General features: G+C 41.7%; 52 protein-coding genes, 1 tRNA gene and 2 pseudogenes (1 of these 55 cut by a window edge). 18 read left to right on the top strand and 37 right to left on the bottom strand.

Features of this window, described 5'->3' with window-relative positions; translation table 11 throughout:
- On the bottom strand, positions 1-325 hold the 5' portion of the coding sequence (locus BN1765_RS05155) for a winged helix-turn-helix transcriptional regulator (RefSeq protein WP_050614128.1). 20 nt of this gene lie to the left of the window's left edge; the window shows 325 of its 345 coding nt (coding positions 1-325); it begins with the start codon at positions 323-325; the stop codon falls past the left edge of the window.
- Between the two features lie 184 nt (positions 326-509).
- Between BN1765_RS05155 and BN1765_RS05150 the strand changes: the two genes are divergently transcribed.
- The gene (locus BN1765_RS05150; RefSeq protein WP_050614127.1) at positions 510-1,238 is read left to right on the top strand and encodes an SDR family oxidoreductase; all 729 of its coding nucleotides are present in this window, start codon (positions 510-512) and stop codon (positions 1,236-1,238) included.
- A gap of 526 nt (positions 1,239-1,764) precedes the next feature.
- Here BN1765_RS05150 and BN1765_RS05145 read toward each other — a convergent pair.
- The 4 genes and pseudogenes from BN1765_RS05145 to BN1765_RS05130 all read right to left on the bottom strand — a co-directional run.
- Positions 1,765-2,196 (bottom strand): annotated as a pseudogene (locus BN1765_RS05145) (SpoVR family protein); the annotation flags it as partial.
- A 298-nt stretch (positions 2,197-2,494) separates the two neighbouring features.
- Positions 2,495-2,695 (bottom strand): cold-shock protein, encoded by a 201-nt coding sequence (locus tag BN1765_RS05140; RefSeq protein ID WP_050614125.1) that lies wholly within the window; start codon positions 2,693-2,695, stop codon positions 2,495-2,497.
- 389 nt (positions 2,696-3,084) lie between these two features.
- Complete coding sequence (locus BN1765_RS05135; protein ID WP_050614124.1) at positions 3,085-4,497, bottom strand: SpoVR family protein; 1,413 nt, start codon at positions 4,495-4,497, stop codon at positions 3,085-3,087.
- A gap of 137 nt (positions 4,498-4,634) precedes the next feature.
- Positions 4,635-5,174, bottom strand: a complete 540-nt coding sequence (locus tag BN1765_RS05130) for a hypothetical protein (protein WP_050614123.1) — start codon at positions 5,172-5,174, stop codon at positions 4,635-4,637.
- A 599-nt stretch (positions 5,175-5,773) separates the two neighbouring features.
- On the opposite strand from BN1765_RS05130, the gene rsgA reads away from it, so the two are divergent.
- Positions 5,774-6,856: a ribosome small subunit-dependent GTPase A gene (gene rsgA, locus BN1765_RS05125; RefSeq protein WP_050614122.1), complete on the top strand. Its 1,083-nt coding sequence runs from the start codon at positions 5,774-5,776 to the stop codon at positions 6,854-6,856.
- 145 nt (positions 6,857-7,001) lie between these two features.
- On the opposite strand, the gene BN1765_RS05120 is transcribed toward rsgA, so the two are convergent.
- The 3 genes from BN1765_RS05120 to BN1765_RS05110 all read right to left on the bottom strand — a co-directional run bounded on the left by BN1765_RS05120 (position 7,002) and on the right by BN1765_RS05110 (position 9,451).
- Positions 7,002-7,340 (bottom strand): hypothetical protein, encoded by a 339-nt coding sequence (locus tag BN1765_RS05120; protein WP_050614121.1) that lies wholly within the window; start codon positions 7,338-7,340, stop codon positions 7,002-7,004.
- A gap of 129 nt (positions 7,341-7,469) precedes the next feature.
- Positions 7,470-8,123, bottom strand: coding sequence for a potassium channel family protein (locus tag BN1765_RS05115; protein ID WP_050614120.1), 654 nt, complete (start codon positions 8,121-8,123; stop codon positions 7,470-7,472).
- 14 nt (positions 8,124-8,137) lie between these two features.
- The gene (locus tag BN1765_RS05110) at positions 8,138-9,451 is read right to left on the bottom strand and encodes a potassium transporter TrkG (protein ID WP_050614119.1); all 1,314 of its coding nucleotides are present in this window, start codon (positions 9,449-9,451) and stop codon (positions 8,138-8,140) included.
- A 646-nt stretch (positions 9,452-10,097) separates the two neighbouring features.
- Between BN1765_RS05110 and BN1765_RS05105 the strand changes: the two genes are divergently transcribed.
- Complete coding sequence (locus BN1765_RS05105; RefSeq protein ID WP_050614118.1) at positions 10,098-10,817, top strand: CPBP family intramembrane glutamic endopeptidase; 720 nt, start codon at positions 10,098-10,100, stop codon at positions 10,815-10,817.
- Between the two features lie 218 nt (positions 10,818-11,035).
- Here the strand turns inward: BN1765_RS05105 and BN1765_RS05100 are convergent, their stop codons facing one another.
- Positions 11,036-11,902, bottom strand: a complete 867-nt coding sequence (locus BN1765_RS05100) for an NAD-dependent epimerase/dehydratase family protein (RefSeq protein ID WP_050614117.1) — start codon at positions 11,900-11,902, stop codon at positions 11,036-11,038.
- A 165-nt stretch (positions 11,903-12,067) separates the two neighbouring features.
- Here BN1765_RS05100 and BN1765_RS05095 point away from each other — a divergent pair, with 165 nt between their 5' ends.
- The 4 genes from BN1765_RS05095 to BN1765_RS05075 all read left to right on the top strand — a co-directional run bounded on the left by BN1765_RS05095 (position 12,068) and on the right by BN1765_RS05075 (position 14,948).
- Positions 12,068-13,354 (top strand): glycoside hydrolase family 18 protein, encoded by a 1,287-nt coding sequence (locus tag BN1765_RS05095; protein WP_050614116.1) that lies wholly within the window; start codon positions 12,068-12,070, stop codon positions 13,352-13,354.
- Positions 13,355-13,550: 196 nt separating this feature from the next.
- Complete coding sequence (locus tag BN1765_RS05085; protein WP_050614114.1) at positions 13,551-13,799, top strand: YhdB family protein; 249 nt, start codon at positions 13,551-13,553, stop codon at positions 13,797-13,799.
- Positions 13,800-14,028: 229 nt separating this feature from the next.
- On the top strand, positions 14,029-14,463 hold the full coding sequence (locus tag BN1765_RS05080) for a disulfide oxidoreductase (RefSeq protein ID WP_050614113.1): 435 nt from the start codon (positions 14,029-14,031) through the stop codon (positions 14,461-14,463).
- Entirely contained in the window at positions 14,460-14,948 is a 489-nt protein-coding gene (locus BN1765_RS05075; RefSeq protein ID WP_050614112.1) for a thioredoxin family protein, read from the top strand. Before BN1765_RS05080 ends, BN1765_RS05075 begins: the two co-directional genes overlap by 4 nt.
- Positions 14,949-15,017: 69 nt before the next feature.
- On the opposite strand, the gene BN1765_RS05070 is transcribed toward BN1765_RS05075, so the two are convergent.
- Complete coding sequence (locus BN1765_RS05070) at positions 15,018-15,428, bottom strand: DUF5365 family protein (RefSeq protein WP_050614111.1); 411 nt, start codon at positions 15,426-15,428, stop codon at positions 15,018-15,020.
- Positions 15,429-15,607: 179 nt separating this feature from the next.
- Here BN1765_RS05070 and BN1765_RS05065 point away from each other — a divergent pair, with 179 nt between their 5' ends.
- Positions 15,608-16,513 carry an RluA family pseudouridine synthase gene (locus tag BN1765_RS05065; RefSeq protein WP_050614110.1) on the top strand — a complete coding sequence of 302 codons (906 nt, stop codon included), beginning with the start codon at positions 15,608-15,610 and terminating at the stop codon, positions 16,511-16,513.
- A gap of 49 nt (positions 16,514-16,562) precedes the next feature.
- Here BN1765_RS05065 and BN1765_RS05060 read toward each other — a convergent pair whose 3' ends face one another.
- On the bottom strand, positions 16,563-16,814 hold the full coding sequence (locus BN1765_RS05060) for a GlsB/YeaQ/YmgE family stress response membrane protein (RefSeq protein WP_050614109.1): 252 nt from the start codon (positions 16,812-16,814) through the stop codon (positions 16,563-16,565).
- Positions 16,815-17,340: 526 nt separating this feature from the next.
- On the opposite strand from BN1765_RS05060, the gene BN1765_RS05055 reads away from it, so the two are divergent.
- The 7 genes from BN1765_RS05055 to BN1765_RS05025 all read left to right on the top strand — a co-directional run bounded on the left by BN1765_RS05055 (position 17,341) and on the right by BN1765_RS05025 (position 26,642).
- Complete coding sequence (locus tag BN1765_RS05055) at positions 17,341-17,961, top strand: DUF47 domain-containing protein (RefSeq protein ID WP_050614108.1); 621 nt, start codon at positions 17,341-17,343, stop codon at positions 17,959-17,961.
- Positions 17,962-17,974: 13 nt separating this feature from the next.
- Positions 17,975-18,973: an inorganic phosphate transporter gene (locus BN1765_RS05050; protein ID WP_050614107.1), complete on the top strand. Its 999-nt coding sequence runs from the start codon at positions 17,975-17,977 to the stop codon at positions 18,971-18,973.
- Between the two features lie 183 nt (positions 18,974-19,156).
- Complete coding sequence (locus tag BN1765_RS05045; RefSeq protein ID WP_050614106.1) at positions 19,157-20,407, top strand: PucR family transcriptional regulator; 1,251 nt, start codon at positions 19,157-19,159, stop codon at positions 20,405-20,407.
- 161 nt (positions 20,408-20,568) lie between these two features.
- The gene (gene ald, locus BN1765_RS05040) at positions 20,569-21,714 is read left to right on the top strand and encodes an alanine dehydrogenase (protein WP_050614105.1); all 1,146 of its coding nucleotides are present in this window, start codon (positions 20,569-20,571) and stop codon (positions 21,712-21,714) included.
- Between the two features lie 419 nt (positions 21,715-22,133).
- Positions 22,134-23,510: a peptide MFS transporter gene (locus BN1765_RS05035; RefSeq protein ID WP_050614104.1), complete on the top strand. Its 1,377-nt coding sequence runs from the start codon at positions 22,134-22,136 to the stop codon at positions 23,508-23,510.
- A gap of 119 nt (positions 23,511-23,629) precedes the next feature.
- Entirely contained in the window at positions 23,630-26,320 is a 2,691-nt protein-coding gene (locus BN1765_RS05030) for a sigma-54-dependent transcriptional regulator (RefSeq protein ID WP_050614103.1), read from the top strand.
- A gap of 133 nt (positions 26,321-26,453) precedes the next feature.
- Positions 26,454-26,642: a hypothetical protein gene (locus BN1765_RS05025; RefSeq protein ID WP_050614102.1), complete on the top strand. Its 189-nt coding sequence runs from the start codon at positions 26,454-26,456 to the stop codon at positions 26,640-26,642.
- A gap of 188 nt (positions 26,643-26,830) precedes the next feature.
- Here BN1765_RS05025 and chbG read toward each other — a convergent pair whose 3' ends face one another.
- The 5 genes from chbG to BN1765_RS05000 all read right to left on the bottom strand — a co-directional run bounded on the left by chbG (position 26,831) and on the right by BN1765_RS05000 (position 31,323).
- A complete protein-coding gene (gene chbG, locus BN1765_RS05020) occupies positions 26,831-27,556 on the bottom strand; it encodes a chitin disaccharide deacetylase (protein WP_050616676.1) in 726 nt (241 codons plus the stop codon).
- A 74-nt stretch (positions 27,557-27,630) separates the two neighbouring features.
- Positions 27,631-28,965 (bottom strand): 6-phospho-beta-glucosidase, encoded by a 1,335-nt coding sequence (locus BN1765_RS05015; RefSeq protein ID WP_050614101.1) that lies wholly within the window; start codon positions 28,963-28,965, stop codon positions 27,631-27,633.
- Positions 28,966-29,154: 189 nt separating this feature from the next.
- Positions 29,155-29,478 carry a PTS sugar transporter subunit IIA gene (locus BN1765_RS05010; RefSeq protein WP_050614100.1) on the bottom strand — a complete coding sequence of 108 codons (324 nt, stop codon included), beginning with the start codon at positions 29,476-29,478 and terminating at the stop codon, positions 29,155-29,157.
- A 157-nt stretch (positions 29,479-29,635) separates the two neighbouring features.
- Entirely contained in the window at positions 29,636-30,976 is a 1,341-nt protein-coding gene (locus BN1765_RS05005; RefSeq protein WP_050614099.1) for a PTS sugar transporter subunit IIC, read from the bottom strand.
- A 41-nt stretch (positions 30,977-31,017) separates the two neighbouring features.
- Entirely contained in the window at positions 31,018-31,323 is a 306-nt protein-coding gene (locus BN1765_RS05000; protein ID WP_050614098.1) for a PTS sugar transporter subunit IIB, read from the bottom strand.
- 450 nt (positions 31,324-31,773) lie between these two features.
- Between BN1765_RS05000 and BN1765_RS04995 the strand changes: the two genes are divergently transcribed.
- Entirely contained in the window at positions 31,774-32,391 is a 618-nt protein-coding gene (locus BN1765_RS04995) for a DNA-3-methyladenine glycosylase (RefSeq protein ID WP_050614097.1), read from the top strand.
- A 280-nt stretch (positions 32,392-32,671) separates the two neighbouring features.
- Here BN1765_RS04995 and BN1765_RS04990 read toward each other — a convergent pair whose 3' ends face one another.
- The 6 genes from BN1765_RS04990 to gntK all read right to left on the bottom strand — a co-directional run bounded on the left by BN1765_RS04990 (position 32,672) and on the right by gntK (position 39,332).
- Complete coding sequence (locus BN1765_RS04990; RefSeq protein ID WP_050614096.1) at positions 32,672-34,150, bottom strand: sodium:solute symporter family protein; 1,479 nt, start codon at positions 34,148-34,150, stop codon at positions 32,672-32,674.
- Positions 34,147-34,347 carry a DUF3311 domain-containing protein gene (locus BN1765_RS04985; protein WP_050614095.1) on the bottom strand — a complete coding sequence of 67 codons (201 nt, stop codon included), beginning with the start codon at positions 34,345-34,347 and terminating at the stop codon, positions 34,147-34,149. Before BN1765_RS04985 ends, BN1765_RS04990 begins: the two co-directional genes overlap by 4 nt.
- Before the next feature lie 143 nt (positions 34,348-34,490).
- On the bottom strand, positions 34,491-35,192 hold the full coding sequence (locus tag BN1765_RS04980) for a copper homeostasis protein CutC (RefSeq protein WP_050614094.1): 702 nt from the start codon (positions 35,190-35,192) through the stop codon (positions 34,491-34,493).
- A 248-nt stretch (positions 35,193-35,440) separates the two neighbouring features.
- On the bottom strand, positions 35,441-36,376 hold the full coding sequence (locus tag BN1765_RS04975; RefSeq protein ID WP_050614093.1) for an LCP family protein: 936 nt from the start codon (positions 36,374-36,376) through the stop codon (positions 35,441-35,443).
- A 152-nt stretch (positions 36,377-36,528) separates the two neighbouring features.
- Positions 36,529-37,488 carry a D-alanyl-D-alanine carboxypeptidase family protein gene (locus BN1765_RS04970; protein ID WP_050614092.1) on the bottom strand — a complete coding sequence of 320 codons (960 nt, stop codon included), beginning with the start codon at positions 37,486-37,488 and terminating at the stop codon, positions 36,529-36,531.
- A 302-nt stretch (positions 37,489-37,790) separates the two neighbouring features.
- A complete protein-coding gene (gene gntK / locus BN1765_RS04965) occupies positions 37,791-39,332 on the bottom strand; it encodes a gluconokinase (protein ID WP_050614091.1) in 1,542 nt (513 codons plus the stop codon).
- Between the two features lie 523 nt (positions 39,333-39,855).
- Here gntK and BN1765_RS04960 point away from each other — a divergent pair.
- Positions 39,856-41,187: a GntT/GntP/DsdX family permease gene (locus BN1765_RS04960; RefSeq protein ID WP_050614090.1), complete on the top strand. Its 1,332-nt coding sequence runs from the start codon at positions 39,856-39,858 to the stop codon at positions 41,185-41,187.
- A 53-nt stretch (positions 41,188-41,240) separates the two neighbouring features.
- On the opposite strand, the gene BN1765_RS04955 is transcribed toward BN1765_RS04960, so the two are convergent.
- The 15 genes from BN1765_RS04955 to BN1765_RS04885 all read right to left on the bottom strand — a co-directional run bounded on the left by BN1765_RS04955 (position 41,241) and on the right by BN1765_RS04885 (position 56,963).
- The gene (locus tag BN1765_RS04955; RefSeq protein WP_050614089.1) at positions 41,241-42,260 is read right to left on the bottom strand and encodes a PTS sugar transporter subunit IIC; all 1,020 of its coding nucleotides are present in this window, start codon (positions 42,258-42,260) and stop codon (positions 41,241-41,243) included.
- Between the two features lie 352 nt (positions 42,261-42,612).
- Entirely contained in the window at positions 42,613-43,782 is a 1,170-nt protein-coding gene (gene yhbH, locus BN1765_RS04950; protein ID WP_050614088.1) for a sporulation protein YhbH, read from the bottom strand.
- Positions 43,783-44,319: 537 nt separating this feature from the next.
- Entirely contained in the window at positions 44,320-45,129 is an 810-nt protein-coding gene (locus BN1765_RS04945; RefSeq protein ID WP_230199499.1) for a C39 family peptidase, read from the bottom strand.
- A gap of 200 nt (positions 45,130-45,329) precedes the next feature.
- Positions 45,330-46,085 (bottom strand): polysaccharide deacetylase family protein, encoded by a 756-nt coding sequence (locus BN1765_RS04940; RefSeq protein WP_050614087.1) that lies wholly within the window; start codon positions 46,083-46,085, stop codon positions 45,330-45,332.
- A 115-nt stretch (positions 46,086-46,200) separates the two neighbouring features.
- On the bottom strand, positions 46,201-46,386 hold the full coding sequence (locus tag BN1765_RS04935) for a hypothetical protein (RefSeq protein WP_050614086.1): 186 nt from the start codon (positions 46,384-46,386) through the stop codon (positions 46,201-46,203).
- 63 nt (positions 46,387-46,449) lie between these two features.
- Complete coding sequence (locus BN1765_RS04930; RefSeq protein ID WP_050614085.1) at positions 46,450-48,345, bottom strand: PrkA family serine protein kinase; 1,896 nt, start codon at positions 48,343-48,345, stop codon at positions 46,450-46,452.
- A gap of 848 nt (positions 48,346-49,193) precedes the next feature.
- Positions 49,194-49,607, bottom strand: a complete 414-nt coding sequence (locus tag BN1765_RS04925; RefSeq protein ID WP_050614084.1) for a CBS domain-containing protein — start codon at positions 49,605-49,607, stop codon at positions 49,194-49,196.
- Positions 49,608-49,729: 122 nt separating this feature from the next.
- Positions 49,730-50,203: a tRNA (uridine(34)/cytosine(34)/5-carboxymethylaminomethyluridine(34)-2'-O)-methyltransferase TrmL gene (trmL, locus tag BN1765_RS04920; RefSeq protein ID WP_050614083.1), complete on the bottom strand. Its 474-nt coding sequence runs from the start codon at positions 50,201-50,203 to the stop codon at positions 49,730-49,732.
- Positions 50,204-50,274: 71 nt separating this feature from the next.
- Positions 50,275-51,129: an amidase domain-containing protein gene (locus BN1765_RS04915; protein WP_050614082.1), complete on the bottom strand. Its 855-nt coding sequence runs from the start codon at positions 51,127-51,129 to the stop codon at positions 50,275-50,277.
- A gap of 159 nt (positions 51,130-51,288) precedes the next feature.
- A complete protein-coding gene (gene queG, locus BN1765_RS04910) occupies positions 51,289-52,416 on the bottom strand; it encodes a tRNA epoxyqueuosine(34) reductase QueG (protein ID WP_050614081.1) in 1,128 nt (375 codons plus the stop codon).
- Between the two features lie 148 nt (positions 52,417-52,564).
- Positions 52,565-52,638: transfer RNA gene (locus BN1765_RS04905), tRNA-Gly, on the bottom strand.
- Positions 52,639-52,956: 318 nt separating this feature from the next.
- Positions 52,957-54,315, bottom strand: a complete 1,359-nt coding sequence (locus tag BN1765_RS04900) for an arsenic transporter (protein ID WP_050614080.1) — start codon at positions 54,313-54,315, stop codon at positions 52,957-52,959.
- A 510-nt stretch (positions 54,316-54,825) separates the two neighbouring features.
- A complete protein-coding gene (locus BN1765_RS04895) occupies positions 54,826-55,299 on the bottom strand; it encodes a gamma-glutamylcyclotransferase family protein (RefSeq protein ID WP_050614079.1) in 474 nt (157 codons plus the stop codon).
- Positions 55,299-55,940, bottom strand: coding sequence for a pyroglutamyl-peptidase I (gene pcp / locus BN1765_RS04890; protein ID WP_050614078.1), 642 nt, complete (start codon positions 55,938-55,940; stop codon positions 55,299-55,301). The genes BN1765_RS04895 and pcp overlap by 1 nt, the downstream gene beginning before the upstream one ends.
- A gap of 93 nt (positions 55,941-56,033) precedes the next feature.
- The gene (locus tag BN1765_RS04885; protein ID WP_050614077.1) at positions 56,034-56,963 is read right to left on the bottom strand and encodes a DUF979 domain-containing protein; all 930 of its coding nucleotides are present in this window, start codon (positions 56,961-56,963) and stop codon (positions 56,034-56,036) included.
- A gap of 370 nt (positions 56,964-57,333) precedes the next feature.
- Here BN1765_RS04885 and BN1765_RS04880 point away from each other — a divergent pair.
- Positions 57,334-57,671: pseudogene (locus BN1765_RS04880) on the top strand (transposase); the annotation flags it as partial.

Raw genomic sequence — 57,671 nt, 5'->3', positions numbered from 1 at the left:
CCCACGCTCTTAAAGAATTAATGATAGATGATAACTCATTTCCTTGTTCGGTTAAGAAGTATTCTACTCGTGGTGGGACAGTATCATCTACCTTCCTTTTCACAATTCCATCAGCTTCAAGTTCCCTAAGTTGCAAAGTTAGTATTCTTTGCGAAATGCCCGGTATTAATCGTTTAAGTTCATTAAATCTGATTGATTTTTCGGATAATAGGTCGATAATGATACCTTTCCATTTTCCACCTATAATCTGTAAAGCCATCTCAATAGGACAAGCCCTTATAACCTCTTTACTGCAATCACCATATCCTTTTAACCCATATCCCATATTTGCCACCCCATTCATTAAGTTACAAAAATGTGCCTACTTACATGCATCAATGATTTCCACTATACTTACTATATCAAAAATGAAAGCGGTTGATGCCTAATCAAATTTATATCATCTTAACGAGAAATTAAGATATTTTGCACATCACCAGGTTAAAGAAATTGATAAAGGGGGAATTTTTATGGATAAGCCAAAAATCGTTTTAATAACAGGGGGAAACAAAGGTATTGGTTTTGAAACAGCTAGACAATTAGGAAAAATGGGATATGAGATTTTATTAGGATCAAGAAATGAAAAAAGAGGACTTGAGGCGGTAACGTTATTGGAAAAGGAGAACATTAAAGCTAAAACAGTGGGTCTTGATGTTACAAACCCCACCTCAATTCTTTCCTCTGTAGAAAGAATTGAACAAGAATATGGATTGCTTGATATATTGATTAATAATGCAGGCGTATTTTTTGAAGGCGAAATCAATCAGAGTGAACTGGAATTGTCCGTCCTCAAAAGCACATATGAGACAAACGTTTTTGGTGTATTTTCTGTAACAAAAGCGATGCTCCCATTGCTCAGAAAGTCTTCTTCCGGAAGAATCGTTAATCTTTCCAGCGGATTAGGTTCCTTAACCTTGAATACAGACCCCAAATCAGAATTTTATAATGTGAATACGCTCGCCTACAATAGCTCCAAAACGGCCGTAAATGCTTTAACCGTTTTTTTCGCTAAAGAATTAAGCGATTCTCCTATTAAAATCAACTCCGTTTGCCCTGGATTTACAGCAACTGATTTAAATGGTAACAGTGGCTATCGTTCGGTCGACCAAGCCGCTTCCATTGTAGTGAAGCTTGCCACAATAAATAGTGATGGTCCAACTGGAGGCTTTTTTGATGATAATGGAGTTGTGCCTTGGTAAAATGGAGGAGGTGGAGATTAGTACTTATTTTACTCGAGGCTGTATCTGATGATATAAATATGGTTTTTCGAAATGTATGTTTGAGTCAAATAAAAAATATAATAAAATACAGAAAAAGTCTCTAATTTAAACTAATCTCCATGTCAAGGACACAATAAAAAAAGAGACTAAGCAGCTTGAAGGTGGTTTCTATACTGAATAGGAGCCATCTTTTTTAATTCCACTAGTATCAATAGTTATAGTCACAAAATTTTTATACTCCCAACTCATTTTGAGAAAGCTGCCTAATGAATAACCTTGTCTAATTTTTTAGAGTCACTTCATCTGAAGAAACTTTTACGAAATACAGTTTGACCGAGTGAAGTAAATTAATTTTATATCACGTGTAAATTTAGTCACAAAAAACTGCACCTCCAAATGCTAGATTGTGTCTAACATCTGGGGTGCAGTTCAGTAATTCTACTGGCTATCCCACTCAAAATTAATTCTTATACATTCTCTTTCTATTATATAAATAGAATTTTCCTTACAAATACTTCTTATAAATCCCCTTGCTATCATAACTATATAAAATCGGCTTATCTTCCACAATCGTTTCCATATGGACGCCGCGGCCCCACAGCTGATAAATATAAGGCAGCACTTTCTCTAAATATTTCACATCCAATTCAATGCCTTCATACCAGTGCTTCAGATAGAGCTCGCCATTGCGCAGATAGTCGCCGTCATTGACGGTGATGTACGGAAATCCCCCGTTCACTCTCATTCCGACCAACTGATCGCGCACATGGGTCCATTCTTTATCGACCACTTTATAATCGCGCCCTTGTTTTTGGAAGAGATACATATCCTCGTGCATCACCAAATCCTTGGTAAGATAATTGCGGAGGAAGGAAATATCCGATTCGATTTCGCGCACTTCGAACATTTGCTGGCGGTCTGAGCCAGGTTCCACGCCCGCATTAGCTTGGCGAACTCGATGGATTCATCGGAAGTTAGGTTTAATTTACTAAGATGTCCAGCCCTCGTTCAGCTAAAGATTTTTAGGAAGTTAACGATTAATAAACAAATGCGGATTTTAAATTAGGGATTATTCAATCATTGTGCTATACTGAGTCTACCATTTGAATTACTTGTTTCAGATACGTTTGTTGCATAAGCTCTATTCATTCATTGAATAGGGTTTTTTTATTGCCAGAATTCATTTCAAGCAAAAAAAAAGGATCCCGCTTTACGCAGGATCCTTTTTGCTGTTATTAAGCTTTTTGAACGTTAGTAGCTTGTGGACCGCGTTGTCCTTGTTCTACTTCAAAAGTTACACTTTGACCTTCGTCTAAAGATTTGAAACCTTCGCTTTGGATTGCTGAGAAATGTACAAATACATCTTCTCCGCCTTCACGTTCGATAAATCCAAAACCTTTGTCTGCATTAAACCATTTAACTTTACCTTGTTCCATAATTGTTGCCTCCTGGTATGGACTTTTCCATACAATGTGTTACTATCCTTGCTCAAATACCTTAGACGAAAATCAAAATCGCTTCTCAATCTGACAGCGAACAAAAATAATTCTTCTTAAGAATAACAGATAAAATTTAAAATAGCAAATAAGTAAGATACCCATCTATAAATGACTAAACTTTAAAAAAGAAGGTAAAGCCACCTGTTTTATGAGTGGATACCCAATTTATCTATCCAATATCTTGCATTACAACCCTTAATATTTTCGAACAATAAGAAATTGTTTCTAATTAGGTCATTAAAAAAAGCCAGCAGTAATTCTACTGGCTATCCCATTCAAAATTAATTCTTGCACTATCTCTTTCTATTATATAAATAGAATCTCCCTCACAAATACTTCTTATAAATCCCCTTGCTATCATAACTATATAAAATCGGCTTATCTTCCACAATCGTTTCCATATGGACGCCGCGGCCCCACAGCTGATAAATATAAGGAAGCACTTTCTCTAAATATTTCACATCCAGCTCAATGCCTTCATACCAATGTTTCAGATAGAGCTCGCCATTCCGCAGATAGTCGCCGTCATTGACAGTGATGTACGGGAAGCCCCCGTTCACCCTCATCCCGACCAGCTGATCGCGCACATGGGTCCATTCCTTGTCGACTACTTTGTAATCGCGCCCTTGCTTCTGGAAGAGATACATATCCTCGCGCATCACCAAGTCATTAGTAAGGTAATTGCGGAGGAAGGAAATATCTGATTCAATTTCGCGCACCTCGAACATTTGCTGGCGGCCCGATCCAGGTTCTACTCCCCGTCGCTTCATCTCCTCGGTCGGATTATCATAGCGCTCTTCGATATCCTCGAAAATTTTCAACCCTAGATAATACGGATTGATGGTTGTTCTTGAAGGTTGCACCACACCCGCATTGAGCTTAGCGAATTCGATGGATTCATCGGTCGTCAGGTCAAGTTCGCGGAGGATGCGTTGATGCCAATAGGATGCCCAGCCTTCGTTCATGATTTTCGTCTCCAGCTGTGGCCAGAAATAAAGCATCTCTTCGCGCATCATCGTCAATATGTCGCGCTGCCAATCAGTCAGCTCCCGGCTGTATTGCTGGATGAATAAGAGCAGGTCCTTTTGCGGCTGGGATGGAAATGTTTTGTATTTCTTTTTTGCCGGTTCGGGTTTACTGTCTTTTCGGTCAAGGTTCCAGAGATCATCATATGGGGATGCTCGTTTTTCGAGTGGTTTTTCTTCTTCTGTCTCAAGATCTATGATTGTCGTTGGATGAAGCAGTGCCGGGTCGATATGCTCCTCGATGGCAAGGACTGCGTCAAGGAAGACTTCTACTTCTTTCTTGCCATGCTCGATCTCGTATTGGCGAATGCGGTCGGCTGTGGCTGCCATGCTTTCCACCATATCTCGTTTAGTATTCTGGAAGCGGATATTATTTTTGAAGAAGTCGCAATGCGCCAACACATGTGCAACAATCAACTTATTTTGTATTAATGAATTGGAGTCTAATAAAAAGGCATAACAAGGATTAGAATTGATCACTAATTCATATATCTTGCTTAGTCCAAAGTCATATTGAAGTTTCATCTTATGAAATTGCTTCCCAAAGCTCCAATGGGAATACCGGGTGGGCATTCCGTATGCGCCGAAGGTATAAATGATTTCACTTGGGCAAATTTCATAGCGCATCGGATAATAATCCAGGCCGAAGCCCTTAGCGATTTCCGATATTTCCCCAATCGCTTTTTCCAGTTCTTTATGTTCGGTAGCTCTCACTCTGCCCCCTCCTTTTTCTTCTTACCTCATAGTATGAAAAGGAGTTGATAAAATGACGAAAGCAAATAATATTTTCCCGCTGGGCGTTTATCATAAAAATGAAAAAACCCCTGCAAAAAATTGCAGAGGATACTATATTAGGATGGCTGAAGCAATTCGGCTTTTTGAATAAAGGACAGGAGTTTTTCATCATCCATATTATGGTTCTTTATGTCTCTTAGGAAAGACAATATGCCTTTCTTGATTCCCTGCCTAAAGGCGACTGTCGGAACAATGTTCATGCTGTTGACCGGCAAATTGGTTGATTTCGTCACTTGTTCTCCATCATACCAATAGATAGGGTCCAGGGATCCATGCTTGATTCCAATCAATACATGCTCACCTTGGGGAATAATGACCAATTCTTTATCCATCATCCCCTTGCCTATTTCCAATGTTTTTGTGCCGATCAATGAAAAGTTCAAAAGAAGATTTGAAATAAAGGGCAAGACAGGGACAGCGAATCCTTCCTTGGACAGTGCTGTGTTTCCCATTTCCTCTGATTGCTCAGCCAGGTGATAATTGCTGAAAAAAGAAACACCATTCAGCAGAAAATCAACCTTTCCCCAAAGAACCGCCTCTTCATCGGATTGGCCGCGGTAATCTAAATCCGCGTGAAATATAATCGAGAAATCCATATTCGCACCTCGAAACCGTCCGGGCTCACGAGAAGCCAGACTTCCTTTTATGTACAAGTTATTTATGAAACTACTTGTATAGCTTTCTTCCAGTATAGAATGAAAATAAAAAGTTTACAAATATTACATTTATATGACGTTTCTATTTCTGGATGAACTATTTATATAGTATATCATATAAGAGCGTATGTACCTCTTGATAATGTTACAGAGTTGAATCATTAGAAAAACCTCAAAAATAACCGTTATATTAGGTCTTTTTCTGTCCTTGGTTTCCTATTCTAAAAGAAACTCCTATAAAAGCAGCATTTGCCTCCTATATACTGGAAATATTTGATGATAAAGCATACACTATTAGTAGGAAAATATGAAAGGAGTGGATGTTTTATGAAAAGATTGCATAATGGATTTGCCGTAAATGAGGAGGTACACATCCACTAAAGCCAGGCTTCTCTCAGACAAAAATGATTGGTTTCCGCCACTGGCCACCCTTTACTATTTGCACCATAGAGCCATCGGACAGATCAACATACAAAAAGGGATGTACGTCCCTCCTCTCCATATACTCATGCCAGTTGATTAGATCGAGGAGGACAAACATGACTGAAAACAGATTAGAACAAATAGGATTTGATTGTTTTTTCCAACAAGAAGCTGCCCGTTTTCCGCATTTATTTGCGGCTAAGGTTTCTTCGCAGCATAAAGAAATATATAAAGTGATCGGCCAACAAGGTGAAATGCAGGCCAAGGTGGCCGGCAAGCTGAGTTACTCAGCGTTTGATGCCCGCGATTTTCCGGCCGTCGGAGACTGGGTAATGGTCGACCGGGAACAGGATAGCAGTGGCGATGCTATCATTCATCATATCCTTCCCCGCAAAAGTATATTTGAGCGCAATGCTGCCGGCCTTTCAAATGATGTCCAAATTATAGCCACGAATATCGATGTCATCTTTATTTGCATGTCGGTCAACAGTGACTTTAATTTGCGAAGATTGGAGCGATATTTGGCTGTCGCTTGGGATAGCGGCTCTACGCCTGTTGTTGTTTTGACTAAAGCCGATTTATGTGAAGATATCGGCGAAAAATGGGGGCAGGTTAACGAGGTCGCCATCGGGGCAGAAGTAATAGCTGTCTCTTCTATGCAGGAGGAAGGTGTGGCCAATGTAAAAGCAATGGTTCCCTGGGGAAAATCTGCCGCTTTCATCGGCTCGTCAGGTGTCGGCAAGTCAACCTTAATCAATTCATTGATGGAGGCTGAAGTGCTTGCTGTCAACAACATCAGGGAAGAAGACGATAAAGGGCGCCATACGACCACCCATCGCCAACTATTACTTCTGCCAGGAGGGGGAGCTGTCATTGACACACCGGGGATGAGAGAATTGAAGCTAGAAAGTGGCGATCTCTCGCACTCTTTTGCTGATATTGAAGAATACGCCCGGCAATGCCGCTTTTCCGATTGCTCCCATCTAAAAGAACCCGGTTGCGCCGTGAAAGAAGCGATTGCCGACGGAAGCCTCCCTGCCGAACGTTTCAGCAACTACCTGAAGCTACAGCGGGAGCTGCACTACCAAGAAATGAAGGCAAACAAGCGGGACAAAGCAAAAGCGGTCAATATGTCCGGAAATATGAATGCCATGAAGAAAATTTCCCAGCAGATTAAAAGGAACAATAAAAAAAGGTAGAGTAACCTTTAATCGGTGGATATTTTTCTTCATCTCACTCTCGGGGACCCTCGTGCCCGTCAGCACAGTAAATCAAAAAAAGAAACGCTCTATATCAAGGGCGTTTCTTCTTTTATGCTATATTTTTAGCTGCTTGGATCCTCTTTCAAAGAGCCGATACGGCAAACTGCTTGCTTTGCCAGCGGGCCATGCCATATTGATTGATTTCCGCTTCAATAATCATATACCCTTTATTTAAATGAGATGTGAGATCCTTCAAGATCAACGGATACGTTGCTTTGATTTTTGCGTTCAACTTATCTTTGCAAGCTCTTGTCAATAAATGCAGTCCTTCAAATTCCAGCCTCTCATGGATATCGATCGCAGTGCCGTTATGTAGATGGATGGAAAGAAGGATGGCTCGGCAATATTCAGAACATTCAAGAAACCCGTGCCAATCAAATGGATTTTTGCCTTGCATTTCTATTTTATATTGTTTCTTCATCCTCAAACCCCTCAATCAAACGCTTTGTTGAATATCATTCTATTCAGTTGTGTCCACATTATTTTACATGAAAGTGCCTGTCTATCACAGAAAAAAATAGGATTCTCTTTCAGATTTAGGCCGCTATCTTCAGTTATATTTTTTCTTGAATTTTTCAATTTTTTTATTTTGGCCGATTACCAAAAAACGGTCGCCCGGCTTGAAAGCCACATCAGCAAAATGGGATAAAAGGGGTTTGTCATCTCTTATAATCAAAGAAACCACCAAGTCATATTTTTTGGAAAAATCAAGCTCGCATAAGCTTTTCCCATAAAGAGATCTTGGAACATCCATTTCGACAATGGAGACATCGTTGGTAATTTCGTAATATTCAATGATACCCGACATCAATTCCTGCCTTGCCGCTTTTTTCCCCGCTTCCTCTTCCGGATAGATGACGCGGTCGGCCCCGATGCTCAACAGGATTTCACCGACTTCCCGCGATATTGATTTTGCCACAATCCTTTTGGCATTGCGTTCTTTGATTTTTTTGGTAATGAGGATTGCTGAAAAAGCATCTGTGCCGATCGCTATAAAGACTGTATCGAATTCTTCGATATTCAATTCATCCAGCACATCATTGTCACGGAAATCGCCGATGATTGCATGGGTGGCATATTGGTCAATCTCATCTAATTTCTGCTCGTTTGTGTCACAGACCACAACTTTTGCACGTTGGTCATACAGTTCCTTAACAACGCCGCGTCCAAATCGGCCTGCGCCTATCACCAAATATTGCCTCATTATTACTCCTCCTCTTAACCGACAGCCAAGTCTTCTTTCAAATATCTCATTTTTGATTTTTCGACCCTGAATACAAAATAAATTAAGGTAAAAATCCCGATTCGCCCAATGACCATCAAGCACATCAGAATAATTTTCGAAAAAACAGTCAGGTGCTCTGTTATACCCATCGATAATCCAGTGTTTGTTAGGGCAGAAACCACTTCAAATACGATCATTTCAATCGGTTCTTTCTCAACAATCGATAAAGCAACTGTAGAAGAAAATAATAAAATAAGGAATGAAATCAAAATCAAAAATGATTTATTGATTGTTTCCTGCGTAATTGTTTTCTTATAAATGACTGTATGCTCTTCTGACTTCACCACGGAAATCATCTTGGCGATCAAGACGGCAAAGGTAGTCAGACGAATGCCGCCCCCGGTACTGGTCGAAGCACCGCCGATAAACATTAATAGCGTCATAATCAGGATGGTTGTGATCGTTAATCCTGATAGATCGAATACAGTCAATCCCCCGTTGCGCGTCGTTGCAGACAGGAACACCGCATTGGCCACTTTATCCATGAAATTCAAGCCTTTAAATGCTTTTCCGTACTCAAGTGCCATATAAGCCAACATCCCCGCCACCAATAAAATCGCATGCATACGAATATTGATTTTAGTGAATAAACTTTTTCTTCTCCGCAACGAAAAAATATACTCCATAATCGTTGGGTAGCCAAGACTGCCCATAAAGATGGTGAACGAAGTGACGTACAGCATCAGGTCATTATGTTTAAACGAAGCAAAACCGCCCTCAAATAAGTTAAAGCCGGCATTCGTAAAACTGGCCACTGCGTGGAAGGCCGTCACAAACATTGCTTCTCCGGTGGAATCGAACTGTGGACGAATCTGTCCATATGTAAGGAATGAGCAAATTAGCTCGATGATGATGGCAATCAATAAAACCGATATGCTTAGGGACTGGATTGTCTTCAAATTGGTTTGGTTTTGGTCTCTGCTAATCAAAATCAAACTAGTCATGGAAAGCCGTCGCCCCATCATCATAAATAAATAACTGATCAACACCAAAATCCCAAGGCCTCCAAGCTGCATCTCGATCATCATCAGTGCTTGCCCCATTCTGGTCATTTCCTCTAATACATTGACAGTTGACAGGCCTGTGACGGCCAAGCAACTGGTAGAAACAAACATCGAATCAATAAAAGCCAAATTTCCTTTATGGCATAAAGGCAACATATACAAAATGGCAAAGAGAAAGATGCCTGTTATATAAATGATGAAAATCGACCGAAAAGATTGGATCGTAGATTTTGAAAGAATCATAGAGCACCTCCTCTATTAAACTTCTTTTTCTTTTTTATCCCATTCTAACTGATTCTAAAACTCTCCTACAACGGCCATGTTGGAGATCAAGTGCTAAAATTCAATTGGTTCAAAATGATTGATAGAAATCCCGCCGGTCAAAGTTTTACTTTATCTAGCTCAATCTAAAGGTTTCTATATCCATTATCCAGAATTCTTTTTTACATGGCAAAGAAAGCCTATAAGCTTTCTTACCCTATTGATATAAGCATAGCTCTTCTTCATGCAAAGGAACCATATCCAACAACTTGCTTTATGAAGGGACATAGAAAAATTAAATATGAAATCGAGGAATAGCCTAATAATCCCCCTACCACATCCAATAGAATAGGATTTATTCTATTTAGAGTTCTAAAGCCCTAACTGGTGAGTGGTTTGATCGAGTGGAATCTTCATTAAATAAATTAAGTGCATAGCAAAAAACTACTATCCTCATGGCAGATGCTTTACATGTAACTGATCACTTTCAAAAACGGATACTTTTCACCTAGATATTCCACAGAAGTAAAGAAAGTTATTTTTTACAATTACCAATAAAAGGTATTTTTTACCAACTAAGAAGTGTATAATCACAATAAAAGTTATTTACGATTTGAGGGGTGGTTACATGCATTTTTTTTGGAAACTACTTGGGTTAGAACTATTGTTAATATTTTTCTATACAGCAAATGGAGCTTATTCTAGTATAAAGGAACCTTCTAGTCCTTTTTTTCAATTCATTGGTCTGGTGCCGTTAGCATTAGGGATTCTATTATATTTGTTAGTGAGAAAGAAATGGGCGCATTATTTTTTTGATGGATTAAACAATTTTCAGTTTGTATTACTATCACCATTAATAATCGTGCTATTGATGATTTTAATTGGCAATAAAGGACTTGATGTAAGTTCGATTTCCCATTTGGTAAGTATGTTAATCATGCAGATTTTTGTAGTTGGTTTGATTGAAGAGACTTTTTTCCGAGGGTTTATGCTTCGGATGTTAATGCCGATTGGAGTTAAGAGGGCAATAGTGATTTCTAGTTTCCTTTTTGGACTTACACACGCTCTGCAATTAATGAGTGGCCAGTCTTTGGAAGATACCCTTCTTCAGATTCTTTATGCTATTTTGGTTGGCTTTGTACTATCTCTACTCATCATTCATAGACAATCTATTATTATTACAATTGCTTTTCATGGTTTAAACAATTTTTTGAATTTCATGGGGCAACAGAAAGGAACGATGATTTCTGCTTATTTGATCATTATAATTTTATTTATCTATACCATTTATTTATGGCAACGAATAGATAAGATAGAAATCAAACAGGATTGTCAATCTGTAGTTTAGCCACTTTAAACACCCTCCGGACAGTCCCTTAAATCAGCCACATATACATTCACCGCAATCTATCTCACTTTTGTAACACTGAGCACTTATCTTGTGCAAATCATCCGGCAAAACACAATCAACCGTAATACACCTAGCGGACTTAACAAAACGCTTTTTGCTCAAACAATCCATACGCAAAAAAAGCAGAAGGTAGACTCCTTCCGCTTTACTCTATTTCATTCTATATGATCCAGTCTTCTAAGGTTCAAGTCCATTAACGGATATAGATAGTCACGCAACTGGCTGAACAAAAATCCCTGCCCCTTTGCTTTTTGGTTGGATAAGGTATAGGAAGAATAAGCGTCGTACGGACCTTGTTTTCCATCTTCAGCAAACTGTACGGGCACTGAGGATTGACGCCCATAATAATCCATGATTTCCTGCAGATCAATGGTTCCATCGCTGCTCGCGTTGATTGCCCCGAGTTTCTCTTTATCCGCGCACCATACCAGAAAACGGCCTGCTTCCTTGCTGCTGATAAAGCACATTTCTCCGGAAGCTGGTTTTATTTTTTCGCCCTTTATGATTTGTTCGCCGTAATAAAGCAAACGGCCGGTATAATCATCTTCTCCAAGGACAATTGGAAAGCGTACGGCCGTTACGTCCGTGGGAGCGTTTTGGAAATAATATGCTTCCGCCCGCCGTTTTCCCTCTCCATAATCCGCTTCCTCATTGGAGTCCCAGTCATAATCAGAAGGAGAGAAAGCGTTCTCTTTAATCTTCTGCCCAGATTCATAGACTGCCATTGAGGATGTGAAGATCAGCTTTTTCACAGATGGCGTCAATGCCCTGCATAAGTAAGCGGCTTCTTGGTCGTTATAGCCGATATTATCGTAAACGATGTCAAAGTCATCCTGCTGCAGGCAATGCTTCATGCTCTCCGGATCACGGCGATTGACAATCAAACGCTTGACTGCCGGGCCAAAACGATCCGCTGTCTTTCCCCTTGTCGCAACAGTAACATCATATTGTTGCTTTATCAATTGATGCACCAACTCTTTCCCGAAAAAACGGGTTCCACCCAACACCAATACTTTTCCCATACAATTCCCCTTCTGTTTGCAAATTCCCCCATAATGATTCCATGGAAGTTCCATCCTATCTTAATATGTCTCCATGAGTTTATTCAAGGAAAAATAAGGGATTAAGCACATGACCCCTTCCGTAACATCATATAGTAAAAATAAAAAACAAAATGGAGGAACGCTATGCAAATTCATGTAGTAAGTGCAGGCCAAACGGTGTACAGCATTGCTCAGGCCTACAATACAACGGCGCAGCAGATTATCTCAGCGAATCAACTGAGAGCACCAAATGATTTGGTTGTCGGCCAGGCATTGGTTATACCAATCGTCGGCCGTTTCTATTATGTACAATCGGGGGACAGTCTATGGAGCATCGGCAGGAAGTATGGGATTTCCCCGCAAGAATTGGCAAGAATAAATAATATATCTGTAGACAGTCCACTGACAGTCGGTCTACGCCTATATATACCTCCCCTGCCGAAAAAAAACGCTGAGTTCCTGGCCTATGTAGAACCGCAAGGCGCAAGTGTATCGCCCACTTTAGAAAGAAGTGCCAGAGAAGCTGCTCCTCACTTGACCTACCTCGCTATCTTTAGCTTTCAAGCCCAGCGGGATGGCAGCCTTCGAGAGCCATTACTAAATAACTTCGCCACCATCGCTTCTTCACAGAGGACCGGCCTGGTGATGGTTATATCAAATCAGGAAAGCGGCGAATTCAGTGCTGATCTGGCAAGGATTATTCTGAATGACATGATGGTTCAGGATGCATTTTTAAAAAATATCGAAGAAACGGCCAGAAAATACGGCTTTAGCGATATCCATTTTGATTTTGAACATATGCGTCCCGAAGACCGTGATGCATATACAGCATTCCTCAAAAAAGCAAAAACGCGTTTTTCTAAACAAGGATGGCTGGTATCCATAGCCTTGGCGCCGAAAACGTCCGCCACGCAGAAAGGAACTTGGTTTGCAGCTTTTGATTATAAAGCACAAGGAGCTGCCGTGGATTTTGTGTTGATCATGACATATGAATGGGGATATAGCGGCGGGCCGGCTCAAGCGGTCTCACCGATTGGCCCTGTACGAAAAGTGTTAAACTACGCCATCAGTGAAATCCCGGCAAATAAGGTAATGATGGGACAAAACCTGTATGGCTACGATTGGACACTCCCTTTCAGGCCAGGAACAATCGCCAGGGCAATCAGCCCGCAAACAGCAATCGATTTGGCCAGACAATTCAAGGTGCCTATCCAATATGATACAGTCGCACAAGCCCCTTTCTTTAGATACCGTGATGAATCGGGCAATGAACATGAGGTATGGTTTGAGGATGCCCGCTCCATTCAGGCAAAATTCGATTTGTTGAAAGAACTGAATTTAAGAGGAATGGGATACTGGAAATTAGGCTTATCTTTCCCGCAAAATTGGCTCCTAATACAGGAGAATTTCAACGTTGAAAAGAAAGGCTGAAATCCCCTGCCAAAGCTGGAAAATCAACCCTTGCCGGATTATTGGATCCATGCATAATGTCCGCCGCTAAAATACTGAAGCCCCCCTGGCAAATTAATACTCCACCTTCTGAGGCATCCCACCAACTTTTGCATAGAAAACATTTCTCGATACGGCACAAGATAAATATATCTCCTCGGATAAGGAGGCGGATGTAATGAACAAGACTGATTACGACAGAGCCCTCTATTATACACATCGTTCAGAATGGGATAATTTATTGATTCTTATGGTTCGGACCGAAGATCAGTTTTTATCCAAAAAAATTGAGCATTTCCTGCATGCGTATAATTTCGAGCATGATTACACAACGATCCAACGCAATCTCTATGCACTGCTCAGGTATCTCGAACATGCGTCATGGATGGTGATGCAACATGGCGTTCTTCAGGAATCGTATTCTTAGTTTTTCGCGATTGGTAATAATTATTCTTTACGGGCCAATGGATGGAGCGGAAAAATAAGGTACATGGTGAAAAATAGCGGTAAACGAAACAAAGGTACTTCCAAAAAAGAGCTGAACCTAGCTCTTTTTTGGCGTTCAATTTGCGTTCGCCAAGAACTAATGATGGACTAGCTGTAACCATACATACTATAATTTTTTTAAGCATACTTTTGATTAGGAGGAGAAACGCTTGGACCATAAAAAGAAAGAGAATATATTATTCCTTGCTTGGGCCGCGTCTGTCATCGCCACATTGGGCAGTCTATATTTATCGGAAGTTCTCCACTGGGAACCATGCAAGCTGTGTTGGTTTCAGCGAATCGCCATGTATCCGATGACAGTCATCCTTGGCATTGCTTATGTAAAGAAACACTTCGAAATAAGCTTTTATACTGCGGTGCTGTCCTGTATAGGCGGCCTGATTTCTTTATATCATTATTCCATCCAGATGGTTCCCGTGCTTAAAGAAGCATCCCAGTCATGCGGACGGGTTTCTTGTACCGAAGACTACTTCAGTCTGTTTGGATTTATTACCATTCCGTTCCTTGCATTAGCCGCATTCATTATTATTTTTGTATGTAGTCTAATTGTTTGGAAGAAGCACTCTAAGGGGGTTGCCAATTGAAAAAAATCATTATTTTTCTAGCTGGAATCATCGTCCTGTTCGCAGCGATCTTTCTTGTGACCAATATGTCCAAAGACCAAAAAAAATCAGAAAACGCTTCTAAATCAGCCAAGAGCCTGTATGATGGCAAAGACTTGAAACAAGAAACAATCGACCAGCTGGATGATCCGAATTATCAAAACATCATTTTGCCTGAAGATTTGGAGAAGAAACTTGCAAACGAACAACAGACATTCGTTTACTTCTTCAGTCCGACTTGTCCTCATTGCATCAAAGCAACACCAAAAATGATGAAGGCGGCAAAAGCGGAGGGGGTCCATATCAACCAGTTCAATTTATGGGAATTTGAAGATGGCTGGGACAAATACCATATTGAAAGCACACCGACACTGATTGTCTACAACAAAGGCAAAGAAGTTGACCGCTTGAATGGGGATACAAGCCAAAAAACATTCGCCTCTTTTATTAAACAATACAAACAATAGATCATTTGTCTAACGACAAAAGCTCAGTGCAATCCATTGATCGCACTGAGCTTTTTTTAGATTCCCATGTTAGGCAAGAATTCGATTCATAGGCGATGAAAACAACATCTCTGACTCATGTTCATCTTCCTGCATGCGGAATCGGTCCATTACTATTGGAAAGAAGAGTCCGAAATGGTTTATAATATGCACATTGCGGTCATACAGATTTCTGTATTGGCCAAGTTCCTGTTCTGTGCATCGATTCACTAAGCCGATAATGGTTATTAGAGTATGCAGTGCGGTCATAAGCTGATAGGCTTCCCGCAACGTTCCATTATACTGTGTGTTGTGGTCATTAAATTGTAAAAGCCCCATTTCAACATAGGCGTCAAGTTCTTCAACAGTTAAATACATGGGAAGAATGTCACACCGTAAAGCATCCAACAAATCCTCGATTTCTTCTTGCTGCTCTGCCATTGAAGCATAGGCAATCTTCATATATACCCCACCCCATCTCGTCTTTGTTCTATTGGTAATATTCTGACATACCCCACAATAGAATAACATAAAAAAATCGGCAGTAACTTGGTAATTCTAAATATTTGAATGTTTTCCACACAACAACCAACGATGAGGAAGCAATAAAAGCATATTTTTGAAAGAAGGATTGAAAAAAGATGATACAATGCGCAAAAAAAGGTAAATTCCTAGAAATAACTGTTCCAAAGGAATGGCGAACTTTAACTGTGGATACTTTGCTCAGAGAAAAGTGGAAAGCGCCGAAAAAAATGGTCCATGAATGGAGAATGGAGAAAAGTATTCTTTTGAACGGAGAAGCTGCGCAGTGGAATACCTTATTAAAACCGAATGACAAATTGCTCATCCCAGTCTTTGAGGAAGTTTCATCCGATATCGTACCTTGTTATATGGATTTGATGGTCCTTTATGAGGACGAGCATTTAATGGTGCTTAATAAACCAGCAGGTATCGAAACACATCCTTCCCAACCGGGACAGATCGACTCGCTCCTGAATGGCGCAGCCTATATCATGCAGGCTGCCGGCGAAACCGGAGAACTCCGCCATATCCATCGCCTAGACCAAGATACAACAGGTGCCATCCTTTTCTCAAAACATGCATTAGCGGGAGCTCTATTGCAACGGATGTTGGATGAACGGAAAATTAAACGAACATATAGAGCTCTTGTACACGGAGCAATCGATCCCAAAGAAGGGACCATTACAGCGAATATAGGAAAAGACCGGCACCATGCAACCAGAAGGCGCGTATCCCCAACCGGACAACCAGCAGTGACCCATTACCGTACACTTCATTATGATCCGGCTGCCAAACTATCTCTTGTCGAGTGCCGTTTGGATACAGGGCGTACGCACCAAATCCGCGTCCATTTGAGCAGTATCGGCCATCCGCTGGCAGGAGACCGTCTATATGGAGGGACCCCCATCTTTCCACGCCAAGCGCTCCATGCCGCAAAATTAGAGTTCGTCCATCCTTTAACCGAGGCTAAACTTACGATTGAGGCACCATATCTAGATGACCCGTCCATATTTGCGGACAAATAAGGACATACAAAAAAGGACCGCGATTAGCGGTCCTTCCTTCTGTAAATGATTATGCTCTTCTCATGCCTCTAAAGATTAGGCTTAAAATAAATACCAATATAATAGCTCCAATTAATGCTGGAATAATAGCGAAGTCGCCTACAACAGGACCCCAGTCTCCAAAGATCAGTGAACCTAACCATGCACCGACGAATCCAGCGATAATATTACCGATGATGCCAAAAGGGACATCTTTACCTACAATTAATCCTGCAATCCAACCAATAATACCTCCGATTATTAAAGACCATAAAAAACCCATTTTTATTACCTCCTAATTGTTAATCATTCAATTATTTTGATTAAGTGATTATTTATAGTATTGATGGCCATCAACCTCTGTGGTTATAACTTACCTCCTATTAGCCCTCTTCAAACATTTTTTTGTCTAATTTATGTTTTTCAACAAAATCCATTGACAAATCCCCTTTTACAGCAGACATTTTGGCAACTGATTTTTATATAGTATGGGAACAAGCTGCCTCCTTTAGCCGCTCTTCAGCCTTTCCCTTCCAGAATCATTTGTCAAAATCCCTATTCATAAAATAAGGCAAAAGTGCGCAAATTATGTAGAGTAAATGCGCAAGGATCTATGATTTAATATCAAAAAAAGGATAATAAATCCAATGTAAAACTAACAAACGTTCTATTATTAAGTTTATGTAAATTTTGATGTTTTTCTCTATCATATATAGTGTTTTATGAGTAAAATGATGTAGTTCAAGTAAATTTGAATATAATGTCGAAAAATAGAAAAATAATACTTCTTATATGTGGGGGAATTATCAATGGTTTTTAAATCTAAAAAGGACAAGTTCTCTATTTTGCTGACAAATATCGCAGAGAACCTTAAAGAAGGAGCAGACTACTTCGCTCAATACAAACTGAACAACATCAGTGACCTGAAAGTTTTCACTGAATCGATGAAGGATTATGAGCATAAGGGAGATGACTTTGTCCACGAAGTCATCAAGGAATTAAACCAAGCCTTCATTACTCCGATTGAACGTGAAGATATTCTTCATTTAGCGATGAGCATGGATGACGTGCTGGATGGCCTTGAACATTGTGCAGCCTTATTTGAAATGTATTCAATCGTGCAAGCTGATGACTATATGAAAAGACTTGTGGAAAATATCCAAAAGAGCGCATATGAAATCGAAAAAGCCGTTCAGTTGCTTTCATCGAAGAAACTTTTGAATATTAGGGAACATGCCATTAAAATCAAGGATTTCGAATCTGCATGCGACGGCATCCACCGCCAAAGCATTAAAAACCTGTTCGCAACCGAGAAGGATCCTATCCGAATCATTCAATATAAAGAAATCTATGAAAGCTTCGAGGAAATCGCCGACTTCTGTCAGGCTGTTGCCAACACACTTGAAACGATCATCATGAAAAATGCGTAAGGAGCTAGTGTAAATGGATACAGTTTTATTAATCACAATACTTATTGTCATAGGCGCACTTGCATTTGATTTTATTAACGGTTTTCATGATACAGCTAATGCGATCGCTACAGCCGTGTCAACAAAAGCTCTAACCCCAAGACGCGCCATCATTTTAGCCGCAATTATGAACTTCGTGGGGGCCATGACATTCACAGGCGTGGCAAAAACGATCACCAAAGATATTGTTGACCCTTTTACACTTGATAATGGATCTGTCGTCATCCTAGCGGCATTGATCTCAGCCATAGCATGGAACCTAATTACTTGGTATTTCGGCATCCCGAGTTCTTCCTCGCATGCAATCATAGGAAGCATCGCCGGTGCTGCCATTGCCGCTTCTGGAATTCACTCAATCAACTTCAAGGGATTCACAAAAATATTTGAAGCGTTGATCTTTTCACCTTTACTGGCATTCGGTCTTGGCTTTATCGTCTATAGCATCTTCAAAGTGGTTTTCAAAAATAATAACCTGCCTAAAACGAACAAACGGTTCCGCTATTTACAGATCGCTACAGCTGCTATCCAATCCTATACACACGGAACGAACGATGCACAAAAAGCCATGGGAATCATTACAATGGCGCTGATCGCCAACGGTTACGTTACCTCTTCCGATATTCCTTTTTGGGTACAGTTGGCCTGTGCGACAGCCATGGGGCTAGGAACCAGTGTCGGCGGTTGGAAAATCATCAAAACGGTCGGCGGAAAAATCATGAAAATCCGGCCAGTCAATGGAGTTGCTGCTGATTTAACAGGTGCCGCCATTATCTTTGGCGCTACCTTCATCCATTTGCCTGTTTCAACTACCCATGTTATCTCTTCTTCCATCCTTGGTGTAGGATCTGCACATCGGATTAAAGGAGTTAAATGGGGTACAGCACAGCGTATGGTGATTACCTGGGTAATTACATTGCCGATTTCCGCTGCTCTTGCTGCTGCTATTTACTTTATTCTTAACTTTTTCTTCTAATGAAGACACTTTTTTTAAACACTCCCAGTTTCTTTGGGAGTGTTTTTCTTATTTTCGAAGGGATTTTTAATACCGGGCTGCATGTATTTGCAACGAGGTGATTTCTTTGGACTCTGGAAATGCTTAATCTCCTTTTATGTATTAAAATAACATGTAAGGGATTACAAAGGGGGTTTTTCCATCATGCATAATCAACATGCTATTTTCAAAGGGCTACACGGGGATCTAACTGAATTTGTCGACCGTATTAGCCTTGTCCTCAATTGCCCGGTGACACTCGAAGACGCCCACCACCGATTGCTTGCTTATAGTGTACATAACCAGGACAGCGACCCAATCCGCATTTCTACCATTATAAGCAGAAGAGTACCGGAGAAAGTCATAAACGGGCTATGGAAGCAGGGCATCATGCCATCTCTTCTCAAGCAAAACGAACCTCTTCTTGTTCCCGCTATCCCCGATTTAGGGCTCGGGAGCAGAGCGGCCATATCTGTGAGGAAAAACAATGAAGTGCTAGGGTTTATCTGGGCCATGGAAACAGATCACCCCTTTAACCAACAGGATTTTGACTTTCTTCAATTTGCTGCCAAAGAGGCAAAAAACCAATTGCTTCAATTGCACAGCAAAAAGAACCGGCATAAGGAAAGCAAACAAGAATTCTTATGGCAACTTCTTACCGGACATTTCGACACCGAACAGGAAATCAATACGGTCTGCATACAGCAATCCATTTCCTTGCCGGATGAATTCTCCATTGCCACATTTACCTTTGCTGCTGATATCAGCCAGATCGATGAACGAAATATATCTTATATGCTCAGCACCATCCAGAGCATCAAGCCTATTCTTTATACAATTGACCACCGGACTCTTATCATTCTGGCCGGTCCCGGCAATGAAAATGAGTTGAGCCAGACCCTTTTGTCGTTCATTCCTTCTTTTATGGACCAAATGAAAATTCGATTTGATACGACAGTGTCCGATGGCGCATGCGGCCAAGTCTACAAAACATATGTCCAAGCAAGAGCAAGCTACCAGGAAGCTTTATACACACGAACCATCCAGCACGCTTTTCCCGAACGTAAAGATGATCTGGTCAGCTATTCATCGCTCGGCATTTATCAATTTCTACAAATAATGCATGAACACCGCTCCCACACTACTTTCCAAGAAAGTATCGAGCGGTTGGCTAAATATGACCTAAAAAACCAAAGTATGCTCATCCACACGTTAAAAATATATTTAGAAAATGATGGAGATGCGCACACGGCAGCTAAACAGCTGCATCTCCATGTTAACACCATCCATTATAGGCTGAAGCGGATAGGGGAAATAGGTCAGATCAATCTGAAAGATCCCCTTATAAAAATGTCCCTTTACCTTGAATTTTTGCTTATTCAATATGGAGATTATGTAAAGGGCATGAAAGCCTAACCAGAAATAGCCGGCGTATTTGGATCCTCACCATCAGAGGTATTTTTCTGTATTTGTGCAATTCTCCAAAAGGTTAGTTTGCATTTCTTCTGATTCCACAAAGAAAAATATGCCAATGCCACTTATACTTTTTACAAAGACAATTGATGGAGGTTTTTGGCATGCGTATTTGTGTTCCTAAAGAAATTAAAAATAACGAAAACCGTGTCGCCTTAACGCCGGCTGGTGTTATTGCCCTGACTAAGGACGGACATGAAGTATATATGGAAAAAGGCGCTGGGGAAGGCAGCTCTTTCACAGATGACGCCTACTTGGCTGCCGGAGCGAAAATAACAGAAGACGCAGCCGCTCTTTGGGAAAAAGCCGATATGATTATGAAAGTGAAAGAACCTGTTCCTTCTGAATACGGCTATTTTCGTCCGGGCCTGATCTTATTTACCTATCTTCACCTGGCAGCAGACCCGGAATTGACTAAAGCGCTAAAAGAGTCCGGTGTAATAGCGATTGCTTATGAAACCGTTTCCGTTAATGGCAGCCTTCCACTCCTTACACCGATGAGCGAAGTTGCCGGAAGAATGGCGGCGCAAATTGGCGCTCAGTTCCTTGAAAAATCCCAAGGGGGTAAAGGCATCCTGCTTGGAGGCGTACCAGGGGTCAAAAGAGGAAAGGTCACAATCATCGGAGGAGGCGGTGTCGGTACGAATGCAGCCAAAATCGCGATCGGATTGGGAGCCGATGTTACAATCATCGACTTAAGCCCAGACCGCCTGCGCCAATTGGATGATATATTCGGCAATTCTATTTCAACGCTGATCTCCAACCCTTACAATATCGCACACGCTGTCGCTGAATCTGACCTTGTGATCGGCGCTGTATTGATTCCTGGCGCCAAAGCACCTAAACTGGTTACAGAGGAAATGGTCAAATCCATGTCCCCTGGTTCAGTTGTAGTCGATGTGGCGATCGACCAAGGCGGCATCTTTGAAACAGTAGACCACATAACAACCCATGATAACCCAACCTATACCAAGCATGGCGTTGTCCATTATGCAGTAGCCAATATGCCAGGGGCCGTACCACAAACATCCACCATCGCGTTGACAAATGTTACAGTCCCATATGCCCTGCAAATCGCCAACAAAGGAGTTGCCAAAGCCATAACTGACAACCCTGCACTCGCCAAAGGCGTCAATGTGGCGAACGGACATATTACATTCGAAGCGGTAGCCCGTGACTTGAATTATGAATATATGCCTGTCGAACAAGCAATCCAGGGCAATAACAACAGCGCTCACCAGCCTCAATAACTCAGCCGATGACAAGCTGATTTCCACAAACTATGTGGGAATCAGCTTTTTTTCTGCCATAAAATTTGGCGAAAAAACGGTTATCCCTCTTCCGTTTAGTACATTCTATGATAAGAGAACCCCTATATTAACTGCATAAAAATATGCATAAAAATATCTGATGCGCTGCTGTAGATAATCAATCTATTTGGAAATCAAATGGATATTTTTCTAACTAATCGTTGTATTATCAATAATCTAAACTGTATTTGTAGTTCAAATAATCTGTACTATTCCTTTATATATTTAAAGTGCTAAAAATTACTTTGGTATTATTATTCAATTGACTGAATAAATTTATTGTCTTAAAATAAAGAACATCGAGCAGTTTATTTTAGCATTACTTTAACGCAGTAAATCATCATTTAGGAGGTTCTTTAATGGGAACAGCTATGACTCAACAGAAGAACAAAAGTAAACACCCACCTGGTTTATACTTGCTCTTCTTCACTGAAATGTGGGAACGTTTCAGTTATTATGGAATGAGAGGTATCCTGGTTCTATACTTAACGAAAGAAATTGTTAGCGGCGGATTGGGAATGAACTCAGCCGTTGCAATGAGTATCTATGGTTTTTATACAGGAGCCGTATATATTACGCCTATGATCGGCGGTTGGCTGTCCGATATGTACTTGGGCAAGCGATTGGCTATCACCATTGGTGGTATAACCATGGCGCTCGGGAACTTTGTTATGTTCCTTGGCGATGCCAAATGGTCGATGTATCTAGGTTTGATTTTATTAATCATCGGTAACGGCTTCTTCAAACCAAATATTTCCTCATTAGTTGGGGATCTATACGATGAAAAAGATCCAAAACGCGATGCTGCGTTCACTATTTTCTACATGGGGATCAACCTTGGAGCGTTCTTCGCACCGCTTATCATTGCATTGGTAACAGACAAAATCATGGGCGGCATGCAAGGTGATGTCTTCGTCTATGGATACAAATATGGTTTCTTGATTTCTTCCATCGGTATGGTGATCGGCCAAGTCCTATTCAATGCACTTGGCAACAAATATTTGGGCGACCTTGGTAAAAAACCGAATGGGCGCCAAGTGGTAGACAATGTGGCTGCTAAGAAACAGCCGCTTACGAAAGTGGAAAAACAACGCACTACAGCAATCTTAATCTTAGCTTGTTTTGTTGTCTTCTTCTGGGCAGGATTTGAACAAGCTGGAAGCTCATTGACACTATATACGGATAAATTCGTTGACCGTACGATTTTCGGATTTGAAATTCCAACTCCTTGGTTCCAATCCGTTAACCCATTATTCATTATCTTATTAGCTCCTCTTGTATCTATTTTATGGGTTAAATTAGGCAACTCTAAACGTGGAGACCTAAGCTCGCCATCCAAAATGGGTATCGGGATGGTCCTTCTTGGACTTGGTTATATGATCCTGCTTGTCGCAGTTATGGGTACAGGAAGCAATGAAGAGCAAATCGTATCTAAAGCGCATATTATCTTCATCGTCTTAACGTACCTGTTCCATACGCTTGGCGAATTATTCTTATCGCCAGTAGGATTATCTACAGTAAGCCGTATCGCTCCTGTGAAACTGGCTTCCTTATTAATGGGTGTCTGGTTGGCAAGTTCAGGCGTAGCGAACATCCTTGCCGGGCAGCTTGCTTCTGTAACACAATCACTAGGTTACTTCGAAGTATTCGCTGTCATCGGTGCAATGGCTATTGTCCTTGGATTGACCCTGCTTGCATTCTCGAAAAAAATTACAAATATGATGCATATTGATTGATGCTTGTTAAAAAGAAGCCGCTAGCCGGCTTCTTTTTTTGGCCTCTTAATTAAAGCGCTTACTCTTAGAAAATATTGTATACTATAATCATTATGAAAACCTTAAAGGGGATGATGTTGATGAAACGCAAGGACCATATTCTGCAGACCATTCATCAGCACTATGGAAATAATACAACATTCACCACCCACGAATTGGCAGAACTTCTACAAATGAACCGGGCAAACGTGAGCAATGATTTAAATACACTGGTCAAGGAAGGCGCTTTAACCAAAACAACTACACGTCCAGTATGTTTTTCCCTAAAAAGGAGTAGTTCTGATCCTAAGCCAGCTTTCAAAAGCCAGGAAGCATTAATGGATCTGTACTATACAGATAATAAAAGCCTCCAACCTGCGTTGGACCAGGCGAAATCGGCAATCCTTTATCCTCCGAATGGAATGCATACCCTTCTGCTAGGTGAAACAGGCGTAGGTAAATCTTTGTTCGCCAGTATTATGCACACTTTTGCAGTCCAATCAGGCAGATTAGCGGACAATGCCCCTTTCATCGTTTTTAACTGTGCCGATTATGCAAATAATCCTCAGCTGTTGCTTGGACAATTATTCGGGGTTAAAAAAGGCGCCTATACGGGGGCAGCTGAACAAATAGGCTTATTAGAAAAAGCAAGCGGCGGAATTCTTTTTCTTGATGAAGTCCATCGGCTTACACCTGAAGGGCAGGAAATGTTATTCACTTTTATCGACCATGGTTTTTTCCGCCGCTTAGGTGATACGGAGAATAAACGAAAAGCAAATGTGCTCATCATATGTGCGACAACCGAAAACCCAGATTCCACGCTTCTCCATACCTTTAATCGGCGCATCCCAATGGTGATTACCCTGCCTCCGTTGAAGAACCGGACGAGAGAGGAACGTTTTTTATTGATTCAGCGCTTTTTTACGGAAGAAAGTAAACGGATCGGCAAAGACATCCATGTCAGCTCCAATTCAATGCGCTGCTTCTTGTTCTATCCCTGCCCGAATAATATCGGACAGCTAAAGGCAGATATCCAACTCGCCTGCGCCAAAGCATATGCCGATTATATAACAGGGAAAAAAAGTGCGATTCAAATCTACTCAACAGAGCTGAATTGGTATATCCGTGAAGGGTTATTCATCGAGAAGAAAACAAAGCACGGTATCAAACTGTTCGATGAAGCCTATATATTCAGCAGTACGGAAGGGCTTATGACCCAATCCCACACTTCTTCTATCTCCATCTATGAACAGATTGACCAGAAATACAATGAATTGAAGAGTAGAGGCCTTGATTATGAAGAACTGGCGCTTTTGATGGAGAATGATATCCACAATTACTTTACCGCCTATCTGCAGACAATCAATAAAAAAATGTCAAAAGAGCATCTGTTGAAAATTGTAGCTCCCGAGATCATCATGATCAGCGAACGGATCATGATGCTTGCCGAAACGACACTGAAACGAAATCTTGATGAAAATATGATCACCGGGCTTTGCCTCCATATTCAAGCGTTACTGCAACGCATTAAGTCTGGCAAACCGATCTATCATCCAAATATCCATACGATTCGGAGCACCTATAAACACCAATTCAATCTGGCGACTGAATGCATTAAATGGATTGAAGACGAATTCAACATCGATATCCCTTTTGACGAAATTGCTTTTTTTACGATGTTTTTCGTCATCGACAATAAAAGCCGTGATACTGACTTTACAAAAGTCATTGTGCTTGCACATGGAAACGGCATTGCCAAAGAAATGGCATCTGTAACCAACCATTTATTGAATGCCGATATGGCAACAGGAATCGATATGCCTTTACATGAAGATCCTAAAGAATTTTTGGACAGGGTCAGGGAATATGTCAGCTCCTCCGAGCAGCCAGCCGGCATCCTCCTTTTGATTGATATGGGTTCATTGGCTTTCATTGGCGAAATGATCGAGAAAGAATTCCACATCCCGGTCCGGGTCATCTCGATGGTCAGCACCGCCCATGTCCTCGAAGCTTCACGAAAAGCCCAGATAGGCTACGGTTTGGAAGAGCTTTACCATGACGTCAAAAACCTTACTACTTTTTATGTACAGACAAAAAATGAGCATAATGGAGAAAAGCCGATGCTTAAGTCCGTGATATTAACGGCTTGCCTCACTGGCGAAGGAAGCGCCATTGCCATTAAGTCGATGCTTGAGAATTATTTGCATTACGATCAAGAAATAGTTGATATTATACCCATTTCCATCTTCGACCGCCACGAATTACAGTCAATGCTCCATAAAATTTCAAGAGAACGCAATATCCTATGCATTGTCTGCAACTTTGACATAGAAGCCCCATTCCTGACATTCCATCTAAAAGACGTGCTTTCTATGACAGCCACTAAAACGATCCAAGAACTAATCACCATCGAAGAAGCTTATATACGGATGGCGGATACCTTGGAGGAAACGCTGAACATCACAGATGGCAGCCATTTGGTCAACTCCATCCGGATCGCTCTACAAGGGCTGCAGAATGAGGCGAATAAATTCGTGAACATAGACAGCCTTATGGGCATCGTACTTCATATCAGCTGCATGGTCGACCGCTTGCAGCAAAGGCTTCCACTAGCTAATTTCACCAATAAAGAAGAGCATATCACCATGAATTACCGTTTATACATGAAAACCAAGCAATGTCTGGCTTCATTGGAATCCCACTATCAAATCAATATTCCAGATGATGAAATCTGTTATATCATGGATATTTTCCTAAAAAACGATGAGGTAGTTCCTCTGAAAAAAGTTTGAGGCAACATATAAAAAACACCTTCCTACGTTCATGGGAGGTGTTCTAAAAGACTGAGACAATGCTAGCTTAGAAAAATTTAAACAGTAGAGATACCAATCATGCTATCCAAGTAAAATAGAAAGGATATGAAATATGAAGTACTCAAAAGGCATTCAAAGTGTACTACCACTAGGGATGATTTTTGGTTGTACGATCGGCGTCATTATTGGCATCCTTTTCAAGCCAAGCTTTCTAGTATTTACAGTTAGTATAGGAACTGTCATAGGCTTTTTAATTGGAATCGCCGTTTCTTACATGTACCACAAGCAAGAAAAATCATAGTTTGAGGAGAAGGATAAGAAAGAAGCATGCTGTATGTTCAACATGCTTCTTTCTTTCTGGCTGGGGTGTGGCCGATCTGCCCAGTTTTCTATTTAACGGCAGATTAGACAATACGTGACGGGAAGAGTGTAATAGCAAGAGGAATTCTATTGTCTAAGATTCCCCTTCTGTTTAACCATTCAATAAGTTTAATAATAATCAAACTTCACTAACTCGCAAGAATCCGGCAATTCAGCAGCCATCAAAACCTCTAGTTCCTTTAGCCGGGGCAGTACATAAGACGCCCCCTTAAACAAGGGTGCATCCAGATAAGCCGGGTGGCACATTATTTCCACTGTCTGGCCGTCCTCTGCCCATTGCGGAATAGAGGCAAAAAAGCCAGGAGATACACCTTGATCATAGAAGTGAAAAAGACTCACATCCGAAAACATACTCACTCCTTCAATCCCTTTTTCTCCACCCCTTCTGACAGGAACATGATAGATCCGGGAAAGCCGGCGCGTCACTTCCTGCAATTCCGGCAACATGTGGACGTGATGGTGGCTGTCAAGATGGGAAAGATGTCTGCCGGAGGCTAAAAATCGTTCAATCTGTGCCGTCCATTCTCTTTCGACTTCTATTGGATCCAAATCAAAGGATTCCTGTATGGAATTCTTTTTCTTAAAGCATCCATCTTTACCAATCAACGACCCGACGCCATCGGTTAAAATCGGGGCGCCTGCTGTAAGAACCAAGTGGACGCCAAGAGCCAAATTGGGATACTTGGATGCAAGTTCAAAAGCATGGTCTACTTCCTTCATGTTCATCATCATGGTAGCCGAATTTAAAATCCCATAGCGGTGGGCATCTATTATGCCGTAATTGACCCCTTTTGAATAACCAAAATCATCCCCATTTATAATGACTTTAATCAATGCCATTTTCTCCTTCCCATGCCAATGCCCTATGATTTGTCTCTGTGTCTTGATTATGGCTTTCGTTGAATAGATTACTCTACCGTTTCTAGCTTTCTGGCAAACTGGGGCAGATACTCTTTATGTGCCTCTAGCATTTCATCGAGTATTTGTTTAGCAACGACATCTGAAGGCACCAATGGATTAATGGCCATAGCCAACAAGGCTGTAGAGTAATCTCCGGTTACCGCCGCTTCACAGGCCGTACGCTCAAAAGATTTTATTTGTTGAACCAATCCTCGTACAGGCACCGGCAAATCCCCAACGGCCATCGGCTTAGGGCCATCCTTTGTAATGACACAATTAACCTCGACGGCTGAGTCATCCGGAATACTGGCGATTGCTCCATTATTACGGGTATTGACCGGTTGGATATCCCCTTTATTATTATAGATGCTCGCCATTAGGCTGCAGGCCGCATCACTATAATAGGCGCCTCCCCGCTTTTCCAGCTGGGGTGGTTTAATATCCAACTCTGGGTCTTTATATAAGTCGAATAATTCAGCTTCCAGCTTTTTGACCACTTCACCGCGGCATCCATTCTCGGCTGCTTCTTTCTTTTCTTCTTCCAGCATTTCACGCGTTTTATAATAGTAACGATGATAAGGGCAAGGTATTGCCTGCAGCGCCTTAATAAATTCGGGCTCCCAGTCAAGCGAAGCGATATTTTGCATCGTCATATCCTGGTCTTTGGCAGTCAGTTTCTCAATCACTTCTTTGGTGACTTCCTTGCCATCCAGATATACATGCAAGCCGAACACCATATGATTCAAACCGGCAAAATCCACATGGACACGGTCACTTTCCACTCCCAACCACTCAGCAATATTCATTCGGATATGAATCGGTACATTGCACAAACCTACAACCCGACGGAAATTGGAATACCGGAGTACAGCTTCTGTTACCATTCCAGCCGGATTGGCAAAATTGATCAGCCACGCTTTGGGACATAATTCCTCCATGTCTTTGACGATATCCAATACAACAGGAATGGTCCGTAGAGCTTTAAATAAGCCCCCTGGCCCGTTCGTTTCTTGGCCGATCACATCATATTTCAATGGGATTTTTTCATCCAATATCCGCGCATCAATTTGTCCGATCCTCATTTGTGTCGTTACGAAATCGGCATTCTTCAACGCTTCCCGCCGGTTCAATGTCAAATGGATGTCCATCGGCACCCCTGCCTTTTCAACCATCCGTTTCGCCAGTTCTCCAACAATATGTAACTTTTCCTTGCCTGCCTCAATATCAACAAGCCATAATTCCGTTACCGGGAATTCATCATACCGTTTAATAAACCCTTCCACAAGCTCCGGTGTATAACTGGATCCCCCGCCTATCGTCACTACTTTAATGCCGTTTCTCATTAGAACTGCCTCCTTTATAAAATCAGTGGGGGGTTCATTTATCCCCCACCCATGATTCGGTGAACCAACCCGAGTGCTTACGGGCTCTTGATCTCCCGCTTATCCTTATCCGTCTTGCCGCCGGTTAGGCCCTGATCAATGAAGAAAGAAGAGATACAATTGCGGCTTCCCTCTTAAAATCAGACACTCTTATTCTTTCGCCATCTTTTCGTGTAAGAAGATAATTTCTTCAGCCAATTCTTTAACCGTGATTGTTGTCATTAGATGATCTTGTGCATGAACCATCAAAATTGTCACATCATTCTTCTCTCCGTTCGCTTCAGCCTGGATAAGAGAAGTCTGTGTGCGATGCGCTTCATTCAATTCACCTTTGGCAGATTCCACCTTTTCCTTTGCTTCCCCAATCTTCCCTTCGCGCGCCAGATACATGGCTTCCATGATACTGCTGCGTGCATTGCCACTGTGAAGAATCAATTGAAAAGCGATTTGGTCTACTGAGACAGATGCTGTCATGAGGTCTCCTCCTTTATATAAAATAGTGTAGTCTATTTTTGATGGCTCCCCATCCTTGCCTTTGCTATCCTATGACGGGGAGCAGTCTATTTCTTGGGAATAGAGCCCTCTTTTTTTGATAAGATGGAATCTATTAATCAATGCTATGACTATACAATTAAGCAGCCTGGCCGCCGTCTTTCGCCTTGTTTATCTTTTTCTGGTCCATCCGTTCCTGGATCATCACGAACGGCAGATAAATCACAATGGATATAATCAAGTTGATAGCGGCAAGCACCGCCCCTGATACATGCCCTCCTGTCGCTAGCCAGCCTCCAAATACAGCAGGCGTGACCCACGGGATTGTCGTAACGACCGGATACACTAAATGAAGCGATATAGCCAAATAAGAGATTGCCGTTAAAACAAGCGGCGTAAGAATGAACGGGATTGCCCAAATCGGATTCAGGACAATCGGCATACCAAACAGAACCGGTTCATTGATTTGGAATATACCTGGCGGCAACCCTAGCGCCACCATTTGTTTTCGTTTCTTCGATGCGATCCAGAGTGAAATCAATAAGCCAAGTGTGGCGCCCGAACCGCCGAGGAAAACGAAAGCGTCGAAGAAAGGACCCGCCATAACATGGTATTTATCCATATTGGACACTCCCGCTGCATACATATCAGTATTTTCGGTTCCGAGTTTCGTAAATAGCGGTGTGGTAATGCCTCCAAGAATGTTCGGGCCATGGAGGCCAAGCATCCAGAATAAATGGATCAACAGTCCAAGAGCAAGGGCAAATGGCAATGAATCAGCAGAATTGGTCAGTGGAGCAACCAAGATTCTGTTTATCCAATCGTGGAAATATTCACCGTTTGTAGCCATCCGGAACAGCAAGCTGACAAGACCGAATATGAAAATAGTGATCATTCCAGGAAATAATTTTGCAAAAGACCGGGAAACTGCCGGCGGAACGCCATCTGGCAATTTAATGACCAAGTATTTTACTTTTGAAAGCCGAACAAACAATTCCGTTGCCAATAAAGCGATAATAATGCCAGTAAACAATGCGGTCGAGTTCACATAAGAAATCCCAAAGAAATTGCCTGAAGTTCCAGTGACTTCTTTGCCGCTTATCGTCAAAGTGATGTTAGCGACGCTTGGTGATACAACGAAGAAGCAAGACAAAGCCACAAGCATGGCTTCAAAGCCATCATCGTCATACGAGCGCGCTAATTTATAGGCAATCCCCACTACCGCAAAGATTGTCATGAAAGCCAGTGTTCCGAACCAAATGTCGCCACCGAGTTGGCGGTAGTTATCTCCGAAAAGCGTAAGCATCATTTTATCATAGGGTTTAATAGCGCCCCCCAAGTTATTGATCAATACAGCGAACGCGCCGACCATCGTTATGGCCAACATTCCAATCAAGGCATCACGAACAGCTAACAGATGCCGCTGGTTCCCGAGCTTCGTGGCCCCGGGAAGTATATATTTCTCCATAAAATTCATCATGGCCCATCATCCCTCTTTTCCATCGATTTTTGACTTTACGATCAGGATCCAGCAAGAGTGAGCGCTTGCTCAAGTACTTTTGCACCGTCCATCATGCCGTAGTCCATAGGATTAATCACATCGACCTTGACCCCTTTTGGCTCTGCAAGCCCTTTCATTTGTTTCAATAAAAACCGGACTTGAGGCCCCAGCAAAAGAACATCCGCTTCATCAATATTTGCTTTGGCAGCGTCTCCCGATACGGCCCAAATTTTAGCGGTAATGCCTTTGGCTTCCGCAGCCTTTTCCATTTTTGATACCAGCATGCTCGTTGACATCCCAGCTGAACAAACCAACAAAATATTCATCTCTATTTCCACCCCTCCACTTAGATACAGCCTTTACGCTACTTCGTATAGATCCTATAATAAATGCCTGGTTCGAAAGGCTGAATTTTCTTTACGCTCTTTTAATATGCAAGCTGCGTGCCAACTTTTTAAGAGTGCTTGCCACATTCCGTGAAGCTTTACTCCGTGGGGTTTTCATTCATTCCCCATCAATTCGTTGAAATTGAAGTCTTAACGCCAGTTGGGATGGGATCAAAAAGCAGTCAATGCTGACAAGGTTTCTTAGAGAATTTTTCATACAAAATCAAAGAGAAGAACGAAATGAAAAACAGTGTTTCTGTAAAATACGCTAGTGTTTCCTTTTTTCAACCAGTGTTTCGTTATATAGGCATTGTGTTTTAAATGTAAGGTATAAAGGGAATATAAAGAAATAGTGTTTTAAAAAATGAAACGATGAGGGGAACGTGCAACATGAGCGGAAAAAATGAATGGGGACCAAAACAATTGGTCCCCGAAGTATTGCCTTCCGATTTTTACCTCCAGCCAACATTAGAGTTAGCTAAATCACTATTGGGGTGCCTGTTGGTGAAAGAAAGCGACGATGGCATCACTTCCGGTTTCATCGTCGAAACAGAAGCATACCTCGGCCCCGAAGACCGCGCTGCCCACAGCTTTAATAACCGCCGTACCAAGCGGACTGAAATCATGTTCAATCATCCCGGCCATATTTATACCTACGTGATGCATACCCATTGTCTCGTCAATGTGGTCAGCGCCGAACATGAACGCCCTGAAGCTGTGCTGATTAGGGCAATCGAGCCATTCACCGGTATAGAACGAATGAAAAAACGCCGCAATATGACGGACCCCAAAAAACTGACCAACGGGCCGGGAAAATTGACCAAAGCCATGAATATTACCATGGCTGATTACGGCCACACATTTTATGCATCGTCATTATATATCGCATCCGGATACCTTCCCAGCCATATATCCACCGGCCCGCGTATCGGCATCGACAACAGCGGCGAAGCCAAACACTATCCATACCGCTTCTGGGTAACAAACAATCCATTTGTTTCAAGATAGAAAAAAGCGGAAGGGCGCGTTTAGCGACGTACAAAACTGATTTTATTAGTACATTCCATTCCAAAAAGCCAGCATCGAATTTTGCCAAGTAATGTTCGATGCTGGCTTTTTGATGGGTCATTATACTCTTTAAATAGCATGGGACTGAAGCAAATCCCTGCTTAGAATAGTGGGATGGGCGCGATTCCACAAGCACTTTGCCGCCCGCCCCGCGGAAAGCAACCATTCTATATGTAGTAGATTCCGTGCTTCGTGCCCAGCCGTTTGATTCAAAGACTCGTTACGAAGACACGGTCACCCGGCCCCCGGCATCCATGCTTTGCTTGTGCGTAAAGATACTAACCGCAATCATCACAAGTACATTTAACAATAAAGCAAGGAATGAACTGTTGATATCTGTCACCCAAGCCGGAAAATCAGGAAGCAACTGTTTCAGCGTAGTGCCCGACAGTGTCATATACAGGACTGTGGCTTCTCCTGCCAATATTCCGGTTATGACCCCTTGTTTCGTCATTCTGTTCTTTTTCATAAAACTGAAAAACAGAGAAGGCGCCATCTGAATGATCAGACTATAGCTCATAATATTCAAGATAGCCATGGCTTCCCCGCCTTTCACCGCAAAATAGACAGCAATCGACGACATGCATAGAATCAACAGTTTAGAGACAATCAAAAGGGTTTTATCCGTTGACTTCGGAAAGATAACTTTATAAACATTTTGCGTAAGGCCGGCTGCAGTAGACATCAGCATGACAGACGTAGGCACCAGGGCTGTCAATAAACCAGCTGCTCCAATTATCCCGATCACCCAGGGATCAAAAGTCTTAATGGCAATTTTCAGCAGCGCCAAATCTCCGTCAGCTCCCTCTAAACCGGGAATGATTGTGATTGCCGAGAAGCCGATAAAGAAAATAAATAATAGCATAATCGTATAAATCGGCAAGGTGATTGCATTCTTCCGGAGATTTCTTTCATTTTTGGCAGACAAGATCACCATAAAAGAAGTAGGCATGATATAAAACCCGATGGCATTGAACAACACGGTCGAGATGAACCACGATGGGCTGAAGCCTTCTTGCGAAAGTGTCAGCAATTCTGGTTTTGCCGCTTCGATACTGTCGAATAAGGGACGAATCCCGCCAAAATAATGCATAGGAATATAGATACCAAGAAACAGAACGACCAATACAATTAAAAAGTCTTTCATAATAGACGTCCAGGCCGAACCATGAATACCTGAAACCATCACATATATGGTCACTACGATTGCCCCTATGGCGCTGGCCCAACCTGGGCTGATGCTGCCGTAGGAAGATTGGGACACAATGATGCCGAGGCCCCTGAATTGAATGACCACGTACGGAACCAATGCAATGCAGCCTACGATTGCCGCCAGGACGCCGAGAGCCGTACTGTTGTATTTGGATGCAAAAAAGTCAGGCTGGGATATCAGCTTATGCTCTTTGCAATATGTCCAAATTTTTGGCGCCAGCCAGTAAGATAAAATGTACGCAAGAAAAATATAGGCCGGTACATAATAGGCTGCCGCTCCGCGGGAATAAGCCCAGCCACTGCCGCCCAATAAGGTGAAGGTCGTGTAAACTTCTCCAGCAATCAAAAAAAACACAATGAAGGTACCGAACCCCCGTCCCCCTACTGTCCACTGCTCCATGTCCATATCTCTCCCCCTAGACGAACGGATGCCGAGATATAAAGCAAGCAGCAAAAAAAAGGCAATGATGATTAAAGGCAAATTCATGAATCTCCCCCCTTTTTGTTATCCGGGTCCAATACATACACAATCCCTATTAAAACAGGCGAAAGAACCATCCAGAGAAGAAGCCAAAATAAGAAAAAAGGCATCCCTAGCACATAAGGCTCGATTGTATTCGCCCAAGGCAAAAAACCAAGATAGCCTATGAATGGAACGAGTACTAATAATTTTATCGCTTTCATTTCTTTCCCTCCCCACAATAGCTTCCTTTCGTACACAATTAATTAACAGACTATTGCATTCTTTCATTATAAATAGGGATGGCAGATAGCGGCAACTTTTAGCCGACGCACAAAAAAAGGCACCTTGTTGAGGTGCCTTCTCCTTATCGGAATGATTTAGTTTTAAGTGCATCCAATACAGTCCGCACTTTTGCTTCGTCCAAACCATTCGCAAAAGATCCGTCTATGCGGAATCCTGTTCCCAAATGGTATTCGCTTCCTTGTAAAAAAGCATGCAGGTCGCCAATATTGCTTGGCTGTACACCGGAACCGATCAAAATAGCTGGACCATGCCACACATCGGATAGCGTCATCAATTGCTGTAGCTGTTCACGGCCGGCGACAGCTGTTTCTTTCCCGCCCGACGTTAAAATACGGCGGATATGGCCGCGATATTCGCAAAGCACTTCCAAGCCGTCCGCTTGATGGGTCAAATGATCGAATGCCCGATGGAATGTGATGTCAAACTCAGGTACAGTGGCAATCACTTTTTCCAACAGCGCTTGATCAACTTCCCCATTCTTCGTACAGCCGAATACGATTCCTCTCGCACCCAAATCTTGAAGCGCCAGCAAATCCTCACGAATACTATGCCAATCGCTTTCATCGTATTCGAATCCGTAGCTGTGCGGGCGGACCATTACCTGTACCGGGATAGATACATTTTCAATCACTCGCTTAATAATTCCGTAACTAGGAGTCAAACCGCCTTCTGAAATAGCCGAAACTAGTTCTAAACGATCGATTCCCAGCCGCTCTGCCTCAATGGCATCTTTTTCATTCTGTACAATGCATTCTACTATCATATCGTTCACCTGCTTTTTATTTATATCTGAATTTTCATTGTTGATTATTTTTAGCAATGGCGATCTGCTGCTTTTTCATCACCATTATAACCGAACAAAATCAATTAACTACCCTTTTTTTCACCGGCAAGGGAGTCGTTTTCCTTTTAATGGAACAGGCAAACGAAAAACTGTACATCCTAATCTATTCCACCACGCGCCGTTTTAAAACCAAAAACCGCAGTACCGTAATAGGCTGCGGTTTTTTCTTATTCAAGGAAATCTTCCAATGCCTTTTTATTCTTTTCCACATCGATTTCCAACACTTGCATATTATTGCGCTCAGGCAATGCCTTTTCTTCATAGCTGTCTTCTACTGGAACGGTCAATTTATCGATTGTTTGATCATCACTCATCAAGAACGAAGTTAACACCGATATCATCCGCGTTTTACTGATATTGGTTGCAAAATATGGCTGAATCGTCCCGATAATTCCAGGCAATTTTGTCACACCGTGCACACTGACCATTTCCTTGGTGATCGCTTCAATCACTTCCTGTTGGCGCTTGACCCTTCCGAAATCACTTTGGGCATCTTTCCGGAAGCGTGCAAACCCCAGAAGCTCTTTTCCGTGGAGCCGTTGGACGCCCGGTTCCAATGTGACCCAGATTCCTTCAGACATTTCATGCTCGACGTTGACCTCAATGCCATCCGGAAAAGCTTTATCAATTCCTTTAATGAAGCCATTAAAATCGAGAATCGCATAATAGTTTAAATCTATATCAAAATTTTCTTTAATTGTCTTACGCAGCAGTTCTGGCCCACCCATCAGATAGGCGGCATTCAATTTATATTTCTTATCTTTTCCCGGTACATCGACATACATATCCCTCATAAGGGACACAAGCTTAGCCTTCTTCGTATCGGTATCATATTGGGCAATCATCATGGAATCGGAGTTTGAAGCATCTTCTCCCCTTGAATCCACACCAACCAGCAATACATTCATTTTTCCTTTGAATGCGTCTCCATTGAAAGTAATATCCTCTTGCTTTAAGCTTGATTCTTTTCTGGCATCACTGTAGCTTTTGTAATAATCCCAAGCAAAATAGGCTGTAGGCAATAGAATTAACAGAGTTATAATCAAAATCACACATAGTACAATTTTCTTTTTCTTACGCTTGCGCTTCTCGATCCTGTTCATTCACATTCTCCAGTTTGATTAAAGTTTAGCTGAAAACGCTACTATAACTTTAGCAAATGGATAGTCAATAAACAATCTTTTCTTATCAACCATGTGAAAAATCCAACAATCTTTATCAGCTGATTGCCCCTTTTTCCTTTGAATAAAGAGCCTTATCTGCTTGCCGTTATTTTTGAAAATCCATTGTCGAGCAATGTAACCGAATCTTTCCAGATATCCGCTTTTGTCGACTTCAAGACGACTGCTACGAGATGCGTCTGCTCATGCACGGCTGATGAAACCAAACAAGATCCTGCTTGATCGGTGAACCCCGTTTTAATTCCATTTGCCCCTTGATAGTAATAAGCACTGTCAGGACTCAGTAATTTATTTGTATTTTTGTATGTGACCGACCTATCGGAATATTCGTCCCGAGTCACGATCTTCTTAAAATCTTTATTTTTCATAGCGGTCTGAGCGATTTTTGCAAGATCATAGGCAGTAGAGTAATGGCCATCCGAATGCAGGCCATTCGGATTCACAAAATGAGTATCCCGCGCACCCACTTTTTTTGCTTTCGCATTCATAAGCTTGGCAAAATAGGCCATTGCCTTCTGATTGGACATTTCTTTGTTACCGCTGACTTTTCGGGCAATATAAATACTGATCGTCCGTGCCGCATCATTGCCGGAAGGAAGCATCAATCCTTGTAAAAGCTGCTCTAAGGTCATAGTCTGGCCTTTTCGCAAAAATGCAGTACTCTCTCCCTTTTCTTTTAGCTCCACTTCTTCTCCTACCTTCACTTTTTCGCTTAAATCGCCATTTTCTAACGCCAGCAAAGCCGTCATAATCTTGGTGGTGCTCGCTGGATAAAGCCGCTTATGTTCATTTTTAGCATAAAGGATCTTTCCTGTATTCTCCTCCATTAAAATCGCGGCCTCGCCAGTAATGTCGATAGTAGAAGCGGCTGCCGGATTCTTCATTACACTATTATTTCCTATTGTTTGGACTGTTTCTATATCCTCCTGATCATTTTCAAATGCCCATTTTCCCATCATAAATGTCCGTATATTTGGTGTTGCCATACATAGCAGCAATACGATGATGAAAAAACCATATACCTTCGTTTTCATCTCTTTTCCTCTCCCGTTCCCAATCTACTAATAGGAACAGTCTAGCCTTCTTTTCTTAAGAACAACCGTACGCAATACTTAAATTTTTCTTAAAATCAGTCAATTCAGCAAAAAAAGCCCGGATGATCCGGACTTTTTCCTTTTTTTAACCAGCTCTGCTCCCCATCCATATGAAAGCGGAAGGCGAAGAAATATGGGTGATTAAGTGATCGTATGAAAACAAGCTTGGTTCAATGAATGACTGGCGAGGAATGACTGCTTCACGGTTTAAAGCGTCACTTTATATAGCCTATTTCCCGGGTTCAATGGACCCATTTCTTCTGGAACGCCGCCATCTCTGCATATTGGTCCGTCAAAAGGCGTGAAAGGCTGATGAACATAGGAATCATCTCTTGATAGATCTCCACATTCTTTTCATTCGGTACATGATGGTGGTCAGACCCTACCATATCCTTGACAACATCCAACGAATCTACCTCGCCCACGCTGTAAAGGCCAAGGATGACCGCCCCGAGGCAAGAGCTTTCAAAGCTTTCTGGCACGAACAGTTCCTGATTAAAAATATCGGCCATCATCTGTCTCCAAAGGCTTGAACGGGAAAAACCGCCAGTGGCGTGGATGCGTGTCGGCTGGCCGATCAGTTCCTCGAGAGCAAGCAGAACCGTATATAGATTAAATACGACCCCTTCCATCACTGCCCGGATCAAATGTTTCTTCTGGTGATGTAAACCTAATCCAAAGAAAGAACCGCGAGCATTTGCATCCCATAGAGGTGCACGTTCACCTGCTAAATAAGGATGGAAAATCAATCCCTCGGCACCAGGGGGGACTGACCCTGCCATTTCACTCAAGGCGTCATACGGATTCTTGCCAGTCCGTTTGGCTTCTTCTGATTGCGTTACTGCCAATTGATCGCGGGCCCAGCGCAGAATCATACCGCCGTTATTCACAGGACCGCCGATAACCCAATGATTCTCGGTCAGTGCATAACAAAAAATCCGTCCTTTTGGATCGGTCACAGGTTTATTAGTTACTGCACGGATTGCACCGCTTGTTCCGACAGTTACTGCCACGACCCCTGGTTCAATGGCATTGACGCCAAGATTTGAGAGCACCCCATCACTTGCCCCCACAATAAATGGAGTCTCTTGCGCTAGATTCATTTCCTTGGCGTATTCTGGATTCAGCCCTACCATTTTATACGTAGTCGGAACAGGCGTCGACAATTGCTCTGCTTGAATTCCCGCTACTTCAAGCGCACCTTTGTCCCATGCCAGTTTTTCCAAATTGAATAAACCGGTTGCAGAGGCAATTGAATAATCAATTACATACTGATTGAATAAACGATAAAAAACATACTCTTTTATCGAAATAAATTTATAAGCCTTTTCAAAAATAGCTTGCTTCTCATAACGTAGCCACGTAATTTTAGATAAAGGAGACATTGGATGGATCGGTGTGCCTGTACGCATATAAATCTCATGGCCACCGAGCTCTTTCTTTATCTTTTCAGCCCAGCCTGCGCTTCTATTATCTGCCCATGTGATGCATTTAGTCAGAAGGTTTCCTTCTTGATCAACAGCAATGACGCTATGCATGGCCGAACTGAATGAAACGCATAGCACATCGGCTGGATCCACCCCGCTCGACTTCACAACATCTTTAATCGTCATGACTACGGCCGCAAAAATAGCTTCGGGTTCCTGTTCCGCTGTATCTGGCGTAGGTGACATCAATGGATAATCAGCTGCAGCTCGATCTATAACAGTTCCGTCTTTTTTGAATAACACAGCCTTTGTGCTGGTGGTTCCCATATCCACCCCTATGACATATTTCGTTCCCATCTTTGCAATCCCCTTTCTTCCGTAGACCGACTATCCCATTATTGGATAGCACCCCCGTTTAATGGATTTCTCATATGAATATGGCAATTTGCCAACCGTCTCAATAGATCTGATTGTAAGACAAACATCTTATCTGCCTTATAACTGTTTAACAGAATAAGAATCGATCAAATGGCTGTATCAGCCAACTCTCTATCTCTGTTCTATTCGATTCCTACTGAACTTCCATAATTATCTTATCCTACTATCCTGCCTTCCGTAAAATATCATGTTTGCTTTTCTTATGCATCCGCTTACAAAAAACAACTATTTTTATATAGAAAATGCAGAAATGCCCAATCTAAATCCGCGCCACTTTTTCTCTTTATTTTCTACATGAGGCAGAAAAATGCAAATTTCTGCGGATCATTGTTATACTTTTTTAGAATAGAATTTTACATTAGATTCAGGAAAAGGAATTTGTCGCCTGAAACGTATGCAGTTTTCAGGACTATTCTTTTCATACGATCAAGGGGGGATTAAAGTGGATTGGTATTTATTACTGGTCACATTAGCATCGATTGTAATCGTTATCATCGGTGTGTCTGTATTTAAATGGCACGCTTTCATCAGTTTATTGGTCGCCAGTCTATTCCTGGCCATCGTAACAGGGATGCCATTCACTAAAATTGTAAGCGCCTATGAAACAGGTGTAGGGGGAACACTTGGTCATTTAGTCGGGATTCTAGCCTTGGGAACAATTTTGGGGAAATTATTGGCCAGTTCGGGAGCTGGTTTGCAAATCGCCAAATTCTTCATTCGGATTTTTGGCGAAAAGAAACTCCCTTGGGCAATGTTCTTCGCAGGCTTTATCATCGGTATACCTGTTTTCTTTGAGGTCGGGATTCTTATTTTGTTGCCTTTAGTCATTTCCATCCAAAATGCGACAAAGAAAAATATATTACTCATTGCTTTGCCGGCCATTGCAGGACTATCCATTGTCCACGGACTGGTTCCGCCTCATCCAGGGGCAATTGCAGCCATCAGCATTTATAATGCAGACCTTGGGAAGGTTTTGATTTACTCATTGATCATCGCTTTGCCAACAGGGATTATTGGTGGGCCTTTATTTGCGAAGTATATACAGAAAAAGGTGGTTCCTGTTGGCCAACCAGGATTGGTGACTGTTGAAAATGATGCATTGTCAGAAAAATTGCCTAGCACAGGAGTTTCTTTCCTGACAATCCTAATGCCTATTATCCTGATGATATTCGGTTCAGTGGCTCCATATCTTTCCCTGCCTAAAGGAATCGAGCATTTCATCCTATTCCTAGGAAGTCCGCTGATTGCTCTTTTATTATCTTGCTTTATTGCCATGGATTTATTGGCGTTCAGACAAGGAAAAGATGGCAGTGATCTTAAGAATTTAGTGGATGAATGCTTTTTGCCGGTCGGATCGATTATTCTAATCATCGGCGCAGGCGGAGGATTCAAACAGATTTTAATAGACAGCGGTGTAGCCGATTCCATCGGAACAATGGCTCAAAATTTATCTTTATCTCCGCTAGTTCTAGCTTTCTTGATTGCAGGGCTTATCCGGATTGCTACAGGTTCTGCCACAGTTGCGCTTACAACAGCAGCTGGAATCGTATCGCCTATCATCGCTTCCATGTCCGGTGTGAACCTTGAACTGCTTGTCATCGTTACAGGGGCAGGTTCCTTAATGTTCTCCCATGTAAATGACGCCGGTTTCTGGATGGTCAAAGAATATCTTGGCTTATCAGTTAAAGAAACCTTTAAGACATGGACCATCTTGGAGACTGTATTATCTTTCATTGCATTTGGCGGTGCATTAATTATAGATGCCATCATCTAAATCAAAGAATGCCCGGACGCTCCTTAAGCATCCGGGCATTCTTTGGTTCATCATTATTGGACTTCTAAATGAAGATCTCCAGCATTGACTTTTCCCATCATTTTTAAGCTTCTATGCAAGGCAAGCGTTATAAGCCCAGGTAAAATCATACCTGCTCCTACATACACCAAAAATACTTGGAACCCTTGGGTCATCAAAATACTGATAGGGGCAATCATTGAACTCAACCCCATCCCTGCAAGTTCATATGTAGTCTGGAAGTGAAACACCATCGTCGCAACCGGCGCGCTGATGGCTGCAGCTACAAAAGGAGGGATAAGGTACAAAGGATTTTTGATTAAATTCGGGAATTGGACTTTAGGCGTTATAACAGCTTGGGCTAAAAATCCTCCAAAATCATTGTCCTTGCGAGACATATATGTAAAACCAACAAATTGGACCGTACAACCGATCAACGCTGCCGCACTTGATACCGGGTCAAGCTGAAGGGCAATAGCCAATGCAGCGGAAGACGCGGGTGTCATTAATAACAAACTGAACACTAAAGCAATCACTATGCTGCCAAGAACAGGCGATCCTTGGACAGATTCTGTAATTTGGCTTGAAATCCAATTCAATAAAGGAGTAGTCACTTTTGCCAAGTAGACACCTGAAACTCCGCCGACAAGCACCGCTCCCAAAGGAATAGCCATAATATCAAGCTTTGTTTTCCCGGTGATTTTAATCCCGATGTAAGTGGCAAGAGCTGCTGCAAGGACTGCCGAAATGGGCTGCCCGGTCACCAATGTGAACCCTTCAGCAGTACGTTGAATGGCCGCTCCTCCGACCGCACCGCTGGCCATTGCACTAAAGATCACAAGGGAATTTCCGCCCAGCTGGTAGGCAATCCCGGCTCCCAAAGCCGGTGCGAGCAACACTTTTGCAGCTCCCCCGACAGCCAGCAATACATCCCAATGCAGATAACCCCCCACTGATTCAAGCAGTAAGCCGATTCCCAAAGTAACTAAGACGGCATTCGCAATACCAGTCGAGGCCTTATATAATAGTTCAACGTACTTTTCCCTTTTAGTCATGATGGACACTCCTTTGTTAAATTAACTGAATATTCAATATTATTATTTCAAATAAAAAACCGATTATCGGTTTTGGGTTACTGAACTGCCAGAACGCTTTGCTCACAGCATCACAAAATAAACTCTGAATGTCTATAAGCATAGGGTTATCTAGCTTTTCAGCCTCATATTAAAATAATATTAATAGTATAATGACAAGGATTAGCCTCCATAATCAAGTGCCCCTCTCTGAAGATTTTCACTTATCATATCACCAATCGTTTGAAAAATCAAAATATTTATCTATTGAACAATACTATTTCCATGAAATATAGAGTGATTAAACGCAAAAAAAGAAGAGGATTCCCTCTCCTTAAGCATGAACGGCCTGCTCATCTTTGTGAAAAAAGCTTTTCATCGCATGAAATACATCGCTTTTTTGTTTTAAAATGTAATAATAAAATTTTTCATTTTTTAGATTTTTATAAGCACTCATCAAAGTAGAGTGACGGTTATATTGATTGACCTCCCCATACCCGAACATATTGGAGCGTTTCATAATTTCTTCTACAAGCTTGACACAACGGGCATTGTCGGATGTTAAATTGTCCCCGTCAGAGAAATGAAACGGATAAATATTATATTTGGATGGTTCATATTTTCCATCAATGATTTCTAATGCCTTTCGGTAGACTGAAGAACAAATTGTCCCTCCACTTTCCCCTTTTGAGAAGAAATCCTCCTCGGATACAACCTTTGCCTCCGTGTGATGAGCGATAAACTCGATTTCAACACTTTCATATTTCGTGCGCAAAAAGCGAGTCATCCAGAAGAAAAAGCTCCTGGCCATATACTTCTCCCATAATCCCATCGAACCTGACGTATCCATCATAGCAAGGACGACCGCTTTGGAATCTGGTTTAATAATTTCATTCCATGTCTTAAACTTCAAATCCTCCTGCACGATCGGATAAAAACCGGGCTTTCCTGTTAAAGCATTGCGTTTGAATGCTGCAAACATCGTTTTTTTCTTATCGATATTGCCCATTAATCCTGTTTTTCGTATATCATTAAATTCAATATGCTCGACCGTTTGGTCTGCCATTTCTTTCTTTTGCAGGTTAGGCAATTCTAATTGGCTGAATAGCACTTCCTCTAATTCGAGCAGCGAGATTTCCGCTTCATAATAATCCTCGCCCGCTTGGTCTCCTGCCCCTTGGCCTTTGCCGGGGGCCTTCTGTGCCGGCGAACCATCCCTTGCCACAACATCGCCGATCTGGCTTTCTCCATCGCCCTGTCCAACATGCTTATTCTTATCATAATTATAACGAATCTTAAATTCATCCAAGGAACGGATGGGAATCTTAATTACATCTGTCCCATTCGACATAATAATGCTTTCTTCAGAAACAAGATCAGGTAAATTATTCTTAATCGCTTCCTGGACTTTTTCTTGATGGCGCTGCTGATCATCAAATCCTTTGCGATGGAGGGACCAATCTTCCTTTGATACTACAAACTGGTGTTGTTCATCAGCCGACATGTCATCTTCCCTCCCCTTATTCAATTTCTGTCAAAATCACTTTCCCAAAGACTTGGCTTCTAATGTATTAATCTATCTTATGCAAATCCTCATCCTAATTTGCAAACAATTTAGATAATTAGGCGAAAAACAGAAGTGACCGTTTAGGGACGTACAAACTGTGAGCTAAAATGAAACTTGCTCAGTGTTCATGGTTTTCTTTGCATCCACAATGTTTAATCCCTTCTTTTTATATGAAAACAATTTTAATTAAGTTGTGCTAGCAGTTTATGAGGGAGAAAAGGAAGAGGTAAAGGTGCAAAAGGAATGAAAAATTGAAGCCATTGGTAGGCGAATGTTCTGAATGCAAGATTGTTAAGTGATGTACTTAAACAAACGATAACAACTTTTATTGTAGTAAATAAGGTCATTTGTAGTACAAAAAAGGATAGATAGAGCATTTATCCTGCTTATCTGTCCTTTTTAATTTATCATTATTAACTCCGAATCCAATGGTGTTAGGGCATCAAGAAATAGATAAAACCAATGATGAGACTTTTACTCTTCTGTAATGGCCATTGCCTGGCTGCCCATTTGGATCCAAGACTTTTCAAATGCCGTGCGCGAAATGACCCTATTTTTTCTAGACTGTAGAGGGTCATTAACGTAAAGGTGGTCAGCGGTATACCCCGTCAATATAACACTGTGCTGGCTATACGTCACATTCATTGGTCCTTCCTTCGTCTTCCATGTTTGAAACTCAGCGTCTGAAAGCGGCTGAAATTGAACATTGGTAAGAACCCAGATAGGAATGCCTTTATCCAGCAACTCGTACAACTTGGACGGGCTACTTCCCGTTAAATCAATCACATTATTTTGCCCAACATAGGTTTGTGCCAATTGGATAATAGGCTCAACAAAAACGCCCAATCCCGGTTGGTCAAATGTATACATGTTACCGACAAATCCGGTATGCATGTTGCCTCGAAATCCATTATCATTATAAGGCTGATGTGCGATTTGTTTAGCCAATACCATTTTGTCAACAACGTGCCCCATGTATTGAAGCAGCATTGTGAGTGACGTTACTTCACAACCTCTGGGTAGCTCTGGCATCTGTTGCACTAATGGAACGTCCATTGGAAAACGGTCATTTGAAAGCTGTTCAATCGCTGCACTGGACAATTCTTCTTTTTCAGGCTCAACCATCTTGACTGATCGATCATTGCTCTTAAGAATGATGTTTTGCAAATATTTTCCGAGAGAAACTCCAGCACAAACAATGAAAACAAAAAGAACAATGATTATCGTCATATTTTTTTTTGTAAAAAAGGCGGCTATTCTCTTCATCTCATCACCTTCCAGCATGCTTGTCTTCCTAAAATCAGCAGATAGTCTTATATTCCAAATGAACAAATAGTCCCTATATCCGTCAAGTATAGAAAACTTTTCCTGATTTTTCAATTTTTTAATCTGTGATAAAAGAAGACAAAACAGCTTAAGGCTCTTAATCAAACAAATTGTCAGCCAATCCTCTGATCATTCCTTCCAACCGGGTTCTCCTTTTCTTATTGGACTGATTGAAAAAAGGATTCAGGAATAGAAGGATTCGATTGATAAATCATTTGTGAAACCGTGACGCATTGGTATCCTTCACGGTCTAAGAAATCCGTAATTTGTTCCAGCGCCTGGACCGTTTGCGGATTTCTTCTCCAATCATGAAGTAAAATAATATCCCCAGGGTGGAGATTTTTGATAATATGATTAGCTATTGTAGATGCGCCGGGGCTTCGCCAGTCTTTTGGATCTTGGTGCCATGACCATAGAACGACCCTATAGCCATTCTTGACGGCTGTTTCAACCATCATATTATTGTACAACCCCCCAACCGGCCGATAGAGGGTAGGCTTTTGCCCTGTAACTTTATGTATGATTTTCTCTGTTTCTAAAAGCTCTGACTCGAGTTTAGCCGATGTAATCCGCCGATTATAAATATGGTTGTAACTATGGTTGCCGATTTCATGGCCTTCTTCAAAAGTCCGGCGAAGGATTTCAGGATGCCGGCTTACTTTAGAGCCTGAAACAAAAAAAGTCGCCTTCATGTGATGTTTCGCTAAAATATCTAGGATTTGCGGGGTATAAATTTCATGGGGGCCATCGTCAAAAGTAAGAGCCACTATCTTTTTTTCTGTTTTGCCTTCCCATATCACTTTGCCCGATTGTTCATAATCTGCCCTGCTTTGGCCCTCTGCACCCACACTACCCGCAATCGGCCCAACAGTAAGCATTAACAAAAGGTATCCTGCATAAACGTATTTTCTCATTTTGTGTACACTCCATCATATTAAGTCAATACTAGTAGTGTATGAAGTAGGCTTGTAATTATCCGTAGTACCCACAGGCAAAAAGATACAAAAAATGGGCACCCCATTGGGATGCCTATTTTTCCTGGCCGTTCAATTCTTGGATAGGATCTGTATAAAGATGCTTTTCTTCCTGCAACTCTTGCCCCGTATCCATTCGTTCCATCTCTTTGCCAAGCTCCTTAACCTGCTTCATATCCGAAGCCATTGAACTGTTCTCCGGTACAACGTTCTTTTTCAGTGATTTCATTCCCTCTTCCAAACCTCTTCACCCCTAAGCTTCTATACCCGCCCGAGAGTGTTGTAAACTTTTACCATAGCTAATTTAACGGTTCAACAGACTGCCGACATACCGCAGCAATTCATTGGCGGACGTGGTATTGTAGCCATGTTCATTCACCAGTCTTGCCACCACTTCATTGACTTTCTTCAACTGCTCCTCATTAGGCGTTTTAGAAGAGGTGGTGATTTTAACGACATCCTTCAAATCAGCAAATAATTTCTTTTGGATTGCTTCTCGGAGGCGGTCATGGGAATTGTAATCAAATCGCTTTCCTTTTCTAGCAAATGCAGAAATGCGGATTAATATTTCTTCGCGGAATGCCTTTTTAGCGTTTTCTGAAATACCGATTTGTTCCTCAATCGATCGCATCAACTTTTCATCCGGTGTAATTTCCTCCCCTGTCAACGGATCGCGCAATTTGGACTTATTGCAATAGGCTTCTACATTATCAAGATAATTATCCATCAGCGTTTTGGCTGATTCTTCGTATGAATAAACAAAGGCTTTCTGCACTTCTTTCTTGGCGATATTATCGAATTCCTTACGGGCCAACGAGATATAATTCATATATTTCTCGCGCAGCTCGGAAGTGATGGAAGGATGTTGATCAAGCCCTTCCTTCAAGCTTCGGAGTACATCCAATGCATTGATGGATGCCACCTCTTTGCGGATGATGGTAGAGGAAATGCGGTTAATGACATATCTTGGATCAATGCCGCTCATTCCTTCATCTTGATACTCCTTTTTCATCTCTTCAACGTCTGCGCTATTAAAGCCTTCAACATTTTCACCGTCGTACAATCTCATCTTCTTCACTAGATCGATATCGCCTTTCTTCGGATCTTTCAATCGGGTTAGTATGGTGAACATAGCGGCAACCCGCAGCGTATGCGGAGCAATATGGACATCGTTGACATCACTCTCGCCAATCATTTTTTCATATATTTTTTCTTCCTCGCTGACCCGCAGATTGTAAGGCACAGGCATAACGATAATCCGCGAATGGAGCGCTTCATTTTTCTTATTGGAAATGAATGAACGATATTCAGTTTCGTTCGTATGGGCAATAATCAATTCATCAGCAGAGATTAAAGCAAACCGCCCAGCCTTAAAATTTCCTTCCTGAGTCAAGGAAAGCAGATGCCACAAAAACTTTTCATCACATTTCAGCATCTCTTGAAACTCCATAATGCCGCGGTTTGCCTTATTCAACTCTCCGTCGAAACGATAGGCGCGAGGGTCTGATTCGGAGCCGAACTCAGCGATCGTCGAAAAATCGATACTGCCTGTCAGGTCGGCAATATCCTGCGACTTAGGATCAGAAGGAGAGAAAGTCCCAATTCCTACCCGTTTGTCTTCTGAAAGAAAAATCCGTTCAACCATAACGTCTTCGATACGGCCGCCATATTCCTCTTCAAGCTTCATCACATTTAGCGGGGAAAGATTCCCTTCTATACGGATCCCATATTCGTCATAGAAATCATTACGCAAATGCTGGGGGATTAAATGAAGAGGATCCTCATGCATCGGGCAATCTTTAATGGCATAAATAGCTCCGTGATCCTGGAGAGAATACTTTTCAAGGCCTCGTTTGATTAGGCTGACAAGTGTCGATTTCCCGCCGCTTACCGGTCCCATCAACAAGAGAATTCTTTTTCGCACATCAAGGCGCTTAGCAGCCGGATGAAAATACTCCTCCACAAGCCTTTCAAGGGATTCTTCCAGACCGAACATTTGATTACTAAAGAAGGAATATGTCCGTTGGCCATTAACGTCTTCAATACCGGCATCTTTTATCATATTGTATACACGCGAATGTGCAGACTGAGCAATCCAGGGCCGTTCTTTCACTAATGCTAAGTAATCTGCGAAGGTACCTTCCCACTTAAGCTTTTGCTCTTCTTCTCTATGTCTTTCAATTTTGCGTAAAATATCCATAAGGAACCTCCTCTGTATTTTATATCAGGGATGTTTCTTAATACTGTATGCACACTTGCCTATGAAGATGATAACTCTCTTGCCGAAATCCTTCTTCACCTTTTTGCCATCCTTCCCGGCAAAATTGCATAACCCTTCTTTTCGGAGACAGTGATATCCGCTATAATAAAAATATGTAAAAAATGGATTTATTTGATAAAACAAAACTTTAATCGGTGGAGGAATTTTTTTCATCCCCACCGATCATTAGTTGAACCAATCGATGCTTCTTACTGGCACTTCTTCGTCTTCCCATGAAACGGAAGTCTTAGTGCCAATTAGAATCAAATCAAAAGGAGGAATAACCATGGGTTTAGTAATCATTTGTTTAGTAAGCTTATCTTTCTTAACAGCCATCTTCACAGCAGGCTACAACGACAAACCAACAAATTAACACCGAAAAGCGGAAGTGACCGTTTAGGGACGTACAAACTGGAGCTCTTTTCCTGAGATAAAGGAAACACAGCGAACGTAGGGAGCTGATGTTGACTTATCGTAGGGAAAAGAGTGAAGTTTGCTAGTCCCTGGTCACTGCAGCTAGACAACACCGAAAAGCGGAAACGGTCGTTTAGCGACGTAGGGACTGGAGCCCTTTCTCTTTGAGATATAGGAAACACGGTGAGGTACGAACCGATGTTGACTTATCGTAGAAGAAAAGGGTGAAGTCCCCTAGCCGTTGGGTGTTCGGAGCTAGACAACACCGAAAAGCGGAAGTGACCGTTTAGCGGCGTAGGGACTGGAGCCCTTTTCAGCTCAATATTTACCCCAGCAATCACAAAAGGACAAGAAGGCCGACGCCTCTTGTCCTTTTATGATTGTGATATATCCTTTAAAACCCCGGCTGTTGTTGCAGAGCCGTCCATATGGCGGGCAAGATCACCAAGCGAAAGTATGCCGACGCATTCTCCATTTTCAATAACCGGGAGCCTTCTTACCTGCCTAGAGGCCATTAAGGATGCTGCTTCATCCAATGACTCACCCGACGAAATAGTTGCCATTCCCTCGCTCATGATATCAGTCACTTTAGTTGAACCTGGATGTTTACTTCCTACACCCCGAATGGCAATATCCCGGTCCGTAATGATGCCGATCAGTGAGCCATCCTCATAAACAGGGACTGCACCGATTCCGTGGTCTTTCATCAGAAGTGCAGCTTCATATACATTATCCAGCGTAGTGCAATAAATCACTGGATTACTCATAACATCTCCGACAGTAATCAACGAAATCCTCCTTTTTTTGAAAGATATCATTATTGTTTCTCTGATCGGGACTTCTATTCCCTTAAATGGCCCGCCCCCTGAAACAAACGCATATAAGAAAAAACCTGAGCTTATCGCCCAGGTTAATGCAAGTGAATATAATTCTGCTGGCGCAGTGCTTCATAGATCAGGATGGCCGCTGTGTTGGACAGATTCAAGGAGCGGATATTGTCGTTCATTGGGATGCGCAAGCATGTATCCATGTTCTGTTCAATAATTTCTTTCGGCAATCCCTTTGTCTCCCGTCCAAAAATGAAATAATAATCTTTGGACACATCGCTATAGTCGAAGGTCGTAAACGTTTTTTTGCCGAATTTCGTAATGAAGAAATACTCTCCACCCTTTGTTTTCTCAAAGAATTCATCTATACTGTCATAGTAAAAAATCTTAACATGCTCCCAATAATCCAATCCTGCGCGCTTTAGCATTTTGTCATCGGTCGAAAAGCCAAGCGGACGGATCAGATGGAGCGTTGTGTCCGTTCCTGCACAAGTCCTTGCGATATTTCCCGTATTAGCCGGAATCTCTGGTTGATATAGAACTACATGTATTGCCACCTTTTATTCACCTCTAAAAATTACTTCAAATTTCATATCTTTCTATTATAGCATGCTTTTAACAAGGGGTCCTATTCATCGTCTAAGATGTGGTAAAACCGGTATTGGATATTTGGCGTATAAGCAGTGGAATCCTCATACGACCAATAGCGCATCCGGCTGTCGGTTGTATGGGCATTTACCAACGGCATGCCTGCCCCATCTTTTCCCGTCACGATCGTGTTATGATTGAACCTGCCGTCACCCTCAAAATCATAACAGATAATATCGCCAAGCATTAATTCCTCGGGTGAGGAAACACGTTCGGCTCGCAGCCCGATTGTGCTGTGCTCTAAATACAGATTCAGCGCATGGGCGACTGACCAGCTGTAGCTCCAGGAAGAACCTGTATACCACCAGCCAGTCGAACGATTGCCCATCCCTCTCATCGGAGCCCCGCCGGCATGAAGACATTGAGAGATATAATTTGTGCAATCGACCTCGAAATACTGATAATCGGGATTATAGCTGTCCCACCATGTTTCGGCATACTGCACAGCCTTTAACCGGTCATAACGAAAAGCCAGCCTCTTCAAGCCATTTTGTGCATCGAATGTAAAATCCTCATCAATCGCCATTTTTTCAATTGGCACCTCAATCAGACAATCGTCTTCCGCAAGGATCGCCCGTTCTATTCCCGCTTTTTCCTCGATATAAAAATGATCATGATGCTTAAGGAAATACTGCCATCTCGTGCGATAATAAGCTTCTCTGCCACGATCTCCATCCTGTATGCTTTCAATTTTTGCTCTGCAGCGGATAGACAAAAGCTTCGCTTCGCGTTGCTGCCAAACTCTCTGCTTTCGATGCGGAGAGTCCCCAAGCTGTTCTTCATTGACCAAGCTATTGCATTTTTGTTGCAATAATTGACGCAATTCTCTTTTCAAAAGCTTCCCTCTCCCTTCCCTACACTTATATGAAGGAAATGGATAAAGTAAAACTTTGATTGGCGGAGTGTTCTTACTAGCGTTTGATCTCCCACTTATCCTTCTTCGAATTCGTTTTGAAGCAGGAGTAAGAACAGGCCCAAAAATAAGCAACAGTCATCACTGTTGCTCTAAGGCTTTCTTTATTTCCTCACATGCATATTCATCGCTTTCTGTTTCAAGGGCCGCCCGCAGCGCTTGATATCCCTCTTCTACACCGATTTTGCCTATCGCCCAAGCCGCTATTCCGCGGATATCAGGCCGGGCATCTTTTTGCAATACCTCTATTAAATCCCCAAGTGCCGATTCTTCCTTAAAATGCGCCAACGCGATGATGGCATTGCGCTGAATTGGCTTCTTCCCCCGCCATGCGCCGGATACATGGCCGAATGTTTCCTTGAACTGGCGATTGCTCATATGGAGAATCGGTGTAAGGAGAGGCTTAGCCAATTCAGGCTCCGGTTCCATCCGTTCATGAAGATGGAAATCCATCCCCTTATTTTTAGGGCAGATCGTCTGGCAACTGTCGCATCCATATACGCGGTTCCCAATTTTTTTGCGAAATTCTTCAGGCAAGGGTTCTTTGGTCTGTGTCAGGAAAGCAATGCAGCGTTTAGCATTAATCTGCCCACCGCTCACCAAAGCGCCAGTCGGACAGATATCAAGGCATTTTGTGCAACTGCCACACTGGTCTTCCAACGGCTCATCCGGTTCAAACGGTATATTCGTGATCATTTCCCCCAAATATACATACGAGCCAAATTCCGGCGTAATAATGGCACAGTTTTTAGCACTCCAGCCGATCCCGGCCCGCTCGGCAACAGCACGATCGGACAATTCGCCCGTATCCACCATCGACAGGGTACGTACTTCCGGTACCCGCTGAGCCAAGTAATCCTCCAGCATCTTTAATTTTTCCCTCAGCAGGATATGATAGTCGACACCCCAGGAAGCACGGCAGAAAATACCTCTTCGTTCCCCTTTTTTCCCTTGTATATGATCCTTCATTTTCGATGGATACGCTAAGGCAATCGCTACAATACTTCGCGGTTTTTCGAATAACCTTGCGGGATCTGTACGTTTATCGATATCAGGCTCTTCAAAGCCTGAGTGGTAGTTAAGCTCTTGTTGGCGAATCAAACGGTCCTTTAACTCCGTAAAAGGATCAGACGAGGCAAACCCTATTTTGTCGATGCCGATTTCTTTACTGTAAGAAATTAAATCCTGTTTCAATTGTGTATAATCCACGTGGTCCTCCCCTTTCACGGTAAATCTCTATCCATTAGCAAATCATAGCATGATTATACAGCTTCAATCAAAAATAGCCGCAGAACATAATAAAAAACGCAATGCTTCGTTCTCCTATGTAACGAAACACTGCGTTAGTAGCTATGTATGGAGCGGGTGAAGGGAATCGAACCCTCATCATCAGCTTGGAAGGCTGAGGTTTTACCACTAAACTACACCCGCATGATTCAGTTTTTGTCGAACTTTGTATTTTTTCAACAGAAATTATTATATCTCTGCCCTATATAAAAAGCAATATCATTTTGCGAAAAAGTTCACTAATCCACCTTTTTTTATTCACAGTTCACACATTGTTCACATCTAAAATTCTATGTGATCATTTTTGAAACAATCGAACTGCCTTTCATAGGCATACACCGATATCTGCGTTCTGTCATTTGGCATGACGGCAATCATGCACATGGGTAGAAACAGATAGGAAGCTTTTAAACCATTAAATCTCCCAACCTTTAGGCTGGGAGATATTTGCATCTATCTCTTCTATTGCGAAAAAATCAACTGCACCCAATAGAACAATAAATATAAAGTAAGAATAGCAGTAAGCGGAATGACAATGATACTTAAGCTTAAATAATCCTTCCATGTCACCCTCACTTTGTTTTGCTTTAGGATATGCATCCATATCAAGGAGGCTAATGTACCGATTGGCAGCAATAGAGAGCCAATGTCGCTGCCGATGATATTGGCTAAATAAATGGTTTTTAGAGTTAAAGGGTCCAATCCCATCTCTGTCAATGTAATCGTCCCAATCATCAAAGCCGGATGATTATTGAATAGATTTGACAGAACAGACACTAAGCCTCCCATTGCTAAGCTGGCATGCATTAAACCTTGATTAACGATTGGTTCGCATAACTTAACTAGCAAATCCGTCAGTCCTGCATTGTTGAGGCCGTAAATGATGACATACATCGAGAAAGCAAATATAAGAATGTGCCAAGGAATCTTCTTCAGTATGTCTAAAGGATTCTTGCGAAGATAATGCCAGCGGACAGCAAGCAATACGATAGAGCCTAGCACTGCGACTAGTTCGATAGGAATGGAGAGAAAGGAAGCGACAAAAAGGAGGCAGCGAATTACAAAGACGAACAGCAATACCTTCAGCATGAATTTGGTCCTTTGCCGTTTTGTTTCTACAGAGAGCTGCCCCTTTAATGGATGAAAGTTTTTAATAAAAAAGAAATGTTCCATATCATAGCTAACTTCCGGCAACTTCTTGGGAAGCTTAGGCTTTATGAGCAGAAACATCAGTCCAGACATAAAGAGCAAACCCATGGAAGCAGGTATGAACATCATAGCTGTGTGCATATAGAGACTCATATCTATAATTTTTAGAGCAATTAAATTAACGATATTACTGACCCCGATTGGAGCGCTGGACGCAGTAGCAATAAGTGCGCCGCTTAGTAAATAAGGTATCTTTTGATGGGTTTTCAGACGAAGATTTCTGAGGAGTAAAATAAGAATAGGGGTGGTGATCAAAATGCTTCCATCATTATTGAATAATAAGGTCATTAGAAAACACATCAATTGGATCAGCCAGTAAAGCCGATAACCCGACCCTTTTGACATTGTCACCAGTCTTGCTGCCACCCAGTGAAAAAAGCCAAAACTTTCTAGTATGACCGCCATAACCATAGTGGCCATGATTGTTATAGAAGCTCCTCCTATATTATGGATAATACTGATAATATTTTCTTTTGAAACGATGCCTGTCAAAAGAATAAGACTGGCACCGATTGACGCCGGCCATGCTTCATTAATGTTTTTCGGCCTCCAAAAAATAACGACCAAAGTTGCTATAAACACAAATACCGGCCATATAATGTAAATGTCCATAAACGACGTCACTCCTTTCCTTTGGGCAGTTATGGAATCAGCCATTAGCATTCTTGTCCCATATGTAATGTATATATATGTGAGCCTATCAGGAAGAGGAAAGGCAAAAGACTATATATTGAAATATGTACGTTTGTTCTGCCACACTTTCCAAACGAAACAATGGGCATCTATCAGGCAGGCTTGCAATATCCAGTTCTATATATAGGGACAGATATACACCATATACCAGAAAAAATCTATTGCTGCCTAAGCACTCCCATTCCATAGTATAAAAGGCGGTCCTTAGCATATAGGACCGCCTTTTATATTTATTTATTCCGTTCAACTGGCGCTAAGAATTCTGCCCAATCACTTGAGTGAGGACAAGAAATCTAGTGGGCAATCAAACAATCATAAGAACTCGGGTTGGTGTCGATGGGGAATTTTTTAGGGAGCGAATTTCATTTTTTCGTCACATATAGCAGGGTAATTCTTGCGTTCTATTTTTCGCTGTCCCCATTTTAATCTTCACTGAGCTTCTAAGAGTTTGTAAGATAAGCCTTTTTTTAGATTACCGCCTATCATATATTCTTTCCAATCGCCATGGGGAATATAAATGGCCCTACTATCAAAAAGTGGATCTCTATCTTTATTATAGAAATAAACAAAACATTTTTCTTTTTTATTCGTATGAAGGTTTTCAACTTCCATAATGACTTTATGGTATTCATTTTCCGGGTTGTTTTCACTTATAAACCCTTCCATTTCGTCCATGGCTTTCATTGCATCCTCATAATGGTCTTCGCTTAGCACCATTATTTCTCCCATTACAACATCTTCACCAAAAGTTATAGCAGGATACCCTTTATAGGGCAAATGATGTAATTTCATATTGTTTAACTTGGCCTCTTTTTTCTCAATGACCTTATTAGTTAAATACTTATTATAGTTAAAAAAGCCCTCTCTTAAACTTCCATAAACAAAAAGATTGATCCCTTTCATTAGCAAATTTCTCCGCCTATCGCTTTGATATCTTTGTCATAAATAACACAAGCTTCAATAGCAAGCTCTAAGCCTTTAACGATATCATTCAATGACATAAATGGGGTATTCTTCTTATTCATCACTTGCGAAGTCATATAAGGAATGTGTATAAAACCGCCTTTTATATGAGGGTATTTCTTATCGATCATGTAAAGGATTCCGTACATTACATGGTTACATACGAATGTTCCTGCCGTATTGGATAACGTTGCTGGTATGTTATGTTCATTCATGTGTTTGACCATCGCTTTTACTGGCAAATTCGAGAAATATGCTGGTTGGCCATCTGATTGGATGACTGCATCGATTGGTTGGTTCCCTTCATTATCTGTTATTCTAAAATCATCCAGATTGATCGCCACTCTTTCAGGAGTAATGTCATATCTTCCTCCAGCTTGGCCTACAGATATTACGATATCCGGATTGTGTTTTTCGATCGCATTCTCGATTGCTTTAACGGATTTAGTTTGAACTGTAGGGATAATTACTTTAATAACCTCAGCCCCATTAATATTGTCACTTACCATTTTAACAGCTTCTTCCGCTGGATTTACTGGCTCCCCACCGAATGCGTCAAATCCTGTTAATAATACTTTCATTGTTTGTCTCTCCTATTGAAATGTTTTATCCCGTTTCTAAGCACTAGCAGCACAAACGTAGATACATAAGTAGAAACTCAAGCCTTGTTGATTTTAAAATCCTAAAATATACATTAAGAATATATGAACAACTAATAATGTTAGGGCTAAAGGAGCTTGTACCTTTATGACTGAATTTTTATCTTTTAGGTCAAGTAATGCTGCCGGAAGCATATTAAAGTTAGCAGCCATAGGTGTTAACAACGTCCCACAGTATCCTGCTGTCAATGCAAGGGTACCACAGATTAAAGGGTCTCCTCCTATAGCAAAAACAAACGGTACACCAATTCCTGCAGTTATAACCGCAAATGCTGCAAATGCATTACCCATTATAATTGTAAATAAGGCCATCCCGATGCAATAAGTAGCTACACCTATAAATTCATTACCTGTAGGTATAACAGTTGATATTATGGAAGCTATTTTATCGCCTACTCCTGCTGTGGTAAATAATACACCTAAGGAAGCTAGTAATTGAGGCAGAATCGCAAATGATCCTATAGATTGATAGGTTCTATGTGTATCTTCTAATAGCTCTTTTGGCGTCGCTTTAGTTAAGACAAATGTTAGTACTAAAGCACATACTGTTGCCATACCGATAGCAACGGTTCCTGGAAAACTTGTAAAAGATGCCACAAGCATGGCTATTAGTGCAATTGACAGAGAAGGGACGAATATTTTCAACCCTAATTTATCAGCTTTTAACGTTGCAAATGTTTCATCTAATTGTTTTAACGTTCCCATATTTATTTGCTTTGTAGCTGATAAAATGGCTATCCCAACCACTAATAAACCCACTATTGTACTTGGAATATAGTTTCCTAATATGAAAACGACTGCTACGATCCCCCAAAACAATGCTGTACCAATTCTTGTTTTATGGTTTTTATCTTTTAAGGTAAATATCATCGTAATCCCCATGAACAAACCGATCATCGTATAAAATATTTCTAATAAAATATTAGAGATTTGTGCTGTATCCATTATTGCTCACCTCTAACTCCGCCATTTTCTTTAGAAGAATATTTTTTCTTTAGCTTTTTATCTAATAATATATTTTGTGTTGTCCAGAATATAAATGCGATTATGGATAGGCAACACTTAACTGGACAAAAAAATTAAGGTGTGGCGGACAAAATCCTTATTTTGAGTATAGCTTCCCTATAAGATGGAAAAAGCTGTACTAGTCACTTTATATGGAGGTTCTGGCATGGTAGCCTGACGTGGCTTGCCAGTTTGATAAACTGGCAGTCTGGCTTTTCAGCCATGCCAGTAGAGGCTCCATGTCAAGTGACGGGGTGAACACTCTATTTAACAAGTCTGCCATTACCTATTTAGTTAAGGAGCGTTGTATATGACCAGATCGAGACGAACATTTACCGAAGATTTCAAGAAACAAATTGTATTACTATATGAGAATGGAAAACCACGAAAAGAGATTATCACTGAATATGAGCTAACCCCGTCTGCCCTAGATAAGTGGGTGAAGCAAAGCAGAACGGCTGGTTCCTTTAAGGAAGCAGACAATCGTACACCTGAACAAACTGAATTAATGAAGATACGCAAAGAACTGAAACAGCTACAAATGGAAAATGACATTTTAAAGCAAGCCGCGCTGATCATGGGACGAAAGTAAAAGTGATTCGAAATAACCGTCACAAATACTCGGTATCAGCAATGTGCATCGTCCTC

It is taken from the genome of Bacillus testis, assembly GCF_001243895.1.
Classification (GTDB): Bacteria; Bacillota; Bacilli; order Bacillales; family DSM-1321; genus Bacillus_AD; species Bacillus_AD testis.
This window is presented reverse-complemented; position numbering and strand designations above follow the sequence as displayed.

Coding starts and splice junctions, on each gene's coding strand:
- BN1765_RS05150 (WP_050614127.1), top strand. CDS start 510: ATGGATAAGCCAAAAATCGTTTTAATAACAGGGGGAAACAAAGGTATT.
- BN1765_RS05140 (WP_050614125.1), bottom strand. CDS start 2,695: ATGGAACAAGGTAAAGTTAAATGGTTTAATGCAGACAAAGGTTTTGGA.
- BN1765_RS05130 (WP_050614123.1), bottom strand. CDS start 5,174: ATGGATTTCTCGATTATATTTCACGCGGATTTAGATTACCGCGGCCAA.
- rsgA (WP_050614122.1), top strand. CDS start 5,774: ATGACTGAAAACAGATTAGAACAAATAGGATTTGATTGTTTTTTCCAA.
- BN1765_RS05120 (WP_050614121.1), bottom strand. CDS start 7,340: ATGAAGAAACAATATAAAATAGAAATGCAAGGCAAAAATCCATTTGAT.
- BN1765_RS05115 (WP_050614120.1), bottom strand. CDS start 8,123: ATGAGGCAATATTTGGTGATAGGCGCAGGCCGATTTGGACGCGGCGTT.
- BN1765_RS05110 (WP_050614119.1), bottom strand. CDS start 9,451: ATGATTCTTTCAAAATCTACGATCCAATCTTTTCGGTCGATTTTCATC.
- BN1765_RS05105 (WP_050614118.1), top strand. CDS start 10,098: ATGCATTTTTTTTGGAAACTACTTGGGTTAGAACTATTGTTAATATTT.
- BN1765_RS05100 (WP_050614117.1), bottom strand. CDS start 11,902: ATGGGAAAAGTATTGGTGTTGGGTGGAACCCGTTTTTTCGGGAAAGAG.
- BN1765_RS05095 (WP_050614116.1), top strand. CDS start 12,068: ATGCAAATTCATGTAGTAAGTGCAGGCCAAACGGTGTACAGCATTGCT.
- BN1765_RS05085 (WP_050614114.1), top strand. CDS start 13,551: ATGAACAAGACTGATTACGACAGAGCCCTCTATTATACACATCGTTCA.
- BN1765_RS05070 (WP_050614111.1), bottom strand. CDS start 15,428: ATGAAGATTGCCTATGCTTCAATGGCAGAGCAGCAAGAAGAAATCGAG.
- BN1765_RS05065 (WP_050614110.1), top strand. CDS start 15,608: ATGATACAATGCGCAAAAAAAGGTAAATTCCTAGAAATAACTGTTCCA.
- BN1765_RS05060 (WP_050614109.1), bottom strand. CDS start 16,814: ATGGGTTTTTTATGGTCTTTAATAATCGGAGGTATTATTGGTTGGATT.
- BN1765_RS05055 (WP_050614108.1), top strand. CDS start 17,341: ATGGTTTTTAAATCTAAAAAGGACAAGTTCTCTATTTTGCTGACAAAT.
- BN1765_RS05050 (WP_050614107.1), top strand. CDS start 17,975: ATGGATACAGTTTTATTAATCACAATACTTATTGTCATAGGCGCACTT.
- BN1765_RS05045 (WP_050614106.1), top strand. CDS start 19,157: ATGCATAATCAACATGCTATTTTCAAAGGGCTACACGGGGATCTAACT.
- ald (WP_050614105.1), top strand. CDS start 20,569: ATGCGTATTTGTGTTCCTAAAGAAATTAAAAATAACGAAAACCGTGTC.
- BN1765_RS05035 (WP_050614104.1), top strand. CDS start 22,134: ATGGGAACAGCTATGACTCAACAGAAGAACAAAAGTAAACACCCACCT.
- BN1765_RS05030 (WP_050614103.1), top strand. CDS start 23,630: ATGAAACGCAAGGACCATATTCTGCAGACCATTCATCAGCACTATGGA.
- BN1765_RS05025 (WP_050614102.1), top strand. CDS start 26,454: ATGAAGTACTCAAAAGGCATTCAAAGTGTACTACCACTAGGGATGATT.
- BN1765_RS05015 (WP_050614101.1), bottom strand. CDS start 28,965: ATGAGAAACGGCATTAAAGTAGTGACGATAGGCGGGGGATCCAGTTAT.
- BN1765_RS05010 (WP_050614100.1), bottom strand. CDS start 29,478: ATGACAGCATCTGTCTCAGTAGACCAAATCGCTTTTCAATTGATTCTT.
- BN1765_RS05005 (WP_050614099.1), bottom strand. CDS start 30,976: ATGATGAATTTTATGGAGAAATATATACTTCCCGGGGCCACGAAGCTC.
- BN1765_RS05000 (WP_050614098.1), bottom strand. CDS start 31,323: ATGAATATTTTGTTGGTTTGTTCAGCTGGGATGTCAACGAGCATGCTG.
- BN1765_RS04995 (WP_050614097.1), top strand. CDS start 31,774: ATGAGCGGAAAAAATGAATGGGGACCAAAACAATTGGTCCCCGAAGTA.
- BN1765_RS04990 (WP_050614096.1), bottom strand. CDS start 34,150: ATGAATTTGCCTTTAATCATCATTGCCTTTTTTTTGCTGCTTGCTTTA.
- BN1765_RS04985 (WP_050614095.1), bottom strand. CDS start 34,347: ATGAAAGCGATAAAATTATTAGTACTCGTTCCATTCATAGGCTATCTT.
- BN1765_RS04980 (WP_050614094.1), bottom strand. CDS start 35,192: ATGATAGTAGAATGCATTGTACAGAATGAAAAAGATGCCATTGAGGCA.
- BN1765_RS04975 (WP_050614093.1), bottom strand. CDS start 36,376: ATGAACAGGATCGAGAAGCGCAAGCGTAAGAAAAAGAAAATTGTACTA.
- BN1765_RS04970 (WP_050614092.1), bottom strand. CDS start 37,488: ATGAAAACGAAGGTATATGGTTTTTTCATCATCGTATTGCTGCTATGT.
- gntK (WP_050614091.1), bottom strand. CDS start 39,332: ATGGGAACGAAATATGTCATAGGGGTGGATATGGGAACCACCAGCACA.
- BN1765_RS04955 (WP_050614089.1), bottom strand. CDS start 42,260: ATGACTAAAAGGGAAAAGTACGTTGAACTATTATATAAGGCCTCGACT.
- yhbH (WP_050614088.1), bottom strand. CDS start 43,782: ATGTCGGCTGATGAACAACACCAGTTTGTAGTATCAAAGGAAGATTGG.
- BN1765_RS04945 (WP_230199499.1), bottom strand. CDS start 45,129: ATGCTGGAAGGTGATGAGATGAAGAGAATAGCCGCCTTTTTTACAAAA.
- BN1765_RS04940 (WP_050614087.1), bottom strand. CDS start 46,085: ATGAGAAAATACGTTTATGCAGGATACCTTTTGTTAATGCTTACTGTT.
- BN1765_RS04930 (WP_050614085.1), bottom strand. CDS start 48,345: ATGGATATTTTACGCAAAATTGAAAGACATAGAGAAGAAGAGCAAAAG.
- BN1765_RS04900 (WP_050614080.1), bottom strand. CDS start 54,315: ATGGACATTTACATTATATGGCCGGTATTTGTGTTTATAGCAACTTTG.
- BN1765_RS04895 (WP_050614079.1), bottom strand. CDS start 55,299: ATGAAAGGGATCAATCTTTTTGTTTATGGAAGTTTAAGAGAGGGCTTT.
- pcp (WP_050614078.1), bottom strand. CDS start 55,940: ATGAAAGTATTATTAACAGGATTTGACGCATTCGGTGGGGAGCCAGTA.
- BN1765_RS04885 (WP_050614077.1), bottom strand. CDS start 56,963: ATGGATACAGCACAAATCTCTAATATTTTATTAGAAATATTTTATACG.